This window comes from Rhodanobacter sp. FW021-MT20, assembly GCF_041107475.1.
Taxonomy (GTDB): domain Bacteria; phylum Pseudomonadota; class Gammaproteobacteria; order Xanthomonadales; family Rhodanobacteraceae; genus Rhodanobacter_A; species Rhodanobacter_A glycinis.
The window spans coordinates 1-57,671 of the sequence record NZ_JBGBPX010000015.1; the positions used below are offsets into that span (position 1 = coordinate 1).

The following is a 57,671-nucleotide window of genomic DNA, read 5'->3' on the forward strand; positions in this document are numbered from 1 at the left end:
TGCCGAAAAACCCGTGGACGCATGCGGCTCAACAGGTGGTCGGGTAAAGGTCAACCACACGAATCGAGAGAGAGCCGCAAAGCCAAGGACAACTTCAGGAGCGGCTGCGACTACGTCATCGACCAATTTGCACGGCATTCCCGATTACTTGTGCTGCGCATTGATTTGTACTTTCGGCCGGATGCCAAGGGGTGGGGTTACAGCAAGGCGGCGGATAAGGCGGTAATCAACTACCTGCGTGCACTGCGCCTTGGACGCATAGTTCCGGACTATCTCGGTTTCATTATCAAGCGGGAGAATGGCATCAGTCGAGGGATGCATTACCACTTGATGGTCTTCCTCGATGGGCATCTGCATCAGAATGCGTATCACCTGACTGAGGTCATGGGCGAGGCTTGGATGAAGCGCGTTGGTGTGGACAGGGGAAGCTATTGGAACTGTTACGCCCACAAAGATCTCTATCGCTACAACGGTCTCGGCCTGGTGCATGTGAGCGACGTGGAAAAGTTGATCGGAATCCGAATAGCGCTGTGGTACATGAGCAAGCAGGATTCGGTACTGAAGGTGGATGAGTCGAAGGTCAAGAACTTCTGGCGGGGGTTGAAGGTGAAGGGTGGTAGTCATCGCGGCGCACCCCGCAAGAAGGGCAGCAGCTTGGACATGGTGAGGCACCTTCTGGGTGGGAAGCGTAGCAAGTGCCCGCCGGGCTTCGACTCGGCGATAAACGAACGGGTTACAATTGGTTCTACGGAAACTTTATCCGTCTGAGAGGGTGAATGCCGTTGTTTCGCGGGATGGATGCATTCGGAAGGCGATAAGTATCAAGTGGTCGCAGGACTTTAGGCACGGCCACGCTCTGTTTGTAAGGATGGAAGGATGTCAGAAAAAATGCTGCATATTTCGCAAGCTCACTTGGAGAGATTCACTTTATTGGACGAGACGATTGCTGCATTTTGTTTGCGCAAGCGTCTTTCCGCCTATGTGAGTATCAGAAGGGACCTCTATCTGGTATATCTCCATTACCAGGCTGGTTCGGGGGCTGGCTTCCTTCTCCTTGGTGGATTTGGCGAGGATATCGCTTTTCTGCGTCTCGACAGTGTTTCACTTGCGGATATTGCTGTTGGTCGAACCGCTCACCTTACAGAGTTTTCTGGTGATGGGTTTTCGATCCCGCGTCCTTACCGAGTAGTCTGGCAGCGAATTTGGGATCGGCGCGAGTTCAGGGTATACGAAGATGTAGAAAGTCCAATTCTGAAGAGGGTCGATTTCGATCGGGCTTACGTTATTGACAAAGATAAATGGCAAGCGGCTTCATCGAGCATGGCGGTAAAGGATGACTTACTGCCGGAGAAGCTTGCGATAACAATGGAAGTCAGCGAAAGGGACCTTTATTTTCTTTCATCTGATATCGATGCATTAAAGAAAGATGCGCAGGAAGTGCGTGAGCTGGTTCCTTATCCATTTGATCATAAGGAGGTAATGCCTGGTTTATACTGGATTTTTCAGTTTGCATATCTGTTTAATGAAGTGAAGGGAATTGAAAAGAAGAACGTCCTGGATCGGCTTAGGGGGGAATGTGATGAAGGTGCGTTTGCAGGAAAAAGGGGTGGGCTGGCAGTAAGGCTCGTCGACCGTGAATGGAATCGGTCAAAAGGGCGCAAGGGTGGGCCGCGGCCATTCAAGGTCACGGATCTCAAAAGCTGGGCGGATGTGCCGGATAAGTATGATATCTCGTTTATCAGTGATGGGTTGAAGGTGGCTTTAGCCGTGGCGGATTGGTGGACGGATCGGTGCGAGGAAGATCCGAACATATCGAGAGTTCAGCTTGCATTGAAACTGTATGCACAAAATTTCGATGCGAATGAGGCGTGTCATGTCGTTCGGCTGATTGCAGGTGTTCAACTATCGAAAGTTGAGAGGAACGAGTTCGAAAAGATCAGGATTGATATGGATAAAAAAGAAAGGTTGAAGACCGCGCGCTCTGAGCGTGTGCAGAATTTTGTGTAAACGGGGTTCGGTTTGCAGCCGAGGGATGCGCTCTTCGAACTCGATGGTAAAGCGGTTGAGCGTGGCCTTCCAATCGCGGATCGGCAGCGTCCATCGCTTGCTGATGTTGCGCAGGGCCAGATAGAGCAGCCTGATCAGTGCCTCGTCGCTAGGGAATGCGCCGCGGTGCTTGGTCTGCCTGCGTAGGCTGTAGTTCACCCGATTCGATGGCGTTGCTGGTGTAGATCACCTTGCGGGTCTCCGGCGGGTAGCCGAAGGACGGGACCAGGCGCGGCCCGTTGCGTCGCCACGACGGGCCGATGGGCTGGTATCCGTCGTCCCGGCGTGCCTCGAACTCGGTGAGCCGCAGCTCGGCCTCCTCGGAGGTGGCGCAGGTGTAGATGCACTTGAGGTTGGCCGCGACTTTCGGACGCTGCTTCCACGCCACGTAGTCCGGACTTTGCCACACATGTGCATGATGCAGCTGCATCGTCGTCTGCTTGAACGCTGCCTTGATCACTTCGGGGAAGCCCTTCAGACCGTCGGCGCAGGCGATGGAGATGTCCTGCACACCTCGATTGAGCAGTTCCGTTACCATCTACATCCAGAATTTCCTTGGTCAGTGCACGCATGGTTGTAGATCTGATGCCGTTAGGTTAGATGCCCGGTTAGATGGTCGCCGTGGCTGGGAACTTTCGGTTGGGTCAAGACCCTACAATTGGGTACGGTGGTGACCATGGTCGAATCATCGCCAAAAGCATTGCATGTGCTATCTATTGCCACCTCTGGCTTTGCCAAGCGAATTGCATTGAATAACGCCATTCGGCTCAGAAGCGGTAATCGAGTCCTAGGCTGATGCCTCGCCCGTTTCCTGGCAGGAAGGCGGGCTGACCGGGAGTCGCCCGGTTGCTGATGACATAGCTGCTTGCATAGTGGCGGTCGGTGAGGTTCTCGCCTAGCAACCATGCACGCCAGCCATCGCCCCGATATTCGATACGCATACCGAGCAGGGCATAGGGATCTTGTCGAAGGCCAGGTGTGTTGGCGTGGTCGATGGGTGTTGACGTTGGCATCCAGTGCAGGTTTGGCCCCAGATGCCAATGACCGATGCGGTACAGCAGCTCCGCACTGAGCATTTGTTTTGGTATGCCGGCAATGCGGTTACCGGCATAGATGCCACCGAGGAAGCGGAAGTCGCTGTATGTCCACGCCAGGCGATAGTCGAAGGCATTGCCCGTCACCAGCGGCAGGGAACCATCGACCCCAGCCTCAACGCCTTGATGGCGGGTACCGCCGGCGTAGTTGTAAGTACCCACCTTGATACCGTAGGCATCGGTGGTGGCTATCAGTTCGTTGCTCACTCGACTGCGGTAGACGCTGAGCGACCAGTGCAGGTTGTCATCTGTCCCCGAGGTCAGACGGCCTTCACCACCAAGTTCCAGCGTCGTGGCTTTCTGCATATCCAGCCGAATCAGTTCAGTGTCGGCCGCCATTGGATTGTTGGGGGCTACGGTTGCACTTACGATCTCCCAGAAGGTGGGTGCTTCATGGCTGCGGCTCAAGTTGGCGTAAAGCCGTTGTTGCGGAGCGAATACCCATATCGCGCCAAGTCGGGGTGTCATGTAGTGCCAATGCTGGTTGAGCATGCCGCGTCCCATGCGGTCCTGTGCGTCACGTTCGATGTCACTCCATTGGGTGTCAGCCAGCAGCATCCAGGCGTCAGCAGGGTGCCAATTCATGCCAGCCACGGCGTTACTGTTCCGTGCGACGAGTGCGAAATCGCCAAAGCGCTGCAGGCGCTGTCCGTTCTGCGGACTGGTGGCGTAGAAGGCACGGTCCATCACGCCGCGTGACCAGGCCAGGCCGAGGTGATAGCCGAGCTCGCCTGCATGGACATCCATCTGCCACTGTGCACCATGGGTTTGACCATGGGTCACGGTGTAGTTGGTTTCGTTGTTGAAAAGGTCGTCGGTGTTCTGCCAGTACGCGCCAACACTCTGGTGCAGGGATTCACCTTGCCAGTCCGCACGGTCGGCCAGACGCCATTGGCGCGTGGCGCGACGGGGATTGCGCCGATATACGTCGAGTAGCGCATCCTGCGGCGTGTCGCCATCGCCCATGACGCTGCGCGGGTCAGTATCCACGCGGTTCTTCGGTACTACGAACGGGATGTGAAACGCGAGCCGGGCCCAGTCGAGGTAGGTACGGTTCTCGAAGCCATCGGGCAGGTGCAGGCCGACATTGGCCTGCACGCTGCTGCGTTCACCATCCGCATGGTGCCGGTAACCGTCATAGCGATCCCGACTGGCGGCGATATGGGCGTCGAGGGTGTGTCCTTCCACACCGAGTGCGGCCTGGGTGGCACGGCGCCCGTCGCTACCTGTTTCGACACCGAAACGACCATGCTCGTCAGCTGCAGTAAGCGGGTGGAAATCCAGCTCGCCACCAAGTGTGGAGGCCCCGGGACTGATGGCATTGGCACCACGGCGTACGCTGATTGCCGACGAGTTGCGTGGTTCCAGCAGGCCGATCACGAACGAGCCGTCAGCCTCGTTCAATGGCAGACCGTCCTCGAGCAATAGCACGCCGCGGCTGAGCGGATTGCTCTGGATGCCAGAGCCACGGATATTGAGGCGTGGCTGATCCAGGCCACCGAAGAAGTCCTGCACCACAATGCCAGGTTGATAGTCCAGCGCATCACGCAGGGTGGCCAGCCGTGGTTGCCGTTGCGGCTCGATCAGGTTGGTGCCACCGGGGACATGGGCGAGGCGTACGCGTTCGCGCTCGGCGGATTTGCTCGGAGCGGTACCCGTTACCTTGACCACAGGCAGTTTGGTTGCAGACGTTTCGGCGTGCAGCGCGCCCGTGAGGGCAAGTGCGAGCATGCAAGGAAGCAGGCGGCATCGGGATGGCATGGTCATCGGGGTTCCCATGTATGCGAATAAGAAGTGTTCGCATACATGAGTTTCTACGATGCGGTCCCGCTGCTTCCTGATCGAGATCAGGAAATCGGACGGAAATCCCGGCAGGTGAACGAAAATGAGCGCTCCGGTTCCCGTTCCGGCCCCGGAGTCCGATGGCGGGCGGTTGGCGTGTACCGTAGTGGCTTCTGCCTTCAAAGCCGGAAGGCGGTTCCGGCGGGGGTATTGCTGGCTTTCGGGCTACGTTACAGTTTCACCTCAAGTTTGGCCCAGAACGTGCGGCCCGGCTCATTGATGCGGATAGCGCCCGTGTAGCCTTGCAATTCCTTGGAGATGGCGTTGACGCTTTCGGCATAAGTCTTGTCGAACAGGTTGTCCACGCCTGCTGACAGGGTGAATTCCTGCGACAGCCGCATGCTGCCATTGACGGAGAACACGCCGAAACCGCCCGTCGGGCCGAGATCGTCACCCACGATATTGCCCTCGCCGATGGCGATCCTGTGCTGTGCACTGTCTACTCGCCATAGTGCTCCGGCGGACCAGCGGCCTGCGTCGTAGACCAGGCCAAGCTTCACGTCCAGGGGCGGAAGCTGCGGCAGGGGGCGATGCTCGGTCTGATTCTGCCCCCAGGCGTAGGCGACGGTGGCATTGCCCTTCCAGTGGCTGCCGATGGCACGCACTACACCGGCCTCACCACCCATGATGCGCGCATTCACATTGCTGGCAGCGCCGTTGCCGTCGAGATAATGGATCAGGATGTAGTCGTTCACGACACCTGCGTAAGCCGACACCCAGGCCTGTGTGCGTTGGGTCTGGTATTGCACGCCTACATCGAGCTGGGTCGTGCGCTCGGGCCTCAGGCTCTGGAAACTGGTCACCGTGGAGGCCACGTGTCCGCCGAACATTTCCCAGTAGTCCGGAAACCGTTCCACGTGTCCAATACCCGCATATAGCGTGGCGTGTGTATCGGCCAGATCATGTTCATAACGCAGGAAACCCGACGGCAGCGTGGCCGAGCGGCTGGCCGCCGTCGTTTCGGGAGCGCTGCCGCCCATGCCCATGCCGGAGCCCATGGATAAGGAGCCGGAATCACCATCGCCCGTCAGTGCATAGCCACGGACATGGGCCCAGTCCACGCGTGTGCCACCGATCAGGCGTTGATGCGTATTCAAGTACCAGGTCAGCTGGCTGAAACCACCCACCGTGGAAATCGTGGCGTCGCGGCGGCGTGGCATGTCGCGGTAATAACCCATGATGCTGCCTTCGGGGCCGCCCGAGCGGGAAGTATGGGTATTGCCGGAACCATCGATACCCGCGACCAGTTCCACGGCGTCGCCCCAGTCAAAGGTGCCCGCCACGCGTCCGCCGCGGGTTTGCCGGGCCGGTTCCGAGGCCATGGCCATCGGCATGGCGCTGTCAGGATCGGGGCGACGCAACGTGTAGTTGTCCATGACGTGATCGACCGAGTTGTAATAGGCCCGTACATCCAGCTTGGTGAACGTCTCGCTCAGGTTTTCCTGGACAAAATGCAGCGCAAGGCTTTGCCGCAGGAATTGCACGCCATCCATGCCGCTGAAGGCATACGCGGCGTGGCCGTTGCCACGGCCTGCCGTCAACTCCACCCGCGTATCCTTGCCAGGCGTCCAGCCGAGGGTGACGTCCGTATTCCAGCGTTCGTAGGATGAATGGACGCGGTGGCCCGAACCATCCTCGTAGTCGTCTGCGCGGGTGTGATTGGCGCTGACGCCCATGTAGAAGTCCGGCGTACCCGCGCGGATGTCCGCGGTCTGGTCGAATCGCCCCCGCGTACCGCCGAGGAGGCTGCCTATGAATGACCAGGAAGGCTTTTCATAACGGGTGAAGGTGCGATCGAACAGGACGGTCCCTGCCGAGTTGCCCGGACCCCAGGTCACCGTTTCGGGTCCCTTGATCAGGGTCACTTTGTCGAACAGTTCCGGAGCGATGTAGGCCGTGGGGGGATCCATGCGTGACGGGCAGCCTCCGCCGATCTGACCACCATCGACCAGGATGTTCAGGCGGGAGCCCACCATACCGCGGAACACCGGATCGCCGTTGCTCCCGCCTTTGCGGATGGTGTCGAAACCGGGGATCGATTTCAGGAAATCGGCTCCGTCGCTGGCAGGCACCGGCTGGTACGGGCGTTTGGGATCCAGGACGACGCGAAGGGGACTGGTTTGCATGGGAGCCGTTACCACCACCGGCTCCAGGGTGATGGCAGAGCGCATTGCGGCAGCCGAGTAGGTGTCTTGCGGCGGGGGTGACGATGAATCGGCATGGCCAGCGAAGGCGGGCATACCGAGACTCGTCAAGGCAAGCGCCGTGAACCAGTATAGTGGGCGGCGTTGCAGGCGACGTGCGCACACGTCCCCCTCGCCACTGACAAGGAGTGCAGACATGGGAAATCCTCATGGGTGAGCAGCGCGCCGATGCTGGGCATGCGGCGATGGATGGCTTCCAGGTCACATCATCGTGAGGATCGGTGGGCCGCGTGATCGTGCGGCGAGTAACGGGTGTGGAGGTGGAGTGTGCAGATGCGGTGCCGGCAGCAGGCGTCCCTTGGGCAATATCGGCCACAGCACGATGGCCACGCCACCGCCGAGCGATGGGGAATGGACAAAGAATCCGCAGTAGCCACATTTGTCCAGCGGCGACGAAGGCATGTCTGGCGCCACAGGGACGTTCGATGAGTGTTTTTCACCGTGACCATCGTGTGCCGAGCGAGTATCGACCGGGGCAGGGGAGCATGCCGCTTCACCAAGAAGCGTGCGTGACACCGTAGGCGCAACGATCGTCAGCGTGATGGCCAACAGGCCGAGCCAGCTGATGATCCGATGATGGCAGCTTCTGCCTCGCAATCTGGAGTGTCCGATCGGGAATGATTTCTGCTACGACTTTGGCGGATTCCGTGCAGCGGCTACTTGACTCATATCAATGATCCGTCCCGTCATGGATTTTGGACGACACGCTGGACGGACGAGTGGACGGCTACGGAACGAATCCGCCTTTCACCGGTTTCAGGTTTAACGTGTAGCGAACAAGCTGTGAATCGCAGGGCTCGACCGCACACTGGAACCCCAGATGGCCGGCCAACTCGCGGATGCCATCGTTCGCGGGGTCTTCGATGGTGAACATGCCGGTCACTCCATGCTTGCGTGCGACACCGATCAGGTGACGCATCAGCAATAGGGTGAGGCCGCGTCGTCGCCAGTCATAGGCAACGGTGACAGCGCACTCGCATTGCTGACCATCCGCACTGGTCGCATAGCGGCTTATCCCGACTTCGCGCAGGTGGCCGTTGTCGTGTATCAGTGCCACGTAGGCCATCTCGTGGACATAGTCGACATCCATCAGATGATCCAGCAGTGACGGACTTGGCTCCTTGGCACTGCCGAGGAACCGAAAGCGAGGCGATTGCGGCGAGAGACGCTTGACGAACGTTCTCTCGAACTCGTGGTCCTCAGGGCGGAGGGGTCGAACGAGAACGCGTGTCCCGTTCGGCAGGGGTTCTATCCAATAGTCTTTTGGAACGGGCGGTGCAGGTCTCGGTGGGCGCTTATGGAGCGTGGTCGGGCATTTCGACGGGGCGGTCATGGCGAGATATCTCAGCGGTTGATTATTGCCAACGGGAAAGGCGGACGTTTTGTTTGTTGTATCGTGCCGGCCTGTGCCTCGTCTTGATAAGGGTCAAGTGGGGGAGGGGAGCATGGCCATGGAGATAGCGGAAGTGACCTTGCTTGCCGCCTGGTTGACAAGGATCAATACGTGGGAAAGTGACCGATGTAACGATGTGGACACCATTCCGCCGTCGGGACGACTTCCGTGCTTGATGTCTTGGTCAATGTCGACGAGGCCCGTGACGATGCGGCCATCATCAGGCTGGGGATGGATATCGGCCGCCGCCATCGTGGCTTCGTCACTGGCTTGCGTATCGTCGATGCCTATCCACTGGCGATCGCCATACCTGGCGCCCTTGTGGTCCTCGATGCCGAGGAGCGCGAAGCAAAGGAGCAGCGCGCGTGGTGGGACGGGCTTTGTCGCCGTCACAAGGTGGCGGGTGCGTGGGAAGTCATCAGGGGCATTCGCCTTCCCATTCTTGCCAGGCGATCGTGTCTGGCTGACCTGACGATTGACCGTCTGCCGTCTGCCGGGAATGGCATGCTGGTCAGCATGGACAACGTCACCCGTACCTTGCTCGCAGGCACCTCTCCCATGTTGCTGGTACCTTCGGTATGGAACGGATCCTTGCGTCAGGCACGGATCCTGGTTGCATGGAACAGTTCCGCTGAGTCGACCCGGGCGGTGCGTGCAGCACTGCCCTTCCTGCGTGCAGCCGAACAGATTCGCATCCTGGATGGTGCGTGCGATGAGTCACCAGGCTTGTTGCCGCCGCCTCTTCCCCTGGCCGGCTGGTTGACGAGAGAGGGCGTGCCGGGGAGGGTGGTCAAGCGCCTTGCATCCACCGGACATGTCGGGGAAGCGTTGCTCGACGAGGCATGTGCGATGGATGCCGATCTTCTTGTCATGGGGGCGTGGGGCCATTCGCGTATCGGCGAGTGGCTGCTGGGCGGTGCGACCCATCATGTGCTACGCGAAGCCAATTTGCCGGTATTGCTCGCGCATTGAATCGCTCAAGCACGGACGGCGGTGTTTTGGCTTCGCCGTCGGCCCGATACCGTGGTCTTGACGGCGAGCTTTGGAAGCCTGTGTTATTCGAGCGAATGGCAATCTGGAGCCCTCAGCGGGAGACAAACAGCGGCAGGGTGGCATGTTCGAGAAGCCAGCGAGTCGCGCCACCCAGGGCTGGCCCGCCAGCCCGCATACGACCCCACGCGCCCATGACCATCAGATCGGCGCAGAGCGCCTTTGCAGTGGCCAGCAGTGCAGGGCCTTCATCGTGCTCGGCCGGGAATGGATGCCACTGGGCAGCAATGTTGTGCCGCTGCAGCCATGTACGCAACGGCAGCGATGGCGGGCTAATACCCGGCAGGCCGCTGCGCTCGCCATCAAGCACATGGACTTCGGATGCCTGTGTCAGGAGGGGAAGGGCCGCCTGTATGGCATGCGCGATCTCGGCTGCCCCGTTCCATGCAATGACGATACGGTCCGTGCGCAGATTGCCGTAAAAGATGTCAGGCACAAGCAACATGGGTACGGCATGCGCAAATAGCGTGTGGGTGACCTCGTGTAACCCTGCTGGTGCATCTGCAGCACCGATACGCAGTTCGCAGATCCCGAAATCGGCCAGGCACGAACGCTTGGCGAATACTTCCGGGATAGCCGTGTGGATAACCTCCCACTCGCCGTTGACGTCGGCTTTGCGGCACAGTTCCAGCCACCACCTGCGTCCATGGGCGCGGTCATCGTTATCACCAGCCGACCGGGCGATGGTGTCGGAGGTGTCCAGGCAAGCCACTGTCACCTGAAGCCCGGTCAGGAATGCCTGTTGGCGCCGTGCGAGAGCCAGCACCCCGTCAAGCCATGCCGGATGGGATGGCGCATGGTCCACCTTGACTATGATATCCAGCATGGTTTCTCCCCGGCATGGCTGTACTGGGCTGGCAAAGATCGTGGATCACGCATCTCGTGGCGTTGTTGACCACGGTCAATGCAGCACACGACGCCGGATGAAACATCGGGCTGCTGTCACACGGCTGGCGTGTGGGACGAGCTGGTGCATGGAGTCCGGGCGGTATACGGGAATAGCGGGAATGCGGCCCGTTCATGCTTCAGCCATCGGGTAGCGTTGTTTCGGCTGGAAGGCAAGGGCGTTGGAGCATCAGTCGCACTTGTTTGATCACGGTCAATTCCCGGCTTTCGGGGGCGGTGCAAACTCCAGAAACGAAGCATTTCTTGAGCCGTACGTACCCGCGGAGCGATTCCATGTTCAAACGCATACTGCTGCCGACCGACGGTTCCGATCTATCCATGCGTGCCGTCGATACCGGCATGGGTCTGGCCGCCAGCCTCGGTGCCGAGGTCTATGCCTTCCATGCCGTAATGCCATATCCCGCGCTTTCATATTTGATCGACATCACTGACATGAACCAGCAGGTCTACATGCAGGATGCCATTGGACGCGCGGAAGAATACCTCCGAGAGGTGCATAAGCGGGCGGAGGCCGCAGGTGTATCCTGCGAGAGCGGTTATGTGATGGACAATCGCCCATACACTGCGATCGTGGCTGCCGCAACCGACCATAGATGCGATCTCATCGTGATGGCGTCGCATGGCTGGCAAGGCATGAATCGCTTGTTGCTCGGTAGCGAAACACAAAAAGTGCTGGTGAGTTGCAACGTGCCTGTGCTGGTTTGCCGCTGATGCTCGCGCACGGATGGCTGATCCGGGAGCCGTCCCAGCTCAGCCGGTTCCGGTGCAGGAATTGGCTGCATCACCACATAGTTCATTCAGCAGGTCGCGACGCAGGATACGCACTGATTTGCGGTTGACCTCGAGGATGCCATCCGCTTCCATCCTGCTGAACAGGCGACTGACGGTTTCGATGACCAGACCCAGGTAATTGGCGATATCGCTGCGCGTCATCGACAGCGTCAATAGTTGCGCGTCCCGTGACAGGCGCTCATGGCGATCGGCGAGGCTTCGCACGAAAATTGCCAGGCGGCGCTGTGCCTGCTGCTTGCCCATCATGATCGTATGCTCCTGCTCGGCAACGACATGGCGGCTGATGATGCGAACCAGCTGGCGTTGGAGTGCCGGCACGGTATCGCTGATTAACTGCAACTGCCTGTACGGAAGTTCGCAGATACTGGAGTGCTCAAGCGCCTCGGCGCTGCTTGGGTAGTGCTCGCCGGTCAGCCCGCCGATACCCATGATCTCTCCCGGCAGATGGAAGCCGAGAATTTGGGTGTCGCCATCGGGGCCATCGACATAGGTCTTCAACGAACCCGATCGCACCACATAGAGTGCGGTGAATGAATGCCCCTGGTGGAACAGTACATCCCCGCGATCAAGCGGAAACTTGTCGCGCACGATGGCATCGACCCTTTTGAGGTCTTCGCTGTCAAGACTTGCCGGCAGGCAGACATCGTGCATGGCACAGTAGCCACAACTACGCCTGAGCCTGTCCCAACCAGCACTTTGCTCCCTATCCTTCGATACGTCGTCTGTCACGTAATGACCTTCTTGGGTGGGGCGGGTATGGTGCGGTGCGGCAAATGGCGTTCGGAGCCGGCACCGCATATTAACCTCTCTCGCCGATCAATATGGGCCACGCTGCATGGTGTCCCTGGCCGTGGGCGAAGGCCTACGTCACGCCGGGATACCGGCATGCGCTCCGGGAGGGCAGGGTATGCGGTTGAAGTATCTCCGAGCTGACCAGGGTCAAGGTGGGGTAGTCCGTGTTTGCGCAGACTTGCGCCATGAACGACATACCTGCTGCTACCCAGTTTGACCCTTCGCTGGTCGCACGTTACGACGTGGCCGGACCGCGCTACACGAGTTATCCAACCGCACCTCAGTTCAAGGCAAACTTCGGTGCGGCGTCTCTATGCAGGGTGATTCGTGCCTCCAACGAGGACCCGATCCCGCGGGCCTTGTCACTCTACGTGCATGTGCCGTTCTGCCTGAGTCCGTGCTTCTACTGCGGTTGCAACCGTGTCATCACACGGGATCCGGGCCAGGCGGCCCGCTACCTGGAGCGGCTTTATCGCGAGATCGAGTTGATCGCGCCGCAGTTCGACCGTGACCGCCTGGTGCAGCAACTGCATTTCGGCGGCGGCACGCCGAACTTTCTCGACATGTCGCTCATGAAGGACTTGCTGGATTCCTTGTCCAGGCACTTCAGTTTCAGTCATGAAGTGGACCGTGAATACGGTATCGAGATCGATCCGCGTTTCGCCGACGGCACCTATGTGCGTGGCCTCGGTGAACTGGGCTTCAACCGGATTTCGGTCGGTATTCAGGATTTCGATCCGAAGGTGCAGCAAGCGGTCAACCGGATCCAGAGCATCGAGCAGACCCGCGAAGTACTGGATGCCGCGAAGGCATCGGCATTTCGCTCGACCAGCGTCGACCTGATCTATGGCTTGCCGTTCCAGACGGTAGACGCGTTCAGCCGGACGCTGGAGCAGGTGGTCGCACTGGATCCCGACCGTGTGGCGGTCTACGGTTACGCGCACTTGCCAGAGATGTTCAAGGCACAGCGGCAGATTGACGCAGCGGATTTGCCTGATACCGCGACGCGATTGGCGTTGTTCGGGCGGGCGCTGGAGTTCCTGACCTCGGCTGGCTACGTGTACGTCGGCATGGACCACTTTGCCAAGGCTGGTGACGAGCTGGTGCTGGCACAGCGTTCCGGCACACTGCAGCGCAATTTCCAGGGCTATTCGACGCATGGCGACTGCGATATCGTCGGTTTGGGCGTAAGCGCGATTGGCCGTATCGGCAACAGCTACAGCCAGAACGCGCGTGACCTGATTGGCTACTACGCTGCACTGGATGCCGGTCGTATCCCGGTCGCGAAGGGACTCGAACTGGACGACGACGACGTGATCAGGCGGGCGGTGATCGGCGAGCTGATGTGTCACGGAAGACTGGACAAACAGGCCTTCGGCGAGCGCTATCAATTGATTTTCGATGAATACTTCACGAAGGCGAGGCAGCGGTTGCAGCCGCTGATTGCGGATGGGCTGGTGCTCGAAACGCCGCTCGACATCCAGGTGACATCGCGAGGGCGGCTGCTGCTTCGCATCATCGCCATGTGCTTCGATGCCTATCTGGATGGCAAGGTACAGACAGCACGCTATTCGCGAGTGATCTGATCCGTGGTCCTCGGCTGTGCGGCGCAACGCCATCATGCCGTCCAAGCGACAGGAGGATTGCTGCCCGCATCGGCGTGAGCCGTAGTGCGGTCAACGCCAAACGTCGATCAGAACGTGCCGACCGGGCCGAGCCGTTCTTCCATGATCGGCGGGTTTCGACTTCGCCTGAAACACTCCAGTGCACCTGGCCATCTTGGCTTGGTGTCCATGCGTAGTAGGCGAGTCATCCTGCCAGTGGCGCGGCGGCGCTCGTAAAGCCGTCGACAGGCACATTGCTCCCCATCGAACCATCATGGGCGGCCAGGATAGAGGTGTTGCATTCCGGCCTTGAAACAGCCTGCCCATCGACCTCGGTTCATGGAAGCTGCCTGCGCCGGGCGCGGCTTGCGTTGGCAACACGAAGTTGAAAGGCCTTGAGATGGCAAGCACCTTCGACGTTCTCGCCCTTAACGCCTGTCTCTCCATGACCACTTTCCGCATGCGGTACTACGCGCTTACGCCTGGGGGAACGGAGGGTGGGTGGCTGAAGTTCGACACCTGCCAGGTAGTCGTATTGAGGGGGCACTGTGGCGCAATGTCACAGCAACACTCTTTCGCTGTACGGACTGATTTACATCAGGCCGTGGTGGCACACCGATCATAACCTTGCGTCAGTCGCTAGAGCCAAGGTAGGACGGAAGATGTCAGGACTATTGAAAACGATACTGTCGGCAAGTTTGCTGGCCGTCATGTGCCAGGCAATGCCGGCGCATGCGGCGAGCATAAACCAGGCCCACGCGGGCAAGACCAATCATGTGGCTGGTGATTTCGGACCGCCACAAGGAGCGCCGATCGAGGAGGGACTGGTCGACCCGCCTAATGTGCCGGCACCTATCCATCGGAATTACCCGGCACGCGTCATCGTGCGCCTCGAGGCCAAGGAGGTGGTCAGGGAGATCGCTGACGGTGTTCGTTATGGTTTCTGGACATTCAATGGTTCGGTGCCGGGCCCGATGATCCGAGTGCGGCAAGGCGATACGGTGGAATTGCACTTGCGCAATGACCCCGGCTCGCACATGGCGCACAACATTGACTTGCATGCGGTGATGGGGCCTGGTGGTGGTGCGTCCTCCACTCTCACGCCTCCCGGCCATGAGAGTGTATTCACCTTCAAGGCCCTGCGCTCGGGGGTGTTCGTCTACCACTGCGCGACCCCACCGGTCCCCATGCATATAGCCAACGGCATGTACGGCATGATCGTGGTGGAGCCTCCGCAAGGCTTGCCCAAGGCGGATCATGAATACTACGTGATGCAGGGCGACTTCTACACCACCGGTGCCTATCATGAGCCGGGCCTGCAATCCTTCGACATGCAGAAACTACTGGCCGAGCAACCGACCTACGTGTTGTTCAACGGCCGCGAAGGTTCGCTTGTCGGTGACCACGCGTTGAAATCAAAGGTGGGCGACACGGTACGCCTGTTCGTCGGTGACGGCGGTCCCAACCTGGTCTCCAGCTTCCATGTCATTGGCGGCATCTTCGACAGCGCCAATGTCGAGGGTGGCACGCTGGTCAACCACAACGTGCAGACCACGCTGGTACCGGCCGGAGGAGCGACCATGGTCGAATTGAGTACGCCGGTACCCGGGACGCTGCTGCTGGTGGACCACTCGATCACCCGCGCATTCATGCAGGGGGCGCTTGGCCAGATCAGCGTCAGCGGGCCGGTACAGCCGGCGATCTACCATAAGGGGCCGAGCACAGTCTTCGCCACGAAGCCACTGACTGCCACGCCCGGGAAAGCGGATACGGATGCGGATGCAATAGACCGCGTCGCCAGCGGCAAGCGTGTATTCCACCAGATCTGTGCGGCCTGCCACCAGGCCAATGCGATGGGCTTGCCAGGGGCATTCCCGCCCTTGGCGACGTCCGACTATCTCAATGCCGATCCGAAGCGGGCCATTGGCATCGTGCTGCACGGGCTCAGCGGCAAGATCACCGTAAACAGCACCGGGTACGCGTCGATGATGCCTGCGCAGGGCTCGAACCTGAGTGACGAAGAGGTTGCCAATGTGCTCACCTACGTACTCAACAACTTCAACAACAAGGGTGGCGAGATCACCCCGGCAGAAGTCAAGGTGGCGAGGGCTGCCGGTCCGTCAAAGTAATGGACTGCTGGCGGTGTGCCCACGGGTACATCGCCAGCGGGCTTTGCAAGGTATCCTGCCGATGCTTCATCGACGCGTTGCCACGATGGCTGTCCTGTTGCTGACGACCTTCGCCGCCATGGCTGCCGACTATGTTCCGATAGCCGGTGGTTCGTTTGATAGTGCGCTGGCAGTCGACGGGCGAGCTGCGCATCTGCGGATCCCCCGGTTCTTCATGCGCAGCGAACCGGTGACGAATGGCGAGTTTCTGGATTTTGTCCGCATTCATTCCGAGTGGCGGCGGGGAAGTGTCTTTCCGTTGCTGGCTGGTATCGACTATCTGAGCCAGTGGCAGCGTGCATTGCAACTCGGCGGTGCGATCTCCGCCGACCAGCCAGTGACCCACGTCAGCTGGTTTGCCGCCCGGGCTTACTGTGCCAGCGAACAGGCGCGACTGCCCACCTGGTACGAATGGGAGTACGTCGCTGCGGCCGATGTCTCGCGTCGGGACGCAAGGTACGACCCTCTGCGCAATCAGGCGATGCTGTCGGCGATTCAGCAGCAGACGGGCGAGCTTCCCGGCTCGATCGGAAAGCGGCCGGCCAATGTCTATGGGGTACGGGACATGAATCGCCTGTTGTGGGAATGGACCAGTGACTACGCGGCGATGTTTCCGAATTCCGACGCACGCCTGCCGGGGAGTACCGCCAGTCTCGCGCTGTGCGGTGGATCGGCACTCGCCTTTGCCGACAAGAACCAATATGCGCTGATGATGCGCGTTGCTGCGCTGACGGCACTGCAACCAGCCGAGACCGCATCTCGTGTGGGTTTTCGATGCGTCCGGGACAATCAGGAGAACGCCAGATGGCCATACGATGCAAATTCATGATGCTGCTCGCACTGCTGCTCATTCCGTTGGGCCAGGCGACGGCCGCTGCCACTGGTCGCGCCGTGCCGGGTGATTCCGTATACGCAATCCCTGCATTGAGCTTGCGTGACCAGGCGGGGCATGTGTTCGATTTCGCCTCGTTGCGCGGGGTGCCGCGCCTGGTTGGCATGTTCTACGGTTCGTGCAGAATGGCCTGCCCGCTCGAAATCGAGTACCTCAAGAATCTTCAGCATGCCGTGACGGCGAAGACTGGCAAGGACGTCTCTGTCCTGCTGGTGAGTTTTGACCCGTCCAATGACGACCTGGACACGCTGAAGAAGGTCGCTGCGATGCATCACGTCAACGTACCCACGTTCCTCCTCGCACGCCCCGAGCACGGCGACGAGGGCATGCTCGCCGGAGTACTTGGCATTGCCTATCGGCCATTGCCGGGCGGAGGCTTCAGCCACAATGTCCGGGTCTCGCTGCTGGATGCTCAGGGACGCATCGTCGCGTCGACAGACGCCTCCGGCATGCCCGACCGGGCCTTTGTCCGGGCGATCGTCGCTCAGCAGAACCTGCGCTGATGGGTAGTTGAAACGGCAGCGTCACCCCCTGGAGCTGTTTGACGCAGCCGGCATGTGGATCAACCACGAGAGCAGTGCCGCCGCTGCTATCATGATCCAACCTGAGTCGGTATCGGCACACGCTATGTCGTCCAAAACCCCCGGAATCGTCGATCCGAGCCGCAACCCGATGGTTGACGATGGCGACGAGGTGCGATTCTGCAGCACCTGTGCCTTTTCCAACGTCTGCATTTCCGCCGGCTACGACAAGGTGGCGCTCGGCGAACTCCACGTCCTGGTCGAGCATGTCGGACCGTTCCGGGCAGGTGAGCGCCTGTTCCGGACGCGTGACCCGTTCAAGGCCATTTATGCGGTACGCGGCGGGTTGGTCAAGACGGTCAGCGTCGACGTGGACGGCAAGGAACAGGTACTGGGGTTCTACCTTCCCGGCGAAGTGATCGGATTGAATGGCATCTATCCCGAGCACTACCCGTGCGACGCCGTGGTGCTGGAGACCTCCTATTTCTGCCGCTTCTCCTTTCCGGCAATCAGTGCACTGGCATCGCGCATGCCGAAATTGCAGCAGCAGTTGTTTCGGCTATTGTCCAAAGAGCTGGCGCTTACTTCCATGCTCGCCGGAGACCACTCCGCCGAGGTACGCATGGCCGCCTTTCTGGTGGACCTGTCTGACCGCTTCGGTGCGAGCGGATTTTCCGAGAGACACCTGGTCCTGAACATGTCGCGGATCGACATCGGCAACTACCTTCGTCTCGCTTCGGAAACGGTCAGCCGGTTGCTGACGCACATGCGTGAACGGGGACTGATTCGGCTGGAAGGGCGGCAACTGGAGATTCTGGACGGCAAGGCGTTACGCATGCTTGCACGCAGTGCCATAGAGCACTGAACCACCATTCCTTGACGTGACAGTTTGTCACGTCGGTTCCTGATCTACGTCAGTCGCAAAGACGGGCCATTGCAACATCATGCACGCCCGGCAGCGCTACTAACGAGGAGAGGTGGAATGAAAACAACCGTGCCCTACTCAGGGCCAGCCGGTCCCCAGGACCGGACCAGCAAGGTGTTGATCTGGATATTTCTGCTTGCCGTTGTGCTCTGCGGTGCGGGGATGATGTGGGCAACGAAGAGCACTTATGCGCAGGTTGCTCCCTTGCCACAACAGATGCTGGGCAGACACGGCCAAGTGGTGATGAGCCGTGCCGACATCGTGGCAGGCAAGTCGGGCTTCCAGCGGGCAGACCTTATGGACTACGGAAGCCTGTATGGCATGGGCTCGTCCTTTGGCAACGACTACACCGCCGAATACCTGGTGCAGTTGGCGCACCAAGTGCAGGACAACCTGGCTCAGGCAACCTATGGTAAGCCGTTCAATGCCATCGACACGGATCAGCAGGCGGGCATCACCCGCGAGATGCGTGCACAATTGCACGGCATGGACCTGACCCGGTCCGACGTGCAACTGACTGACGCCGTAGCCGATGCGCTGATCACCTTGCGTGGGCAGATCGCCACGTCTTTGCTCACCGACAATTTTGCCAAGGGTTACAGTCGGGCACGCAGCCTGGACAAGGTTACAGCGGAGCAGACGGCCAGCTTCCTGCTTTATTCATCGCTGACCACAGTGGCCCATCGACCGGGCAAGAACTATTCCTGGACGAGCAACTGGCCGGCCGAGCCGCTGGTGGGAAATGCACCCACGTCATCCACGTTCGTTTGGACCTGGGCCTCCTTTACCATGGTGTTCTTCGCCATCGGCGCGGTGTTGGTGATCTTCAGGCTATGGATCGAACCGAAGGCTGCCAACGAGACCTTCGAACCGGTACTGCAGGGTTTCATGAAACCGACGCCCAGCCAGAAAGCGCTTTGGAAGTACTTCCTGGTGGTCGCCGGTGTGCTGCTGTTGCAAATCCTCGCCGGTTCGATCATGGCGCATTACTACACTGATCGCGCCGGATTCTATGGTATCGATGTCGATCACTGGCTGCCGTTCGCGTTCCTGCGCAGCGTGCATCTGCAGGCTCCGATTGTCTGGATCGGCGTAAGCTGGATCGGTGCCGGCTTGTTCCTGGCACCGCTGATCGGCAAACGCGAGCCTGCCGGCCAACGCGGGCTGGTAAACCTGATTTTCTGGGTCCTGGTGGTCATCGTCGTCGGCGCCCTTGTCGGCGACTATCTCGGCATCATGGGGATGGTGGGCAAGCACTGGTTCTGGTTCGGCAACCAGGGATTGTCCTACCTGGAGATCGGCCGGTTCTGGCAAATCCTGTTCTTCGTGGGTCTGGCAGTCTGGTGCCTGGTACTGCTACGCGCCTTCCTGCCCACGCTGCGATCACTGTTCCGGCAGAGTGGCGGTTCGATCCTGGGCGCCTTCCGGATCGAGCACCTGCTGTGGATGAGCACGGTGACCGTAGTGGTGTTCTATGTGTTCGGCATGATTCCGCTGGGCAAGCCCAATCCGTCGTTCGCGATCACCGATTTCTGGCGCTGGTGGGTAGTCCACCTGTGGGTGGAGCTGGCCTTCGAGCTGTTTGCCGCAGCGGTGACGGGATACTTCCTGATGGCCTTCGGCCTGGTTTCGCGGCAGATGGTCGAGCGTGCCGTGCTGTTCGAGTGGATCCTGATCGTCATCGGCGGTGTACTGGGTACCGGCCATCACCTGTATTGGGCCGGTGAGCCCGGTCTTTGGGTGGGCGTGGGCAGCATGTTCTCCTTCATCGAGGTGCTGCCGCTGGTGTTGCTGGCGCTGGAGGCGATCGACCAGCAGAAGCACATCAAGGAGAAGGAGGGCTTCCAGTACAAGCTGGCCTACCTCTACATTCTGGGGGCGGCATTCTGGAACTTCGTCGGTGCCGGCGTCTTTGGTGGCGGTACGCTCAATGCCCCGCTGGTCAATTATTACGAACACGGCACGTTCCTGACCCTCAACCATGCGCACACCTCCATGTTCGGCGCCTTCGGCCTGCTGGCGATAGGTCTGCTGTACATGGCGTTGCGTTATCTCAATGGCGATCGTCCGTGGAGTGACCGCACGGGTATCTGGGCGTTCTGGCTCTACAACATCGGCGTGGTGATGTGGATCGTGATGAACTTCTTCCCGATCGGCTGGCCACAACTCGAGGCGGTGTACACGCACGGCTATGCGTACGCACGCAGCATGAAGTTCTACGACACCACGACCTTCTGGCAATGGATGCGCATGCCGGGCGACATCGTGTTTGCCGTGGGTGCCTTGCTGATGGCCTGGGATTTTGTCGCCAAGTTGTGGGCGCAGCGTAGCCCCCGGGACACCTTGCTAGTACATGGCTCGAAGCAATCTGCCTGATTGCAGGTAATGCAATGGAGGAGGCCCGCCAAGGCGGGCCTCCTTCTTGCGTTACCTGCATGGCCAACCGGTTCTTTAGTACGTATTGCTGCACAGCCACTTGAAACCATGAGGAGTCGATCACGTGCCATGGCTGCGACGTTTGCCCCGTTGGGCGTGGTATGGGACCGGCGTGCTGGCCTTCATTGCCGGCCTCGTCAACGCGGCCGGATATCTCGGCTTCCGGCATCAATCCCTCAGCAACATGACAGGCAACGACAGCTTGCTGGGCCTTGCTTTGGGGCAGGGACATGGTGGCGAGGCGCTGCACTGGGCGCTTACGATCGTGGCTTTCGTTGCCGGCGCCGTATTGAGCGGTGCCATCGTGCAAAAGAGCACACTCAAGCTCGGGCGACGCTATGGCGTGGCGCTGGTGCTGGAATCGATACTGCTGTTCGCTTCCGTACCGCTGCTGGATACATCCAATGTCATCGGGCTTTATCTGGCCTCGATGGCGGTAGGGTTGCAAAACGGCATGGTCACAACCTACAGCGGTACCTTGATCCGCACCACCCACGTGACGGGCTTCTTCACTGACCTTGGCGTTTATATCGGCCATTACCTGCGCGGGTTGCCGGTGGACACGTTACGCATGCGGGTAACCGTTCTGGTGGCAAGCAGCTTCATGCTTGGTAGCGCCGCTGGCGCGGTGCTGTTTCCCTTTATGGGGGAGCGTACGCTGCTCATTCCCGCCATCCTCACGGGCACCTGCGGGCTGGGCTACGGCCTGTATCGCCAGTACTCGAGGCCAGGGACGCCAGTAGGACCGAAATAAGTTCGTCGGTGGCGCAACTGCAAGGATCCTGTCCATCTTCCGCCACGTGTCGCGATGACCATAGCCCATGGCCATAGCCTGGCAGGCCATGATCGCCACAAACTGATCCAAGTCAGTCCGTCAGGTCGGCAGACCTGCTGCAATGGCCGCATGCTTGGACTTCCGTCTCGTACAGTGACCCGCCAGAACGGCACGACCGCCATGCTGGAGCATGATCTGCGGGGGCTTCCCAGCCCATTGCCATTCGAGCGGGCGCTGGAACTTGTGGAGCAATTGGCGCCGGGGCAGGTCGTATGTGTGCTGACGCCCTTCCATCCCTTGCCTCTGCTGGATTTACTTGCGGCTCGCGGCTATGACGTCCGTACGTCGGTATTGGCCGATGGTGGAACCCGGGTGGAGGTTGGCTGCATGCTGGCTCATGACCCGACTCGCGATTGAACAGGCACCGCGGGCATCCTTGCCGCGTCGTTTTCTACTCGCCGTGCCGTTGTGGGGCATGGCGGGGGGCGTGTTGCTGTGTCTGGACGGCTCCGGCGCGCTGCTGGACCGCTGGCAGCCCGCGACCTTGGCGCTGGTCCACGTCTACGCCCTGGGTGTGCTCGGCAACACCATGTTCGGCAGTCTGTTGCAATTTACTCCGGTGGTCGTGGGTGCACGGCCGCTGGCGCTCCGATGGCTGGGATGGCCTCTGTACGGCCTGCTGAACGTTGGCGGCGTATTGCTGGTCTGCGGCCTGCGTGCGGGGTGGACACTCGCACTCACCGCGGCGGGCATCTTGTTGCCGTTGAGCTTCATGCTGCTCGCGGCCATGTTGCTGCCGGGTATCCTTTGCGCGGTTTCACAGCGCCTGTTGCGTGCCGGATTTGTCGTGTCGCTGGTCAGCGCCCTGGTCGCGGCCGTGCTGGGTGGGCGGCTTGCGCTGGGCCTGGGCGGCAATCTCGCGGCGCTGGACCCGGACTGGGTCGATATGCATGCCAGCTGGGCCGTGCTGGGTTGGGTCATCGTGCTGGTCGCCAGCGTGGCGCGGATCGTAATGCCGATGTTCCAAGGCACGGATACCGTTCCGGCACCGGTACAGACCCTCTGGCTGGGCAGCCTGGTGACGGCTCTTGTGGCGGGGGGATGGATGCGGGCGGCGCATGTTTCCGCGGTACCGTTGCGCCAGCTCGTTGCGGTTCACGTGCTGTTGTTTGCCGGCGCCTTGTTGTGGATGCAGTGGCGTGCCACGCGACTGCGCCGTGGTGCCCTGTTGTACAGCTGGCGAATCGGTTTGGTCACGCTGGCGGCAGCAGCACTGGTGTTGCTTGTCGATGCCGATGCGAGTCTGCTGGCCGCGGTACTCGGCCTGGCTATCGGCCTTCCACTGCTGGTCAACGGGATGGCGTTCGAAATTGTCGCCTTCCTGAGCTGGATTGACCTGCGCCGGTGCGTGCGCCGCGGCATCCAACTGCCGGGTGTACAGCGGCTGCTGCCGGAGCGCGACAAGTTGCAAGCCCTGTCTGCACAGGTTCTGGCCGACCTGTTGCTGGTTGCGGCCGTGTGCTGGCCGCAGCCATGGCTTGCGCGAGCTACCGGGCTGGCCTTGCTGCTGACCTGGGGCGGACAGTACCGGGCGCTGGCCGGCGCAAGTCGTCGCGGAAGCCGTTTCCTGTTGACCGTGGAGGATCGCCCGTGAACACCAAGTTGCCCCTCGTCTATTCCTGCTCTGGCTGTTCCAGCGCAGCGCAGATGGCCAACCAGCTTGCGCTGTGGCTGGACCGTGCCGGCACCGCTGAAATGTCGTGCATCGCCGGCGTGGGCGGTGGAGTCACGGGGCTGGTGCGCACGGCGCAAAGCGGGCGCCGCATACTCGCGCTGGACGGCTGTGTGCTGAAATGTGCTTCGGCCTGCCTCGCCACCGTAGGAGTGGTCGCCGACACGCATGTGTTGCTGTCCGACTTCGGTGTGAAGAAACGCCAGCATGCCGACTTCGACCACGCACATGCACGGACACTGTATGCCACCGTAGTATTACCGGCGGCACAAGCCCTCGGGCACGATCAGGCGCGTCCCGTAGTCGCCGCGGGGGCTGCCTGATGTCTTCCGTGTCCGCACGCTTCATGCTGGCACAGTTGCGTCTGGCCATCGATCATGTCGATGATGGCCTGATCGTGTTGCTTGCGGCACGTCGGCGTCTGGTGCAAGGCGTAGCCGCCGTGAAGCCGCGTGCCGGCGTACCGTCACGCGATCCCATGCGCGAAGGCAGGGTTCGCGCCCGAGCGCAAGCGCTGGCATGGCGTCTGAATCTGCCGCAGCGCACCGCCACCGGCGTACTGGACCTTGCCATTGGCGATGCCTGTCGGCTGCAGGGCGTGATGGTTGATCCTGATCAAGACGCTACTGCGGCTATGCACGCCATCATGCCGTCCGCCATGACAAATACATTGACCGATACGTTACCGACGAAGTCTCTCGCACGACGCCTGTTACGGCTGCTGCCGCCGCCGCGAGCGGTAGCGCCGTTGCTGCGCATGTTGCCAGCACGGGCCCAGCACGCCTTGCTGGAAAGGGCGATGGCACGCGTGCTCGACGTGCCGCTGCAGGATGGCACGCTGGACTTCATGCGCGGCCGCCGCCTGGCTATTGAAGTCAGCGACCTGCAGTTGCGCTGGGTGCTGGAACTGGAGGGCGATCGCCTGCGCGTGATCGATGCCGAACCCGAGGCCAGCGTACGTGGCAGCGCGACCGACTTGCTGTTGCTGGCCGGTCGCCTGGAAGACGCCGACACGCTGTTTTTCCAGCGTGCGCTGAATCTTACCGGCGACACCGAGTTGGGACTCACCGCACGCAACCTGCTGGAACGCCTGCCATGGGAATCGGTACCACTGGCACTACGCATCGTCCTCAACCGGGGGGCCCGTTTCGCCCGTGCGGCCCGTTCGGCGCATCGTGGCGAATCGGCCTGACGCATTCCGTTGTTCTCCCTAGCCGACCATGTTGATGACCGACCAAGCAAGTCTGCCCGTGCCAATCTGGTGCGATGAACTCGAATACGAATACGCGGCACTGGTCGAGCGCCTGGAGCTGCTGGTGCCGTGTCTGGAAATTCCGCTGCACCTGCCGTGGATCGACGCAATCAACCGGTTGAAGAAGCAGCGCGGTGCGGTGGTCATGGCGCACAGCTACCAGTCGCCGGAGATCTTCCATGGCGTGGCCGACATTACCGGTGATTCGCTGGGTCTGGCCCATGCCGCGGCCACCTGCGACGCCCCTCTGATCGTCCTGTGCGGCGTCCACTTCATGGCCGAGAGCGCGAAAATCCTGGCACCGGAAAAGACCGTGCTGATCCCGGATCTCGAAGCCGGCTGCTCGCTGGCCTCGTCGATCACTGCCGCCGACGTGCTGGCGCTGCGTGCACGACATCCGGGCGTTCCGGTGGTGAGTTATGCCAATACCCCTGCTGCGGTGAAGGCGGAATCCGATGCGATCTGCACTTCGGCCAATGCGGTGCAGGTGGTCGAGTCGATGGGCACGGACAGGGTGATCTTCCTGCCCGACGAATTCCTTGGCCGCCACGTCGCCAGCCAGACCCGCGTCGAGCTGGTGCTGTGGCATGGCCGCTGCGAAGTGCATGAGAAGTTCACCGCGCAGCAGGCGCGGCATGCGCGCGAGCAATTCGATGCAAAGCTGGTGGCGCATCCGGAATGCCCGCCGGAGGTGCTGGCCGAGGTGGACTTCGTCGGCTCTACCACCGCGATGGGCAGGTGGCTGGAGCGGGAGAGGCCGGAACGGGTGGCGCTGATCACCGAATGTTCGATGGCCGATAACCTGCGCGCGCAGTTTCCGGCCACGCAATTCATCGGGCCGTGCAATCTGTGCCCCCACATGCAACGGATCACCTTGCAGAACGTCTACGCCTGCCTGCGCGACCTGCAGCACATGATCGAGATTCCCGCCGATGTCGGCGTGCGTGCACGGGCTGCTCTGGATCGCATGTTGTCGGTGGGCCGGCGAGAGCGGGCATGAGACACGCACGCCTGCCGGTGGTGGTCGTGGGGAGCGGGGTGGCCGGACTGACCGCCGCGTTGGCGGCGGCACCGGCGCCGGTACGACTGCTATGTCGCGCACACGATGGTGCGGGCAGTGCCAGCGCACTGGCCCAGGGCGGTATCGCGGCGGCAGTCGACCCGCAAGACAGTCCTGCCGCGCATGCCGCCGATACCCTGGTGGCCGGTGCGAATCACAACGATGCGCCGATGGTGCAGTGGCTGACGGCAGAGGCGCCGGGCGCGATTGCCTGGCTTCAGGCCCAGGGCGTGGCTTTCGATCGCGATACCGAAGGCGGGCTGTTGCTGGGCAGGGAAGGCGGACATGGTGCAGCGCGCATCGTGCACGCCGGCGGCGATGCCACCGGCGCGGCACTGATACAGGCGCTGCGTGCGAAAGCACAGGCCGCCGCCCACGTGCAGTGGCGTGGCGGCGTCGACGTCGATGGCCTGCTGCTCCGTGATGAGCGCGTGGTGGGTGTGCGAACCCGCGACGGACGCGGGCGGGTTGAAGACGTGGAGGCATCAGCCGTGGTGCTGGCCACCGGTGGCATCGGTGCCCTGTTTGCGCGTACCAGCAATCCGCCGGGTGCCGATGGTGCGGGTCTCGCGCTGGGATTGGCCGCGGGTGCCGCGGTGCGCGATCTGGAGTTCGTGCAATTCCATCCCACCGCGCTGGATGTGCCGGGACAGCGCCTGCCGCTGATTACCGAGGCGTTGCGAGGGGCCGGTGCCCGGCTGCACGATGACGCCGGCCACGCCTTGATGGCCGGCGTACATCCGCTGGGCGACCTGGCGCCGCGCGACGTGGTGTCGCGTCGTGTGGCCGAAATACAGGCATCGGGCGGCCAGGCCTGGCTTGATGCGACCGGCGTCGAGGGCGACTGGGAACGGTGTTTCCCCACCGTGCTGGCGGCATGCCTGGAACACGGTTTCGATCCGCGGCGGAGCGTATTGCCGGTCACGCCGGCGGCACATTTCCACATGGGCGGACTGGCAACCGACCGCAACGGGCACACCAGCGTGCCGGGTCTCTACGCCGTCGGCGAGGTGGCCTGCAACGGCGTGCACGGAGCGAACCGGCTGGCCAGCAATTCGTTGCTGGAGAGCGTGCTGTGCGGGCGACGGCTGGGCAAGGTGCTGGCGAACACGGCACGCTCCAGAATCGGAAATGGCGTCATTCAGGTGGTCGAACGCGGCAACAGCCTGCCGGCTGCCCAGCTTGCAGCGTTGCGCGAGCTACTCTGGCAGGCGGGCGGCCCCGTGCGTGAAGACCTTGCCTTGCGCGATGCCTTGCGGACCTGCACGAAGCTGGCACGCATCGGCTGGCAGGCCACGCTGGCCAAGACGCTGCTGCATGCGATGCGCCTGCGCAGGCACTCGCTGGGGGCACACCACCGATGTGATCGCGTCTGTGTGGCCTAAGCCGGGCGGCGTGAGCAGCAGTGGTTTACCGCAGCCAGCACGGGCGAGGGTTGATCGGGGTCAAGATGGAATGAAGCCGGACTCGTCACACTGGGCTTTCCTCATTTCGCGAGCAATTCATGACACGTCTTTCCTCGTTCGATTACGAACAACTTCTTGCCTGCGGTCGTGGCGAACTTTTCGGTGACGGCAATGCCCGCTTGCCATCACCACCGATGTTGATGTTCGATCGCATCACGCATATCTCCGAACAGGGCGGAGACCATGGCAAGGGAGTTATCCAGGCCGAACTGGATATCTGCCCGGACCTGTGGTTTTTCGACTGCCACTTCATCGGTGATCCGGTGATGCCCGGTTGTCTTGGCCTGGATGCCATGTGGCAACTCAGTGGTTTCTTCCTGCCCTGGCTGGGTGAGCCCGGGAGGGGGCGTGCGCTGGGCGTGGGTCAGGTGAAGTTTTCCGGGCAGGTGACGCCGAGTGCGAAGCGGGTGAGCTACGAGATCGATATCCGTCGCGTGATGCGCGGCAAGTTGGCCTTGGTGATCGCCGACGGCAAGACTTTTGTCGACGACCGCCTGATTTACGTGGCAAGCGACATGCGCGTTGGCCTGTTCCAGTCCACCGGGGGCTTTTGAGATGCGCCGTGTCGTCGTGACGGGCATGGGCATCGTGTCGTGCCTGGGCAACCTTCCGGCAACGGTGGCACGCGCGTTGCGCGATGGCCGCAGCGGTATCCGGGCGATTCCCGAATATGTCGAACGCGGATTGCGCAGCCATGTCGCTGGCGTGCCGGAGATCGATCTCGATGTGGCGATCGACCGGAAGCTGAAGCGTTTCATGGGTGATGCCGCTGCCTACGCCTACGTGGCGATGCGCTCGGCGATCGCCGACGCGGGCCTGCTGCTGGAGCAGGTGCGGCATCCACGCATCGGCGTGATTGCCGGCTCCGGCGGCGGTTCGGCGCAGTGGCAGATCGAGACAGGTGACATCCTGCGCGAGAAGGGCGTGCGCAAGATCGGGCCGTGCATGGTACCGCGCACGATGTGTTCGACGGTGTCGGCCACGCTGGCCACGACGTTCGGTATCCTTGGCCTGAGCTATTCCATTTCCGCCGCCTGTGCCACCTCGGCACACTGCATCGGCGCCGCGGCCGACCTGATCCGCCATGGTGCGCAGGACGTGATGTTCGCCGGTGGCGGCGAGGAAGAACATTGGGGCATGACCGCGCAATTCGATGCGATGGGAGCGCTGTCCAGCCATCACAACGCCACTCCGGCCCGTGCCTCGCGTCCCTACGACACTCGTCGCGACGGCTTCGTCATCGCCGGCGGTGGCGGCATGCTGGTGCTGGAGGAGTACGAGCACGCCAGGGCGCGCGGTGCGCGCATTCATGCCGAACTGGTCGGTTACGGTGTCACCTCCGACGGGGCCGAGATGGTGGCGCCATCGGGTGAGGGGGCCGTGCGATGCATGCAAATGGCGATGGCCAGTGTCGACACGCCGATCGATTACCTGAACACCCATGGTACCGCCACCCCGCTGGGCGACATCGTCGAGCTTAATGCAGTACGCAGCGTGTTCGGTGATGCCGTGCCACCGTTATCCTCGACCAAGGCGCTGACTGGCCACTCGCTTGGTGCGGCCAGCGTGCACGAGGCGATCTACAGCCTGCTGATGCTCAATGGCGGCTTCGTGGCCGGCTCGGCCCATATCGATGAGCTCGATCCGCGCGCCGAAGGCTTTCCGATCGTGCGCGAAAGCCGAGCGGCAAAGCTGGCCACGGTGATGTCCAACAGCTTCGGTTTTGGTGGTACCAATGCCAGCCTAGTGTTCGCCAAGGCCTGATTCCGCGCGGTCATGTTGACCCGATGATTTTCACAGGAACCCGCAGCATGTCTTCGACGGATGCCGGCACGATCTGCCGGCCACAAAGCTGGGGCGAAGAGCTCGCCAACAGTCTCAGCCACGGCTTGGGCTTGTTGCTGGCGATCGCCGGCCTGCCTGTCCTGATCATCCATGCCTATCACGGTGGCAAAACGTATGCGGTGGCCAGTGCCGCGGTATTCGGCAGCAGCGTGCTGGCGCTTTACCTGGCATCGACGCTTTATCACGCCATTCCGCAGCAGAAGGTCAAGGCGATCCTGCAGGCGCTGGACCACGTCGCCATCTATCTGCTGATTGCAGGTACCTACACGCCGATAGCGCTGGGCGTGTTGCGAGGCGGGTGGGGCTGGGCCATGCTCGGTACGATCTGGACCATGGCCCTGGCCGGAACGCTGTTCAAGGCGATGGGCGGGCTGCGCTTTCCCCGGCTGTCCACGGCGTTGTACGTGATGATGGGGTGGGTAGGAGTGATTGCGATCCGGCCACTCTGGCTGCACATGCAAGCGGGGGGCCTGGCCTGGCTTGCCGCTGGCGGCCTGGCCTATACCTTGGGTGTCGTGTTCTTTGTGCTCGACGGAAGACTGCGTTACAGCCACTTCATCTGGCACCTGTTCGTACTTGCCGGCACCGTCTGCCACTTCTTCGCGGTACTGCTGTACGCACTCTGATTCGTGGCGGGAGTGGCTCGCTGACCGGACCGGCTGTGGAGTGGAGTCCCGGAACCCATGGTTGCCAGGAGAGGGGACTCCAGTGAGGGGCCGGGGGGACGCAAAGCACCTCGCTGTCGCATACCACCGGGGCTGCGGTCGGCGTCCCGGCTGCTTGGTACGCGTACATAAATCAAATCGTGGCCTTGGTGTCTCCGCGGCTGGTGATGTCGTTGGGGCGCGGTTCTGGCTTGTGCGATGACGTGCGGATGGTCCACGTTACGGGCATCGGATGCGACAGGGGGAGGCGACGGTCCTGTCGGCTGTCGCAGCCGGCGCTCCCGGGGTGCCAGCCGATCGCACGCGATTGCGGCGATCGTCCGACGGCACCTGATCGACATGGATCCTGATCTGGATCAATCCATATATGGTTTTTTAATCCCATGATTTACACAACATATTGTGTTCATGGGTGAAATATGAGCGATGCTGAACATGGCTGTACAGTGGCCCCGACGGGGGGAGAAGGTGGCAACGAGCGCATCCAGGTCGATGTGGTCGACACCATCGACGAGTACCTGAGCCGCGCCGACTGGCGGGTCAACGCCAATGCCAACCAGGGCTATTCGCTGGGCGGGCTGATCCTCAATACCTCGGGCAAGGTCACGGCCAACTACTGGTTGTCGCGCGTGTACCCGCCGGAGATCGGCCACGCCCATCGCAACGCCGACCTGCACATCCACGACCTTGACATGCTGTCAGGCTACTGCGCCGGCTGGTCTCTGCGCACGCTGCTGCTGGAAGGGCTCAATGGCATACCCGGCAAGGTCGAAGCTGGCCCGCCTAGGCACCTGTCCTCGGCGGTGGGGCAGATCGTCAACTTCCTCGGCACGATGCAGAACGAATGGGCGGGTGCGCAGGCGTTCTCTTCGTTCGATACCTACATGGCGCCGTTCGTCCGCAAGGATGGGCTGGACTACGCGACCGTGCTGCAGTCGATGCAGGAGCTGATCTACAACCTCAACGTGCCCTCGCGCTGGGGCACGCAGACGCCGTTCACCAACCTCACCTTCGACTGGGTCTGCCCCGCCGACCTGCGCGAACAGGTGCCGGTGATCGGCGGCGAGGAGATGCCGTTCGCCTACGGCGAGCTGCAGGCCGAGATGGGCATGCTCAACCGCGCCTACATCGAGGTGATGACGCGCGGCGACGCCAAGGGGCGGGTATTCACCTTCCCGATCCCCACCTACAACATCACCGCGGATTTCCCGTGGGAGTCGGAGAATGCCGGGCGGCTGTTCGACATGACCGCCAAGTACGGCTTGCCGTACTTCCAGAACTTCATCAACTCCGAGCTCGACCCCGGCATGATCCGCTCGATGTGCTGCCGCCTGCAGCTCGACCTGCGCGAGTTGCTCAAGCGCGGCAACGGCCTGTTCGGCAGCGCCGAGCAGACCGGCAGCCTGGGCGTGGTGACGGTGAATTGCGCACGCCTGGGCTATCGGCATGCCGGCGACGAGCCCGCGCTGCTGGAGCGCCTCGACGAACTGCTGGAGCTGGGCAAGCGCAGTCTGGAGATCAAGCGCACGGTGATCCAGCGGCTGATCGACGAGGGCCTGTTCCCGTACACCAAACGGTATCTCGGCACGCTGCGCAACCACTTCTCCACGCTGGGGGTGAATGGCCTCAACGAGATGATCCGCAACTTCAGCGGCGGCACGCTCGACATCACCAGCGAGGAAGGCCATGCGTTCACGCTGCGCCTGCTCGATCACGTGCGCGGGAAGCTGGCCGATTTCCAGGAGGAGACCGGCCACCTCTACAACCTGGAGGCCACGCCGGCCGAGGGCACCACCTACCGCTTCGCCAAGGAAGATCGCAAGCGCTGGCCCGACATCCTGCAGGCCGGCACCGAGGCGAATCCCTACTACACCAACTCCTCGCAGTTGCCGGTCGGCTTCACCGACGACCCGTTCGAGGCGCTGGAGCGGCAGGACGCACTGCAGACGCGCTACACCGGAGGTACGGTGCTGCACCTCTACATGAGCGAGCGGTTGTCCGGCAGCGCCGCCTGCCGCGAGCTGGTGCGTCGCGCGCTGAGCCGCTTCCGATTGCCGTACATCACGGTCACGCCGACCTTCTCGATTTGTCCCACGCACGGCTATCTGGCCGGCGAGTACGCATTCTGCCCTCGCTGCGACGAGGCTCTCCTCGACCGCAAGCGCCGGCAGGCCGCCTGAAGCGCCACTACCGCAGCATCCACCCTCGACAGAACACACCGGAGAACGACCATGGGTACCACTGCATCATCCACCGAAGCCCCCACCCCCGTCCTTGCCGACAGCGAGCGCCAGCGCTGCGAGGTCTGGACCCGCGTGATGGGCTACCACCGCCCTGTGTCGAGCTTCAATATCGGCAAGCAGGGAGAGCACATGGAACGCCGCTTCTTCGAGGAGCGGGCGGCGGGGCTGGATCGCGCTGCATGATCCGGGTGGGCGGCATGACGCCGCTGACCACCATCGACTTTCCCGGTCGACTGGCGGCGGTGCTGTTCCTGCAGGGGTGTCCGTGGCGCTGCGACTACTGCCACAACCCGCACCTGCTGCCCGCCCGGGCCGGTACCGGCGTCGCATGGACGTCGGTGCTGGCCTTTCTCGAACGCCGTCGCGGCCTGCTCGACGGCGTGGTGTTCTCCGGTGGCGAGCCGACCCTTCAGGCTGGCTTGGGCAAAGCCATCGACGTGGTGCGTGGGCTGGGTTACAGCGCCGCCCTGCATACCGGTGGCATGTACCCGGAACGATTACGCCCAATGCTGGCACGACTGGACTGGATCGGCCTGGACGTCAAGGCGCCGTGGCATCTTTACGACAGCGTCACGCGCCGCCATGGCAGTGGCCGCAAGGTCGGCGACAGCCTGCACGACGTGCTGCACAGCGGGGTCGCTCATGAGTGCCGTACCACCTGGCATCCCGGGTTGTTCCCCGAGAATGAATTGCATCATCTCGCCGATGAGTTGCGTGATGCCGGCGTGCGACATTGGGCGCTGCAGGAATGCCGCATCGATGGGCACCCGCATCCGGAATGGAAAACCCCGGATCTACGGCGGTTGGGCGAGGGCTTCGCGTCGTTCGTGTTCCGGGGCAACCAGCCGGGAGCATGAGCGGCGGCATGCACGGTGAACCGTGGTCCCGTAATCCGCGACGTTCACAAGCGGCAGTTGAATCCCGCGCTCACGCCGTGTCCGTCGCCGGGCAGGTGGACTGGCCGGTCGACGGTCACGGGTTTCCAGGTCTTCCGGAGGTAGAGGCGATTGATGGTGCCCTGGCATGGGTGACGGCGGTAAGGGCTATCGGAACCAGTCTATTCAATATTTGACCGTGGCCGAGACAAAGAATGTACGTGGCATCGACAGCGTGCGCGACCAGGGCTGCGTGACGGCGTAGGCATTTTCCGAATATTTCTTGCCGAAGATGTTCGTCATGCTGGCTGACAGGTCCAGGTTGTCGTTGAGCGCATAGCTCGCGCTCGCGTTGTAGATGACGTTTCCACCTTGCCCGTAATTCGTGCCGTGGGTGGTGGTCTCGTCGAGGTACATCGGGCCGGCATAGAACATCTGCCCATACATCGTGATCCTGTCCGTCGGATTCCAGGTCGCGTCCAGCGACCCCGTCTTCTCCGGGATGCCCACAAGCTGGACATGTAGTGGCGTGGTGATGGAGGACGCTTCGCTGGTGAGGTAGGTGTGGGTGTAGGTGAAATAGGCGCCCAGCTTCAACGACGGAGCGATCCTCCAGCTGCCGTCCAGTTCGACGCCATGCGATTCGCCGTTCTGGTCGTTCGTGTAGTAGTTGGCCGAGCCGCCGCAGTTGGTGAGGTTGGGAGCGGCCGCTGACGAGCTGCACAGGCTCAGCACCGGCTGTGGCGCACCCATCGCCGAGGTGATCCGGTAGGTGGCGATCATGTCCTTGATGCGGTAACGGAAGTAGGTGGCTCCGAGCGAAACCGCATCGTTGCGGTAGTCGCTGCCCACCTCCCAGCCGGTCATGGTTTCCGGTCCCAGGTCCGGATTGGCCACGGTGGTAGGGCCGACGCCGTAGCTGCGGGTGGTGTTGTTGAAGCCCGGCGCGCGGAAGGCTTTGTAGGTGGCGCCACGGAACGACCAGGTATCGGTGGCGTCGTAGTGCAATCCCAGGCCGGGGTTGAACGCGGACTTGCTGCTGGAGGGCAGTGTGCCACCGGAGACCACGCCGGTCGACGCCTTGGTCAGCGTGTGGACCTGATCGGTATTGCGCCAGGAATCGTATCGGCCACTGAAAGTGAGCTGCAGTACGTCGAGCGGCGAGACCTTGGCTTGCACGAACGCGCCGCCGAAGGTCTGCTCGCCTCGACCGTACCCCGTGGCGTTCAGGACCTGCGGGATCTCCGGGCTGCCGGGCGTGGCGAAGAACGATTCGGAGTCCTTGGCCGAGAGGTGGCGATAGTCGATACCGACCTGCAGGCTATTGAAGAACGCGTTGAAGAATCTGGAATAGGTCAGCGAGCTTCCCCGCTCGCGATAGTGCAAGTCGCCGTACTGGCTGTAGTACTCCACCACATCGTTGGAAACGACCTGGTCCTTGGCATTGCTGTTCAGGCATCCGCCAGCGAGTTGGTAATAGCACGTCGCCCCGTTGTACTTGGTGAAGTGCACGTTCTGTGCCCAGGCGCGCAAGGACAGCGAGCTGTCCTTGTCGAAGCGCTGATCCAGCCCGAGTGCCCCGTCCGGATTCTTCTGCAGATTCCGGCCATAGCTGTAGCCGATGTGCTGGTCCTGCTCGTGGTTGCCCAGGCGGAGGAATCCGTTCAGGCTGTGGGTGAGCCGGAAGTAAGCCGATAGCTCGATGTTCGTATCACGCGCCGAGTTGGCCCGCTGTCGCGGAAACTTCCAACGGTACGGTGATGGCGTCGTGATATAGCCGTCGGTCCGGTACTGGTTGACTGCCAGGTTGAGCGCCAACGCGTCGGACACCTTGAAGTTCTGGCTCCAGGACAGGCTGGCGGTGCCATGGTTTCCGGCGCCGACGGTGACGACGCCGGTATTGTCCGAGGGGCGTTTGGTGACGATGTTGACCATGCCGGCCACCGCCATGTTTCCCCAGAGGCTGGACGTGCCGCCGCGGATGACTTCGATGTGGTCGACGTCGGCCAGGGCCACCTTGTGGAACTGCGTCGTCAGATAGAACGGGTCGATGATCGGAATGCCGTCGAGCAACACCAGTACCTTGGCGTTGCCGAGACCGCGCATCTTGGTCTGCTGGCCGGTCGGATCCGAGATGGCGGCGGGGACGCCCGTGAAATTGAAGCCCGGAACCGTCCGCAATAGCTGATCCAGCGTCTGCGACGTCGAGTTCTTGATGTCGTCCTGCGTGATGACCGTGGTGTGCAGCGGCATGTCCTCGGCCAAGGTCTGGTTGAGACTGGCCGATACGGTGACGGTACCGAGGCTGGTGGCATTGTCTGGGCTTGCCTGTGTCGAAGCATCTTCGGCAAAGGCGGGTCCTGCGGCTGCCAGTGCACAGACCATCAAGCTGCCATACATCGGGCCGACAGATCTCTTGAATGCTTTTTCTTTCATGATGATGCCTTGAAATGGGAAGTGCGCACCGGTTGCGCTTTGGCGAAAAGGAGCGTGGCCGGCCATGGATGATTCATCGATCGAGCTTGACCTGCGGCTACGGCCATACGGTGTGATCCGGCCCGGTGTTGACATGGCCGATCAGGCCCTCCCGCGCGGCGTTCAGGTGCTCGGCGTGGGTCTTGTCGTACAGGTCGTCGATATCGTATGCATCCAGGCAACAGCCCGCGTTGAGTGAGAACATGCCGAAGCCTGCGTCTGGTCTTCCGGAAGCAGTCACCGTCATCCCCGAAGGGGAAGCAGGCACGCAACACCACTCGCACGCGAGGCGTGTGGCGAAGGAGACGGAAGCGTGGCGTCAATCCCGGTAAACGAATGAGGGACGATCAGGACAACGTGAAGCCCCCGTTGTCTCGAGTGGACAGGCGGGGATGGCCATCAGCGAAGTTCGTCGCATTCGAGTGGAGGCTTAGACGGCCGGTGGGCCGCGGGAGCGACGTTCCAGCGAGGCAGTCACAGGTGCACGAACCTTCCCGGGAGTCGTCAAGTAAGGCGGCTTCGGCAAGGGAAGGATGGTGAAGTCGAGGTCCGATGCCAGCACCGGACTGTGGCACATCAGCGTGCAATAGCCGCAGACGTCCCCATTCGTCGGCATGCCCGGTTGACTGGGCATGCCAGGGTGTTCATGACGGGTGCGGCCGGAGTGATCGTTTGCCATGGAAACCATGGCGGTGCCTTGGGTCGACCAGGCATACAGGACACGGGAGATAGAGGGTACAAAGAGGATCAGGCCCAAGGCCACCAAGGCCAGCCGCATGACAAAACCGCGTTGAACGTGCCTGCGGATCAAGTCATCCCCCATAGGATCGAACCATGGACCCTAGTCCAGCCATCATGCCATGCTCTCACGCGATCCGACAAAGCATGCAACACGGCGAAATGTCGCAACGCGCCATCGTTCCGGCCGATGCGACCGATTCCCTTCGCACGGTCGGGTGAACTCTCGCGTGAAGAGCTTCCGTCATGCATGTACGAAAATCGGTGGCGTGCCTGGTTCAAGCCGCACCCGTCGTCTGCATCCCCGGTTTGCCATGCCAGTAGCCGTTGCGCGCAGCGATGCGCGGCGGCGGTTGTGGCGAGCGGCGGGCGAGGTGGTAGTGCGCCACCGTCTCGGCCATGCCTTCGGCCTGTGGATACAGCCGCAGCACGTCCACGCCCAGCTCACGCAACTGCGGCAGTTCTGGGCCGAGGTCAGTCACTTCTTCGCCTTGAATCTGGATGCCGTTGATGCGCAGGAACGGGCGCCCCTCGCGCGTGGCCAATGGCATGCCATCGGGGTAATCGATGCAGCGGAAGCCGCATTGATCCTTGGCCACATCCAGCGCACGCGCAGTGAAGCAACGCGCCGAGAAGGCCAGCGGCAGGCGGCCGAAGGCGATCACTTCCAGCTCGGGCATTTCGCGCTGCTCGGCGCGCATCGCCTCGCCAAGCTCGCGCAGAAGGGCATGACCTTGCTCCACGCCCGGGACCCAGCGGACCAGGCCGTCCTCCATCAGCATGGCCAAAGCCTGGTGGTTGTACACGTTGAGCGTGGGGCCGGCGACGAAGGGGACTTCGCGCTCGCGACACAGCTGCACCGCGGACAGATCATTCGCCTCGATCCAGCAATCGCCATGATCGACCAGCCGCTGCAGCATGCCCAGTTCGGACTCGGCCTCGATCAGTGCAAGCGACGACAGCACCACCTGCTTGCCGCTGCGGGTCAGCTCGGCCGCCAGCGCGATCCAGTCGCGCGTGCTCAGCTCGCGCCGCTTGCTGCATACCGTCTCGCCCAGGTAAACGATGTCGACCGGCCATCCGGCGGCTTCGCGGTAGAACGCCAGGGTTTGTTCGCGCGGCCAGAAGTACTGCAGCGGGCCAAGGCTCAACTTCATCGTGTTCATCGGATCAATGCCAGGAACGGTGGTAGGGGCCAAGCGTGGTCTGGTGGCCTTCGGCATGTTTCGACAGCGACGATTGCCAGCCTGGTTGCAACTGCCAGGCATCCGGTGCGCCGTGGTAACGGTCCAGCGCGTCGCGCCAGGTGCGGGTAACAGAGGAAACGTAGGCGACACCGCGCTGGCGGCCTTCGATCTTCAGAGCCGCCACGCCGGCTTTTGCCAATCGCGGCAGCAGCTCCAGCGTGTTCAGGCTGGTCGGCTCCTCCAGTGCATGGAAGGTTTCACCGCCGACTTCGAAGCGCCCCTTGCACACCGTCGGGTAGCCGGCCGGCTCGCGCGGTTCGAACCGATCCATCAGCACGCCGTTGAGGCGCACGCTGCGGCGACCGTCGCCGTGTTCTTCCCAGCGCACGAAACTGGCCGGCGAGCACACGCCGTGGCGATTCGGCGAGGCGCCGGTGACGTAGCTGGACAGTTGGCAACGGCCTTCAACCATGATGCACAGGCTGCCGAACGCGAACACTTCCAGCGGTACCGGCGAGCCGGCGCACAGGCGCTCGACCTGCTGGATCGACAACACGCGCGGCAGAATCGCGCGGCTGATGCCGAAGCGCTCATGCGCGTAACGCAGCGCGGGCGCGGTGGTGGCCGAACCTTGCACCGACAGGTGCCGAGCCAGCGATGGATAAGTGCGCGTGGCGTAGTCCAGTACCGCCATTTCAGCGGCGATGATGGCGTCGCAGCCGAAGTCGGCGGCCTTGTCCACTGCGCTGTACCACTGCGCCAGGCGCGCGCTGTCCGGGTAGGTGTTCAGGGCCAGGTAGACCTTGCGCTTGCGCAGGTGCGCATAGGCAATACCGTCACGCAACTCCGCGTCGCTGAAGTTCAGCCCGGGGAAGGCACGCGCGTTGGTCTGGTCGCGAAAGCCCGCGTAGACCGCATCGGCTCCGGCATCGATCGCCGCTTGCAGAGCCGGCAGGTTGCCGGCAGGACAGATCAGTTGCATGAGAATGGCTCTCCGATAAAGGCAGCTTGCATCTTGGGAGGAGCCATTCACGGGCGTATTGATCTGAGTCAGTCTTCGATGGCGACGTCATCGAGCGACGCGTGATATCCATAGGGTGCCATGCCGGCATCATCACCACCCGTTGCAGGGATTAGGTGCCGGTAAGACCTAAATAAAGGTCCTGCGCAGCACCCGCCGTGGCCTGCATCCGGGGCATCAAGACCCAAGGCGGAAGTGCCAGGGGAAACGCCGCACTGGCTGTTGTGCACGTTGGCCGTTTCGTCCGGGCGATGATCGGGCTGGATGACGTTGCCCCGGCATCTGCTGCCGCTGTCCCATCGTTGCTGGGCCGATCGATATCGCTGCCCGTGACCATGGGCCTACGCATTGAGTGGCGAGTCTTGCATCGTGTCGGTGTCGACAACAGGGGCAGGGTCGTCACTCCCGACCAAGAAGAGCGACAGTCAGGCAGCGACGTCGGGTCGGCCACAGCGCTGACGATGGGAATCCGCGGCCGGGTTTCATCTGCAGGCCGGCGCTGGAAACGATGGGGCGCAGCCAGCCCTCCGCCGCAGGGCTTCGCCTAAGTAACGGCCACTTGCGGGCGCCGCTTCAAAACTTAGGGAAGGGCGGGCCCCCGGCTATCGTCGTCCCGTCCGGGCACGGATGAGGCCGGCAGAATGTCCGGACATGTCTACTTCAGGTGCATGTGCCTCGGCCCGGGAACCTGTTCGGCAGACGGATGTGCTTTGCAACCCATATGACCGGCGGCTTCAAAACAACGGACGAAACGGTTCGCGATTGCAATTGAAATGCATTGCTCCATGCGGCAGCGCGCCGCACGTCGCGTCGCTTCACGAGTTGATCGATGTCAACACTCCGTTTTCCGGGGCCTCGCAGACTTCCCCCCAAGCAATGAGCTTGCATGGGACTGGCACTTCGATGAACGACGTAACGATTCGCACCGATGTGGTCATCGTCGGCGCTGGCCCGGTGGGCCTGTTCCAGGTGTTTGAACTTGGATTGCTCGGCCTGAATGCGCACGTGATCGACTCGATGCACCAGGTCGGCGGCCAGTGCATCGAGCTCTATCCCGACAAGCCGATCTACGATATCCCGGCGATACCCGTATGCAATGCCCGGGAACTGGTTGACCGTCTGCAGCAGCAGATACGTCCATTTTCACCGCGATTCCATCTTGGCGAAACCGCATCCGTGGTTCGGCGCATGGCGAGCGGACGGTTCGAAGTCGTCACGAATGCCGGAACGCATTTCGATGCAGGCGTGGTGGTTGTCGCGGGTGGCCTGGGAGCATTCTCGCCGCGCTTGCTGGACCTGCCCGAGGCTGCGGGACTCGAAGGCACGTCACTTCACTACAAGGTCACCCGTCCCGACCTTTTTGATGGCAAGGACATCGTCATCGCCGGTGGCGGTGATGCTGCGCTGGACTGGACGCTGGCGCTCATCGAGCGTGCACGAAGTGTTGTCCTCGTGCACCGGTCGTCCAAGTTCCGTGCGGCTCCTGCGCATGTCCGGCGAATGCAGGAGCTGTGCGACGAGCAACGCATGCAGTTCCTGGAAGGCGACATCGTCGGGCTCGAAGCTCCGCAGGACAGGCTCGAGTCGGTACGCGTACGGACCCGGAGCGGCCTGGTCCGGCGTGTCGATGCGGAGCAACTGCTGGTGTTCTGGGGCCTGCATCCGGCCTTGGGGCCGATCGCCGAATGGGGACTCGCGCTCGAGTACCACCAGCTGGCTGTCGACAACGGCACATTCCAGACCTCGACGCCGGGCATTTTCGCCGTTGGCGACGTCAATACCTATCCCGGGAAAAAGAAGCTGATCCTGTCCGGATTCCACGAAGCGGCACTGTGCGCCTTCGCCGTGAAGGAATACCTCAATCCGGGCGAGAAGGTGAACCTGCAGTACACGACGACCAGTCCGATCATGCACAAGCGCCTTGGCGTCACGATCGGTCCCGATGGCGAACCTGTGCCGCCTTCACAGGTGACCACCCATGCGAGAGAGACACCTGCGCCAGCCAGTATCCCGTGAACTGCGCGCCGACGCGTCGTGCGTGCAGAAAGTGAAGCAACCAGAGTCCCAGGAGACACATGTGAAAAAGAACGATGCTCAATTCAGCGCCAGCCGACGCACGCTGCTGAAGAACGGTGCAAGCATTGCCGTGATAGGCGCCGTCGCCGCCACCGGCCTGCTGAAGGCTGCGCCGGCACGGGCACAGGACGGCAAGGCCCCGCAGGCCGTGGCGATGTACCAGCCGAAGCCACACGGCGCAGACCAATGCGACAACTGCATCCACTTCATCCCGGGGAAAACGCCGAAGGAGGCCGGCACCTGCAAGGTCGTCGAGGGAAGCATTTCCCCGCAAGGCTGGTGCGTCATGTACGCGCGCAAGGCCTGAAACAAGGCAGCACCCGCTTCGTCTGAAGCGTCTGTTTGATCGGTTCGCAGCCGTTGGAGGCTGATCTCATGCAAGCTCCGGTAGCGACGGAAGGGCTGCATTCGCCCGCACGTCGAAAACTTCTCAAGGCGGTGGCCGGCGTGGCGGCGGCCGGCGGATTGGCCGGCGGAGCAGGCTGGTTCGTGCTCCGGCGTGAACGGAGCCTGTTCGAGGTGCGCCGCGAGCAGACCCTCATGCAGACCTCGGTGGCGATCACCTGCCTGGCCGACGACGTCGACAAGGCAGGGCTCGCCATTGATGCGGCATTCCGGCGCATGGGCGAGGCGGTTGCCGTGCTTACGCGCTTTGATCCGGCCGGGCCGGTGGCGCGCCTGAACCGTGACGGCCGGCTCGGCAACTTGCCGCCGGAACTGCGTGACGTGCTCCATCGCTCGCTGGAAATTTCGGCGGCGACGGACGGTGACTTCGATATCAGCGTGTTGCCGGTGCTGCAGTATTTCGAGTCGCTGCGCCAGCCCGCCGTGCTGGGGGCTGGCGATCGCGAGCGCATCGGCGTGCGCGATCGGTTAATCAACTATCGCCGTATCGTGCTGGATGCGCAAGGCGTGCGGTTCACCTTGCCGGGCATGGCCGTGACCCTGGACGGACTGGCAAAGGGATACGTCATCGACCAGGGTATCGCGTCGCTCAAGGCCGCGGGGATCGACACGGCGCTGGTGGATGCCGGCGGTGACGTACGGGCGATTTCCGGCAGCGATTCGAACCGCCAATGGCACGTGGGTATCGTCGATCCCGGCGATATCCACAGGGTTGCAGCCATCCTGACGCTACGCAATGCGGCACTCGGGACATCAGGCAACTACCGGATTTTCTACTCGTCCGACAAGAAGCTGTTCCACGTGATCGATCCGCATACCGGCTATTCCCCGTTGAACTACTCCAGCGTCACGGTCATGGCCGAGTCGTCGGTGGATGCCGATGCCATGAGCGTGGCCGCCGCCTCGATGCCGCTGCCGCGGCTGCGTGAAGTCATGGCCTCGCGGAACAACCAGTGGCTGGTGTTTCCCAGGGACAACCGCACGAGCTGGCGTTCCAGGGACCTGCCGCAACTCTCCGGCCATGCGGAGGTGGTCTGAGATGCCTACCTTGTCGATCCACGGCAATGCGTACAGATGGCTGATGCTGTGTGCGGCAATGCTTCTGATGCTGGTCTCGCTGGATGCCGTGGCCGGCATCGACCAGACCTATCCCGAGGTGCGTGGATATTTCCCTGCCGCCACGCGATTCGGGGACATCACCGGCAAGCCGCCAGCCGCCGCCGTCTACAACGGCGACAAGGTCATCGGCTATGTATTCGAGTCGGTAATGGTGGCACCGGTGCCGGCGTACTCGGGTGAGCCGGTGAATATCCTGGTGGCGATCGACCAGTCCGGCAAGATTCTCGGCACCAAGGTGCTGTACCAGAACGAACCCATTCTGCTGGTGGGCATCCCGGTGCAGCGGCTATACGACTTCGTCGCGCGCTACGTCGGCCACAACGTGAAGGACAAGATCGTCGTGGGCGGCAGCAGTGCGCCGGGATCGACCCAGATCGACGCCATCAGCAGCGCCACCGTGACCTCGATGGTGGTCAACGAGACGATCATGAATGCGGCGCTGGAGGTGGCGGTGTCGCGCAAGCTGGTGTCCGGGACGGTGGCGACCGAAGCGGCTCCGGCAACGGTCCGCGCCGATTACTTCAAGAAGGCGAACTGGGTACAACTGACCGGCAACGGCGCCTTTCGCCATTTGAACCTGACCCGAGGGAAGGTCGTGGCCGCGTTCAAGGGCCAGCCCGAGAGCGGCCTGATCGATGACCCGACCGCGCCGGCCACGGGTCACGAGAACGACACGTTCATCGACCTCTATTACGCCGATATCACCCCGCCGACCGTCGGCAGGAACCTGCTGGGTGATTCCGGCTATGCCAGCCTGATGCAAGGCCTCAAGCCCGGCGACGAGGCCATCGCGGTGGTTGCCAATGGCCTGTATTCGTTCAAGGGAGTCGGCTACGTCCGCGGTGGCGTGTTTGACCGGCTGCACGTCATGCAGGCCGGCAAGCTGTTCCTTTTCAAGGACACCGACTTCGTGGTTCTGGATGATCCGGAACTGCCCGGAATGCCGTCCTTCAACGAGATGGCCATCTTCATCCTGCACCATGGGCAAGGGTTCAACCCAGGTGCGCCGTGGACACTGCAACTGCTGGTGAATCGCCAGATCGGGCCGCTGAAAAGTATCTACAGCACGTTTTCCGGCAGTTACCAGATACCGGTCGACTATGTCGTTCAGCCCAAGGTCGTGGCCAGCCCGATTCCGGACGGTGCACCGCTGTGGGTAAAGATCTGGTACGGCAAGCGTTTCCAGATTGCAGTGCTGGCAGCCGGGCTGTTCTTCCTATCGCTGATCCTGGTGTTCCAGGACTGGGTGGTGAAGCGCCCGGTGCTGCTGGAGCGCGTACGCGTCGGCTTCCTGGTCTACACCGTGGTGTTCATCGGCTGGTACGGCCTGGCCCAGCTATCGGTGGTCAATATCCTCACTTTCATCAACGCGGTGATCCACGGCTTCCACTGGTCCACCTTCCTGATGGACCCCCTGATCTTCATCCTGTGGACGTTCGTGGCGGTGTCCCTGCTGCTGATCGGACGGGGGGTGTATTGCGGCTGGCTATGCCCGTTCGGTGCCATGCAGGTGCTGATCAACAAGCTCGCGCGCAAGCTCAAGGTACCGCAGCTGGAACCACCTGCCTATGTGCATGAACGGCTGTGGGCGATCAAGTACGTGATCCTGCTGTTCCTGTTCGGGCTGTCGCTGCAGTCGGTGGGCCTGGCCGAGCGCTTCGCGGAGGTCGAGCCATTCAAGACCGCGGTCAACCTGCATTTCGTGCGCTCCTGGGGCTATGTGCTGTTCGCCGTGATCCTGCTGGTCGGGGCGGCGTTCACCAACAAGGTTTATTGCCGCTACGTCTGCCCCCTGGGCGCGGGCCTGTCGGTCTCGGGACGCTGGCACCTGTTCGAGTGGTTGCGCCGGCGCAAGGAGTGCGGACACCCGTGCCAGGCGTGCGCAGTCGAATGCGAAGTCAGGGCGATCAGCCCGCTGGGGCCGATCAATTACCAAGAGTGTCACTACTGCCTGGATTGCCAGGTGACCTACAACAACGACCGCAAGTGCCCGCCACTGGTCGAACGCCGCAAGAAGAGGGAAAAGCGGGAAAACGCAGCACGTCCCCTGCCCACACCCGTGGTGATGGTGGGCTCCGGGGAGAACGACATACCGACAGGTCCGAATGAGTAGGGCGGCCACCTGCTTTGGACTCCACCATTTTCTGAGGAAGCATAGCCATGAGTGACAAGAGCAAAGACCAGGGCCCGGACGCGAAGGCCGACGGGATCAGAGCGCTGACGGAAGATGAGATCGCCTCCCTGCCCGGACAACCGGGCAATCCGAGTCGCCGGAATTTCATGAAGGTCGGCGCGCTGGCAGGCCTGGCTGGTGCCGGCGGGCTGGTTGGCGGGCTGGGTCTCGATCGCCCCGTGCATGCGGCCGAACCGGGCAAGATGCCGGAGGACCATGTCGCTCCGGGCCAACTGGACGAGTACTACGGGTTCTGGAGTGGTGGCCAATCCGGCGAGATGCGTATCCTGGGTCTGCCCTCGATGCGCGAACTGATGCGTGTCCCGGTGTTCAATACCGACTTTGCCGTCGGCTGGGGCATCACCAACGAAAGCAGGCGGGTGCTGGGCGAAGGCTTCCCCCGCGGAGGCGACCTGCACCATCCGCACATGAGCCAGACGCATGGCCGCTACGATGGCCGCTATCTGTTCATGAACGACAAGGCCGGTACCCGCGTTGCGCGTATTCGCTGCGACGTGATGCGCACGGACAAGATCACCAGGATTCCCAACGTGCAGGCGATCCACGGGTTGCGCGTGCAGCGTGAACCGCACACCGGCTACGTATTTGCCAATGCCGAGTTCCGGATTCCCTCTCCCAATGACGGCCGCGACCTGGATGATCCGAAGAAATACCAGACCATGTTCTCTGCGCTCAACGGCGAGACCATGGAGATGGCATGGCAGGTCATCGTCGATGGCAATCTGGACAATACCGATAGCGATTACGAGGGCAAGTACGCCGCTTCAACCTGCTACAACAGCGAAGATGCCGTGGACCTGGCCGGCATGATGCGCAGCGAGCGCGACTGGGTAGTCGTGTTCAACCTCAAACGCATCGAGGCGGCGATCAAGGCCGGCAAGTTCAAGACCATCGGCAAGTCGAAGGTGCCGGTACTGGACGGACGTCACGGCTCGGACCTGACCATGTACATCCCGGTGCCGAAGAGCCCGCATGGTCTCAACGCGAGCCCGGATGGCAAGTACTTCGCGGCCAACGGCAAGCTTTCACCGACGGTCAGCCTGATGGAGTGGAGCAAGGTCGACGACTACTTCGCCGGCAAGCTGAAGGACCCTCGCGGTGCCGTGGTGGCCGAGCCGCAACTGGGTCTTGGGCCCTTGCACACGGCGTATGACGGTCGCGGCAATGCCTACACGACGCTGTTCATCGACAGCCAGATAGCGAAGTGGAACATCCAGGACGCGATCGATGCCTATGCTGGCAAGAAGGTCAACTACCTGCGCCAGAAGCTCGACGTGGCCTATCAGCCCGGGCACGACCACACTTCACTGGGCGAAACCCGCGATGCCGACGGCAAGTGGCTGGTATCGCTGAACAAGTTCTCCAAGGATCGCTTCCTGGCGACCGGTCCGCTGCACCCGGATCTCGATCAGCTGATCGATATTTCCGGTGACCAGATGGTGCTGGTGGCGGATGCCCCGGTCTTCTCGGAGCCGCATGACGCGATCATCGTCCCTGCCAAGATGTTGCGGGGCAAGGTAAAACGGAAGTGGGATCGCAAGGATCCGTTCTTCGCTGAGACCGTGGCCCAGGCCCGGAAGCACGGTGTCGTGCTGGAAAAGGACAGCAAGGTCATCCGCCAGGGCAGGAAAGTCTTCGTCTACATGACCAGCTCAGCGCCGAAATACGGCCTGGAAAGCTTCAAGGTGAAAAAAGGTGATGAAGTAACCGTGGTCATCACCAACGTCGACAGCATCGAGGATCTGTCCCACGGATTCTGCCTTACCGACTATGGCATCAACATGGAGATCAGTCCGCAGGAAACCAGCTCGGTAACCTTCGTTGCCGACAAGCCTGGCGTCCATTGGTACTACTGCACCTTCTTCTGCCACGCACTGCATCTGGAGATGCGCGGCCGGATGCTGGTGGAGGCCTGACGAGCAGTGCGCCTTCTGCCGGAGCCCTGGCCCCGGTAGAAGGCGCTTCTTTCCCGGACTAGACGAGGCATGCCTTGAACAAGCGTGGCAACTGGATGCACGTGGTGATGCTTGCGCTCGCGACCATTGTCGTGACGGCGGGGGCACATGCCACGGACGATCTGCAGCTCGCCATTGCCACCGCGGCACCTGGCGCCGTGCTGAGCGTGGCTCCCGGCATCCACCACGTACACCTGCTGCTTGACCGGCCGGTGACCCTGAGCGGAAAACCCGGGGCCATTCTCGATGGGGACGGGCAGGGCGACGTGGTACGGATCCGTGCCTCCGGCGTCACCCTGCGCAACCTGACCATCCGCCAATCCGGCCACGACCTCACAACCATGAATGCGGGGGTCTATGTCGAGAAAGCAGTGGACGGCGCGGTCATCGAAAACAACCGGCTCCAGGACGTCCTGTTCGGCGTGTACCTGGATGGCCCGCGGCACGTAAAGGTGATCGGCAACGTGATCACCGGCATCGCCGAACTGCACGTGCCCGATCGTGGCGACGGCATCCATCTGTGGAACGATGCCTTCTGCGTGATCGAGGGCAATGACGTGTCCGGTACGCGCGACGGCATCTACGACTACGTAAGCCACGACGACTTGATATCGAACAATCATATCCATGAGGTCAGATATGGCGTGCACCAGATGTATACCGGGAACGAGACGCTGCAGGGCAACATCAGCTCGGGCAATGTCGCGGGCATGGCCTTGATGAGTTCCGACCGCATGCGGGTGGTCGACAATCACCTGTTCAACGACTCCTCCTACGGCATCCTGTTCAATTACGTCACCTACAGCGACATCAGTGGCAACCAGATCCACGACATCACCGGCGACCTTGGCGGAGACGGGCAGGCGGTGGATGGCGGGGAGGGCAAGGCCATGTTCGTCTACAACTCCGAGTTCAACCGGATTCACGGCAACCTGCTCGCTGATTCGCCGATCGGCATCCATATCACCGCCGGTTCACAGGACAACCATGTTTACGGCAATGCCTTCGTGAACAATCGAACTCAGGTGAAATACGTGCAGAACGTGGCCGACGAGTGGTCGTTCGACGGCAAGGGCAATTACTGGAGCAACTACCTCGGCTGGGACCTCGACGGCGACGGTATCGGCGACGTGCCGTACCGGCCCAACGACGGTGTCGACGTATTGTTCTGGAAATACCCGAGCGCGGGCGTGCTGATGTCGAGCCCCGCGATCCTGCTGTTGCGCTACGTACAGCGCGCATTCCCGGTGTTCACGCCGCCCAGTGTGCAGGACAGCCACCCGTTGATGAGTATCCCCGAAAGCTTGCGAGCGAAAGCCCATGACCCACGCCATTGATATTGCCGCGCTCGGCAAGCAGTACCGGGGCGTGGCTGCCCTGGTGGACGTCTCGGCAACGGTGCCCATGGGCAAGGTGGTTGGTTTGCTGGGCCACAACGGTGCCGGCAAGTCCACCCTGATCAAGCTGATCCTCGGGCTGATCGAGCCGACCAGCGGCCGCGTCGAGGTACTGGGCCAGTCGCCGTGGGGCAGCCAGGCCGCGGCGCTGCGCCGCCGCATAGGCTATCTGCCCGAGAGCGTGGCGTTCTACGGTAACCTGACCGGCAGCGAGATCATTGGATACCTGGCCAACCTGAAACGCGCGCCACGGCAACAGTCCGGCGAACTGCTGAAGCGGGTCGGCCTGGACTATGCCAAGGATCGTCGCGTTTCCACATACTCCAAGGGTATGCGGCAACGCCTGGGACTGGCCCAGGCCCTGCTGGCCTCGCCCGAGCTGGTGGTGCTGGACGAGCCCACCGCCGGCCTCGATCCCCAGGCCACGCGGGAGCTCTATGGCATCGTGGACGAGCTGCGGGCAGGAGGACACAGCGTGCTGGTGTCCTCGCACGTACTCCCCGAACTGGAACCCCACATCGACAATGCCCTGATACTCCGCCAGGGCGAGCTGCTTGCCATGGGAAGCGTCGAGGCGCTGCGCCGGCAGTCGGGGCTGCCCGACCTCGTGTACGTGCGCCTCAAGGACTCCGCCGACATCGCCGCGTTCGCGGGGGAACTGCAGGATATCGGTTCGACGTATGTGCTTCAGCATGATGGGCAGTTCGAAGTCCATGTCGCCGGCGTCGACAAGCTTCCCTTGCTGCAGCACCTGGCGGCACACCCGGCAGTGGACGACATCGTGGTCAAGGAGGCGTCGCTGGCACGCTTGTACGACTTTCTCGGTGCGGGTACGAAGCACGACATGGAGCAGACCGCATGAGCCGCATCGCGATCATCGCCGGCAAGGAATTCCGCGACGACTTCCGCAATCGCTGGACGATTGCCGTGGCCATGCTTTTTACCGTGCTGGCGCTGGGCATTGCCTATTTCGGCGGCGCCGCGGCCGGCAAGGTCGGCTTCACCTCGTTCGACGCGACGCTGGCCAGCCTGACCACGCTGGCGGCCTTCGTGGTGCCGCTGATCGGCCTGCTGATCGCCTATGACATGGTGGTGGGCGAGCAGGACAACGGCACCCTGCTGCTGGTACTCAGTTATCCGATCTCGCGGATCGAGCTGGTGGCCGGCAAGTTCCTGGGCCACTGCGCCGCGCTGGCCACCGCCATCCTGGCAGGTTTTGGCGTGGCGGTGGTGATCATCCAGGTCATGCAGCCCGAGGCGCGCACCATGGCAGCCTGGCTCAGCATCGGGAATTTCGTGCTCAGCGCCTCGATGCTCGGCGCGAGCTTTGTCGCGTTGGCCAGCGTGATCAGCGTGACCACGACCGACAAGGCGCGTGCGGCAGGCCTGGCGCTGGTGGCCTGGCTGCTCACGGTGATCATCTTCGACCTGTGCCTGCTGGCGATTCTCGTCTTCAGCGGCGGCAACCCATGGGAGCAGTCGGCCTTTCCGTGCCTGCTCTACCTCAACCCGATCGACGTGTTCCGGCTGATCAACCTGACCATGCTGGGCTCGGGCGGCGGCAACGAGCTGTTCATGGGCATGACCGCCACGCACGTATACCGGCCCTGGGTGCTTTACCTGGCGATGCTGCTCTGGGTGATCGTTCCCTTTGCATTGGCCCAATTCCTGTTCCGGCGGAAAGAAATATGAAACGTCACGTCCCACATCGGCACCGCGAAGGCGGCCGCTTCATTACGCTCGAATGGTTGCCGGCGGTATGGCTCGTCTTGCTGCTCGCGGCATGCAGTGGAAGCCGGGCACCGCCCAGGCAGGCAGCGGTCGATATCCATAAAGACGATGTCTGCGCGGTCTGCGGGATGTATGTCAGCGCCGGGCCGGGCCCGCGTGGCGAGGCCTGGGTCCATGGCTACAAGACCCCGCTGAAGTTCGGCTCCACCCGGGATTTCTTCGCCTACGTGCTGGAGCCCGAAAACAAGGCGAGATTGCAGCAATTGCTGGTACAGGACAGCGCGCAGATCAACTGGCGGCATCCTTCCAATGAGGCGCGCACGTTTGTCGATGCGCGTACCGCCTGGTACGTGGCGTGGCAGCCGATGAGCGGCTTGATGGGAGCGACGTTCGCGTCGTTTGCCACGCGTACCGATGCCGAGGCTTTCGTGCATGCGCACGGCGGCGAACTATTGCGGTTCTCCGACATGACCCCGGAACTGGTCTCGTTGCTGGGCTTCGAATGTCCCCACCCTGGCTCACCGGCCTTTGCCCTGGTGAAAGCTTGTGCCGCAGCCCCTCGATCCGCAATGCCGCCGGCGGCCACGCCTGGCGAGCATGCCGAAGTGTTGCAGGCGAGGCGTTCGGTTCCTGGCGAGATGGGTCAAGGCAAACACATGCCTCCATCCATGCTGTCGGGCAAGAACCCGTACTGAGGGAATTTCCATCATGCATGCACCGGCACACGGCTTTGGGCAACAACGCTACCTCGATGGGGCATGCGATGGCGTTGGTTACGTTCCGCTCGCCCTATGGGCGAGCGCCCATTCATCCCTTTCTTCCATCTAAAGCTGTATCAGGAGCATCCATGAGCATCTGGCATCTACTTATCCTTGCGGTCGTGGTCCTGCTGATTTTCGGTACGGGCAAGCTGAGCAAGATCGGACCGGACTTGGGGTCCGCCATTCGAGGCTTCAAGAAAAGCCTGGACGGTGACGACGCCGAGTCCAAACGCGATGACGCGGCGTTGCTGCGTGCCGAGGCCCAGCCAGCCGACAACAGTCGCTCGGGACAGCGGGAGCCGGTGGACGTGAAATCCAGGTAGGGCCTCGCCGTGATTGATTTCAGCCTGGGCAAACTCCTGCTGATCGCGCTGATCGCGCTGATCGTGCTGGGTCCGGAAAAGCTGCCTGGTGCGGCCCGAACCGCCGGCGCCATGCTTCGTCGCGTACGGAGCGGCTGGGACAGCGTGCGTGCCGAGGTGGAACGCGAACTGCAACTGGAGGAAATAAAGCGTGCCGCACGCGAAGTGGCCGCGCAGGGCAGTGCGGCCAAAGGCACCGTGGACAATGTCATTCATGACGTGCGCGAGCCTGTGCAGGCAGTCATGGCCGGGTTGGAACAATCCGTGACACTGGGTGGCGACGCGGTGGAGAAGACGGCTGCCGAAGTGGCAACAACCTTGCCATCGGCTCCTGACGCGGTCGTGCCTGCCGCCAAGCATGTGGAGAATCGGTCGTGACGAGCCCGGATAGTGACGGTTTCGTGGAAGGTCTTCAGGCCAGTGTGTTCCCGCACCTGCTGGAGTTGCGTTCCCGCCTGATCAAGGCGGTCGCCACAGTCCTGCTTCTGCTGGTTGTGCTGGTTCCGCTGGCCAACCGGTTGTACTCGCTACTGGCTGCGCCACTGGTCGCCCGCTTGCCACATGGTGCCCACCTGATTGCCACCGAGGTAACCAGCCCGTTCCTGACACCGTTGAAGCTGGCCTTCTACGTGGCCCTGTTTGCCGGCATGCCGGTGATCCTGTACCAGCTCTGGGCCTTCGTCAGTCCCGGCCTGTACAGAAGCGAAAAGCGTCTCGCCCGCCCCCTGCTGGTGGCCACGCTGCTGTTGTTCTATCTGGGCTGCGCGTTCGCCTATTTCCTGGTATTGCCGGCAGCCTTCCGGTTCTTTGCGGCGGTGACCCCGGGCGGGGTGGAAATGATGACGGATATCAATCATTACCTCGACTTCGTCATGCTGGTCTTTTTCGCCTTCGGGCTGTGCTTCGAGGTGCCGGTGGTGGTGGTGATCCTGGCCGCCGCGGGTATCGTCGATCTCGCCCGGCTGCGTGGCATCCGCCGCTACGCCGTGGTTGGCGCGTTTGCCATTTCTGCCGTCATCACGCCACCGGACATCACATCGATGATCATGCTGGCGGTTCCCATGTATCTGCTCTACGAGCTGGGTTTGCTCGCCGTGAGATGGCTGATCGCGCCCCGTGCGGCGACCGTGGCGACCTGAGGTTTCGGCTGGCGACGCTGCAAAACATCAGCCTTCCGCCTGCCTTGGCTATAGCAACTGACCAGCGGTGGCACCGGAACTGACCGCGGCTAGCGGCCGTGCCGCCCAACGTCGCCGGCTCGTTGCCCATCTTCGATATAGAGCCAGACCACGATCACCGGCGGAGCTAGCGAGACTCGGCAGGTGTACGCTGACCAGTGCAGTCGACCGGAAGCAACCGGCCAGGAGCGGACGGTCAACGTTTGACATGAGAGGCGGCGGCCTGCTTGCCGGACGACGTCCTCTCGATGGAAGGGTTAGGATGCTGCACGACAGCTACATTCCGTTGATGCCAACGCTGAAGCTGTGACTGGCATCATTTCGCGTGATTTGCACGTTGCGCTTGATGACAGCCAGAGTTCGAAGGTCTACTGCCCCTACCCGCCAGGGGAAATGCGAGATCAAGTTCTCGATCTTGGCTACTACGGCATCAATTGCGTCGCACTCCTGCTCGATCGACTCAAGCTGTTCTTCGTCCACGCAGAAAGGCGTGCTTTGGTCATCGAGCGCTTTGTAGAGGTCACGCAGTTGTCGGAATAGCGGCTCAATTTGCTTCGATTCCTCTGGCGTTGCTAGAGACCGCAAGGCATCCTTGCTGGCGCTGGAAAGTTCGTCTGTAGCCAGATCGATGCTGATCTTTTGAGAGGCTCCGCTCGACTGATATGCCTCAGTTGCGAGAATTTGCTTCCAATAGATTTTCTCAGTGGCTAGGTCAACGCAACAAACGATGACTGGCAGGCAGAACCGCTTCCAGTAGTTGATATGACGGTCGTCAACATAGATGCCCTTGCTTTCAGAGCTGCTGATTCTGTCGAACGCTTTGACCTGAATCTTGATGACGTCACCGGTCGAGCGTGCTTCATCATCCAGAATCTCAAGTTCTGCATCGACTCCGATATCTACTCCGAAGAGGCGACACGGCCACCCAAAGAGTTTTGTGATGGTGTATGCAACGAGGTACTCGCCTGCATCACCATTGACTGACTTCTTTGGATATTCCATATCGTCTCCTCAGCAGCCTAACGTTTGAATTCACCGGCCTTGCGCGGCTTTATGCGCAAGGTCCGGTGGAATGAGAGGTTAGAGCCCGTCATTTGGTTGCGCCGAGCGAAATGACGAGCAGAAGGACGGTGCGGCCAAGCATTGCGAAACAAAACAGAGCGGCCAGAACCCTCATGGTGGGACGAAAGGAGGGGTTTTGATAACCAGGGGCAACCGATGCATTTACCGTGACCAACACAAAGAACGTATACAGTGCGAGAAGGCCAAACAATAGCAACAAGCACTCGCGAATCAGAACGCCAAAAGTGTAGGGCGGGGGCAAGGGGATGCCAGAAAACAATGCCGCGATAAATGCGCCCCAAGCTACACCAACATATGCTGCCCCAATACCGAGTGCGGCGTTGGGGAAGTAGACACCAAAAACACGGATGGCACGGCCCTTCAGGCTCGTGATGGGGCCGCGAGCAGCAACGTAAGCAGAAAGAAAAATCAATGAGACGCTACAGATGATTTGAAATGTTCTTGGTGCACGGTTCTCATTGATGATGTCAATCGCCAATTGTGCATGGAAGTCGTGAAAAGCCATTAGCCCAAGTGGAAATGCAATCACGGCAAAGAAAGCAAATGCGTTTCGCATTGAGGCAAACGAAACCGGATGTTCCTTGAAGAATGTTGCCAAGTAGGTGAAATTCAAATTCATGGCGGCGTGATAAGGGCTCTAACTACTGATTAGGCGGACCCGTGGGTCCGGTTATACACACGTGATCGCGCCAAGAAATCATGACGCAACTCCTTGTTCTGACGGGAGCTTATCTTTGCCGGGTCCGGCTAACAACCACACGTATAACCGGACGGAGAGCCAGGCCCGTGAAGGTCGCCTTTGGGTCGATTCTGGCCGGCCGATTGTCCGACAGGCAACCCTCAGTCAGGTGGTCAGCCAGTTGGCGATGCTGGCCAAGCCCTGTGCCAGCCATGCTCAACTGTACAGGCAACGCATGTCCAGCATGCTGGCAGTAAGCGATGCCAGCCACCACGAAGTGGATCAGACAGCAGTCTTCAGCGTCGTCCACAGGCGGTCCATGCGCTGTTCCACACCCGCATCCGGAATGATCGGCCGGCTCCACGCGCGGGTGGTCTCGGCGGGCCATTTCTGGGTGGCATCGATACCCAGCTTTGAGCCCACGCCGGCGACCGGACTGGCAAAGTCGAGGTAATCGATCGGCGTGTTCTCCACCAGCATCGTGTCGCGTGCGGGATCAACGCGGGTCGATACCGCCCAGATCACCTGGGCCCAGTCGCGCACGTCGATGTCGTCGTCGGTGACGACCACGAACTTGGTATAGGTGAACTGACGCAGGTACGACCATACCGCCATCATGATGCGCCGCGCATGACCGGCGTACTGCTTGCGGATGCTGACTACCGCGATGCGGTACGAACAGGCTTCCGGCGGCAGGAAGAAGTCCACGATCTCGGGGAATACCTTCTGCAGGATCGGTACGAACACGTCATTCAAGGCCATCGACAACACCGACGGCTCGTCGTGCGGTGCGCGGCCCATGTAACTTCCGTGGTAGATCGCACCGTGGCGCAGGTGCAGGCGCTCGATGGTGAGCACGGGGAAACGTTCCTGTGCGTTGTAGTAGCCGGTGTGGTCGCCGAACGGGCCTTCCAGCGCGGTATCGTCCGGGTGGATGAAACCTTCGAGCAGGATCTCCGCGCCGGCCGGTGCATCCAGGCTGGTCAGTTCGCTACGCCACACGCGGGTGCGCTGGCCGCGCAGCAGGCCGGCGAATTCGTATTCGGACAAGGTATCGGGCACCGGGGCGACGGCGGCCAGCATGGTCGCGGGGTCGGCACCGATGGCGACCAGTAACGGAAAGCGTTCCTGCGGATGCGCGGCACGCCAATCGGCGTAGTCGAGGGCGCCGCCGCGATGCGGCAGCCAGCGCATGATGACCCGATTCGGACCGATCACCTGCTGGCGGTAGATTGCCACGTTCTGCCGCGGCTTGCCGGTGCCGCGGGTTACCACCAGTCCGAAGGTAACCAGTTTGCCGGCATCGCCGGGCCAGCAGTGCTGGATCGGCAGGCGTGCCAGGTCGATCTCGGTGCCATGCAGGGTTTCGTACTCGAACGCGGCCTCACTCACGTGCTGTGGCGCGACGTGCGCAAGTTGGGCCAGTTCCGGCCACGTGCCCAGAGCCTGGCGCAGACTGGACGGCCAGCGGGGTTCCTTGATCGAGGCGAGCAACTGGCCCAATTCGCGCAGTGAGGCCAGCGGTCGGCCGGCCAGCGCCAGTTCGATCCGGCGGCGGTGCCCGAACAGGTTGCCGAGCAGGGCGTGGCGGCTGTCACCGGCATGCTCCATCAGCAGCGCGGGGCCGCCTTCACGCAGCGATTTCAGGCTGAGCGCGGTGGATTCCAGATACGGATCGACGGGTGCCGCGACACGCTGCAGTTGCCGCTCGAGCTCCAGCCGCTGCAGAAAGCTGCGCAGATCGTGGAAACTCATGCCGCCGGTGCGTCCGGCGCAGGGATGGCCAGGGAGTCGTCATCCATTTCGGCCAGCAGTTGGCGGTGCACCCGGTGCAGCTCGGCCAGCAATTCCGCTCGCGTTTCGGCGGCGAACGGGTTCTCGCGCTGGATTGCGCCGAACAGGTGGCCGGCATCACCACGCACCGCGGCGAGCATGTGCTTCATGCCCTGGAATGATGGTGGCGCCATCGGCATGCCATCGTCCACGCCGATATCGATCAGTCCCTTGGCGATGAAAAAAGCCAGGACGTGGGTTCTGGCCATGGCGCGGTCATGGGTTTCGGCGTCCTGGTCGATCACTTCGCAGCCCAGCTCGACGAACAACGCACGGATACGCTCGGCCGCCCGCGGATGCCGGGCGGATGCACAGATCACCGTGCGCCGCGGACGCTCGCAGCGGGCCAGGCTGAGCGGTCCGAACAGCGGATGCGTGCCGGCGTGAGGAATGGCGTCGGCCAGCAGTTCGTCCATGGCTGCGCACGGATGCATTTTCACGCTGCCAACGTCGAACACCACCTGTCCGGCATGCAGCAGCGGGCGCAAGGCCAGCAGCGTCTCGCGCATGTGCGGCACCGGCATCGCCAGCACGATCCATGACGCGGCATCGACCGCATCGCGCATGGATGCAACGGCCAGCGCCGCGGGAACCGGTACATTCGGATCCCACACGTGTACCCGATATCCCGCGTGCAGCAGCATCCGGGCGAACGCTGTCCCGAAACGGCCGTAGCCGAGCAGTGCAAAGCATGCTGGGGAATGCGTCATCCAGGTCATTGCGGTACCGGTGTGTGGCCGCTGGCAAGGCTGTCGCGCAGCGCCGCATCCCATGGCGCACGGTCTATCCGGTGCGCAGCCAGCCAGTCATGATTGAACAGCGTTTGTGCATAGCGCTCGCCACGGTCGCACAGCAGGCTGACGATGCTGCCGCGTTCGCCGCGTGCCCGCATCGCTGCCGCCAGTTGCAGGCACGCCACCAGGTTGGTCCCGGATGAACCGCCATAGCGGTGACCAAGCAAGTCTTCCAGCAGCCAGGCCCCGGCAACGGATGCGGCATCCGGCACTTCTTTCACCTTGTCGACCACGTCGAAAATGAAGCCCGGTTCGACGCGTGGCCGACCGATACCCTCGATCAGGGTGGGCTGGCTGGCGACGGCCTTTGCGTCGCGTTTGCGCCAGCCGTGCACGTAGCTGCTACCGGTCGGTTCGGCCACGCACAGTTTCGTGTGCAGCCGGCGATAGCGCAGGTAGCGGCCGATGGTGGCCGAGGTACCCCCGGTACCCACGCCACAGACGATCCACGCAGGCTCGGACTCAGCCTCCAGGGTCAACTGGCCGATGATCGACTCGGCGATGTTGTTGTTGCCACGCCAGTCGGTGGCGCGCTCGGCCAGGCCGAACTGGTCGAGATGGCAGGCGCCGCGGGCGGCATGTTCGGCAGCGCGGGCATGCACTTGGGCGGGTTCGTCGACCAGGTCGCAGGTGCCCCCCAGCGCCTGTACGTCACGGATCTTGCCCGGTGCGGTACAGGCCGGCATCACCGCAGTGAACGACAGCCCCAGCAGGCGCGCGAACCACGCTTCGGAGATGGCCGTGCTGCCGGAAGAGGCATCCACCACGGCCTGACCGCCACGCAGCCGGCCGTTGCACAAGGCGTACAGGAACAACGATCGGGCCAGCCGGTGTTTCAGGCTACCGCTGGGGTGCGCAGCCTCGTCCTTGAAGTAGAAATCGATGCCGTGGAAGCCCGGGAAGGTCAGCTTGAGCAGGTGGGTGTCGGCGGAACGTGCGGCCTCCTGGGCCAGTTGCGCCAGTGCGCTGTGCACCCAGCCACGTTCTGTCACATGTTGCATGTCGACCAGTTGCAGCTTGCTGTCCATGGATGGCTCCGGAGTCATGTGTCGTTGCGGGTGACGGCACGCAACGCGCGTATGCGCCGGCCCAGGAAGTCGAAGTAGCGATCGATATAGCTGATGCCGTTCTCGTGATCGATCAGGTATGGATTCATCAGCGTATGGCGAAGGATCATCAGCCGATCTTCGCGTGGATCGAGCGTGCTCGTGTCCAGGCCCAGTGCAGTGAAGATGCGCGTTGTCTGCGCGGGACCCAGCATGTCCGGACGCAAGGTGGTCACCGAACCGAAGAATTCCTTGGTCTGCAGCGGCTGGCGCGGGTCGCAGCGCAGCATGTCATGCAACTCCCGAACGAACGCGTTTGCCACCGCGATCGAGCGGTTGCCGCGCGGATTGAGCGCAAGGCAGACCAGGTTGCTGTCCGGCGCGAACGGCACCAGCGCCTGTACGTAGTCGGCCTGCTCGAGGGCAAAGCGCTGGGCGTGGGCGTCGAATATTTCGGCGGCACGCACGGTGGCACGCGGCAGGATGCCGAAATGGGCGTGGTCCAATGGCAGCACCTTGTGGGTGACATAGACCGCCGCTGCCGCAGCACCGGATTTGGAGCCTTCCGGAATGAACTGGCCCAGGCTGCGGTAGCGTGCGAGATAGTCCCTTGGAATGCCGCCGTGGAACACGTAGTCCGCCCGTTCGGCCAACAGGGTCATCGCGCGATGATCCCGGCAAATGAACGCACCGCTGCCGTATGGCAGGTAACCTAGCTTGTGCGGGTCGACGGTGACCGAGTCGGTGGCGCCCAAGGCGGCAAACGCGGCATGCACGGCCGACGTCGGGAATTGCACATAGTCGGCGGCGACCTCGTCGCGCGAACGCAGCGAGCCATCCTCGTTGCGGAACAGGGTGGCCAGGTAACCGCCCCAGGCAGCGTCGACGTGCACGGCGAAATCCAGCCCGCGTTCACGCGATGCCTCACGGGCTGCGAGCACCTGATCGATCGGGTCGATGGTGCCGTACTCGGTGCCGCCAAGCACCGCCACGCACATCAGCACCGCTTGCCGCTCGCGGGCGCAACGTTCCAGCGTGTCGTGCAACGCGGCGGGGTCA

52 protein-coding genes and 1 pseudogene (1 of these 53 running past the window's edge) are annotated in these 57,671 nt (G+C 62.1%); 35 read left to right on the forward strand and 18 right to left on the reverse strand.

Annotation, left to right across the window (positions count from 1 at the left end):
* Nucleotides 1-768: YagK/YfjJ domain-containing protein (locus AB7849_RS14660; protein WP_369501218.1), on the forward strand; the 768-nt coding region annotated here is incomplete at its 5' end.
* Nucleotides 769-876: 108 nt separating this feature from the next.
* The gene (locus tag AB7849_RS14665) at nt 877-2,007 is read left to right on the forward strand and encodes a hypothetical protein (protein ID WP_157618237.1); all 1,131 of its coding nucleotides are present in this window, start codon (nt 877-879) and stop codon (nt 2,005-2,007) included.
* A gap of 18 nt (nt 2,008-2,025) precedes the next feature.
* On the opposite strand, the pseudogene AB7849_RS14670 reads toward AB7849_RS14665, so the two are convergent.
* From AB7849_RS14670 to AB7849_RS14690, 5 genes and pseudogenes are all read right to left on the reverse strand, one after another.
* Nucleotides 2,026-2,599: pseudogene (locus AB7849_RS14670) on the reverse strand (transposase); the annotation flags it as partial.
* A 214-nt stretch (nt 2,600-2,813) separates the two neighbouring features.
* Nucleotides 2,814-4,907: a TonB-dependent receptor family protein gene (locus tag AB7849_RS14675; protein ID WP_369501219.1), complete on the reverse strand. Its 2,094-nt coding sequence runs from the start codon at nt 4,905-4,907 to the stop codon at nt 2,814-2,816.
* Nucleotides 4,908-5,152: 245 nt separating this feature from the next.
* On the reverse strand, nt 5,153-7,108 hold the full coding sequence (locus AB7849_RS14680; RefSeq protein ID WP_369501220.1) for a TonB-dependent copper receptor: 1,956 nt from the start codon (nt 7,106-7,108) through the stop codon (nt 5,153-5,155).
* 279 nt (nt 7,109-7,387) lie between these two features.
* Entirely contained in the window at nt 7,388-7,783 is a 396-nt protein-coding gene (locus tag AB7849_RS14685) for a DUF2946 domain-containing protein (RefSeq protein WP_008217238.1), read from the reverse strand.
* A 130-nt stretch (nt 7,784-7,913) separates the two neighbouring features.
* On the reverse strand, nt 7,914-8,276 hold the full coding sequence (locus tag AB7849_RS14690; protein WP_008217241.1) for a GNAT family N-acetyltransferase: 363 nt from the start codon (nt 8,274-8,276) through the stop codon (nt 7,914-7,916).
* A gap of 471 nt (nt 8,277-8,747) precedes the next feature.
* On the opposite strand from AB7849_RS14690, the gene AB7849_RS14695 reads away from it, so the two are divergent.
* The gene (locus AB7849_RS14695; RefSeq protein ID WP_008217243.1) at nt 8,748-9,551 is read left to right on the forward strand and encodes a universal stress protein; all 804 of its coding nucleotides are present in this window, start codon (nt 8,748-8,750) and stop codon (nt 9,549-9,551) included.
* 112 nt (nt 9,552-9,663) lie between these two features.
* Here AB7849_RS14695 and AB7849_RS14700 read toward each other — a convergent pair whose 3' ends face one another.
* Nucleotides 9,664-10,455, reverse strand: coding sequence for a universal stress protein (locus AB7849_RS14700; protein ID WP_008217244.1), 792 nt, complete (start codon nt 10,453-10,455; stop codon nt 9,664-9,666).
* A 353-nt stretch (nt 10,456-10,808) separates the two neighbouring features.
* Here AB7849_RS14700 and AB7849_RS14705 point away from each other — a divergent pair, with 353 nt between their 5' ends.
* Nucleotides 10,809-11,246, forward strand: coding sequence for a universal stress protein (locus AB7849_RS14705; RefSeq protein ID WP_008217246.1), 438 nt, complete (start codon nt 10,809-10,811; stop codon nt 11,244-11,246).
* A gap of 39 nt (nt 11,247-11,285) precedes the next feature.
* Here AB7849_RS14705 and AB7849_RS14710 read toward each other — a convergent pair whose 3' ends face one another.
* Nucleotides 11,286-11,978, reverse strand: a complete 693-nt coding sequence (locus AB7849_RS14710) for a cyclic nucleotide-binding domain-containing protein (RefSeq protein WP_008217248.1) — start codon at nt 11,976-11,978, stop codon at nt 11,286-11,288.
* 326 nt (nt 11,979-12,304) lie between these two features.
* Between AB7849_RS14710 and hemN the strand changes: the two genes are divergently transcribed.
* From hemN to AB7849_RS14805, 19 genes are all read left to right on the forward strand, one after another.
* On the forward strand, nt 12,305-13,705 hold the full coding sequence (gene hemN / locus AB7849_RS14715) for an oxygen-independent coproporphyrinogen III oxidase (RefSeq protein WP_369501221.1): 1,401 nt from the start codon (nt 12,305-12,307) through the stop codon (nt 13,703-13,705).
* Between the two features lie 740 nt (nt 13,706-14,445).
* Entirely contained in the window at nt 14,446-15,852 is a 1,407-nt protein-coding gene (gene nirK, locus AB7849_RS14720; protein ID WP_008217252.1) for a copper-containing nitrite reductase, read from the forward strand.
* Between the two features lie 85 nt (nt 15,853-15,937).
* Nucleotides 15,938-16,720 carry a formylglycine-generating enzyme family protein gene (locus AB7849_RS14725; RefSeq protein ID WP_369501222.1) on the forward strand — a complete coding sequence of 261 codons (783 nt, stop codon included), beginning with the start codon at nt 15,938-15,940 and terminating at the stop codon, nt 16,718-16,720.
* On the forward strand, nt 16,717-17,286 hold the full coding sequence (locus AB7849_RS14730) for an SCO family protein (protein WP_008217255.1): 570 nt from the start codon (nt 16,717-16,719) through the stop codon (nt 17,284-17,286). Before AB7849_RS14725 ends, AB7849_RS14730 begins: the two co-directional genes overlap by 4 nt.
* A 169-nt stretch (nt 17,287-17,455) precedes the next feature.
* Complete coding sequence (locus tag AB7849_RS14735; RefSeq protein ID WP_008217257.1) at nt 17,456-18,169, forward strand: helix-turn-helix domain-containing protein; 714 nt, start codon at nt 17,456-17,458, stop codon at nt 18,167-18,169.
* Nucleotides 18,170-18,433: 264 nt separating this feature from the next.
* On the forward strand, nt 18,434-20,605 hold the full coding sequence (locus tag AB7849_RS14740) for a nitric-oxide reductase large subunit (RefSeq protein WP_202799680.1): 2,172 nt from the start codon (nt 18,434-18,436) through the stop codon (nt 20,603-20,605).
* Nucleotides 20,606-20,729: 124 nt separating this feature from the next.
* Nucleotides 20,730-21,419 carry a YoaK family protein gene (locus AB7849_RS14745; protein WP_008217259.1) on the forward strand — a complete coding sequence of 230 codons (690 nt, stop codon included), beginning with the start codon at nt 20,730-20,732 and terminating at the stop codon, nt 21,417-21,419.
* A gap of 54 nt (nt 21,420-21,473) precedes the next feature.
* Entirely contained in the window at nt 21,474-21,857 is a 384-nt protein-coding gene (locus AB7849_RS14750) for a sulfurtransferase TusA family protein (protein ID WP_369501223.1), read from the forward strand.
* Nucleotides 21,838-23,094 carry a hypothetical protein gene (locus AB7849_RS14755; protein WP_369501224.1) on the forward strand — a complete coding sequence of 419 codons (1,257 nt, stop codon included), beginning with the start codon at nt 21,838-21,840 and terminating at the stop codon, nt 23,092-23,094. Before AB7849_RS14750 ends, AB7849_RS14755 begins: the two co-directional genes overlap by 20 nt.
* Nucleotides 23,091-23,495 carry a putative zinc-binding protein gene (locus AB7849_RS14760; RefSeq protein WP_050984407.1) on the forward strand — a complete coding sequence of 135 codons (405 nt, stop codon included), beginning with the start codon at nt 23,091-23,093 and terminating at the stop codon, nt 23,493-23,495. Before AB7849_RS14755 ends, AB7849_RS14760 begins: the two co-directional genes overlap by 4 nt.
* Complete coding sequence (gene ubiT, locus AB7849_RS14765; RefSeq protein ID WP_008217262.1) at nt 23,495-24,364, forward strand: ubiquinone anaerobic biosynthesis accessory factor UbiT; 870 nt, start codon at nt 23,495-23,497, stop codon at nt 24,362-24,364. Before AB7849_RS14760 ends, ubiT begins: the two co-directional genes overlap by 1 nt.
* Before the next feature lie 34 nt (nt 24,365-24,398).
* Nucleotides 24,399-25,424, forward strand: coding sequence for a quinolinate synthase NadA (gene nadA, locus AB7849_RS14770; protein WP_037102783.1), 1,026 nt, complete (start codon nt 24,399-24,401; stop codon nt 25,422-25,424).
* Nucleotides 25,421-26,869: an L-aspartate oxidase gene (locus AB7849_RS14775; RefSeq protein ID WP_369501225.1), complete on the forward strand. Its 1,449-nt coding sequence runs from the start codon at nt 25,421-25,423 to the stop codon at nt 26,867-26,869. Before nadA ends, AB7849_RS14775 begins: the two co-directional genes overlap by 4 nt.
* A 119-nt stretch (nt 26,870-26,988) precedes the next feature.
* Nucleotides 26,989-27,504, forward strand: coding sequence for a 3-hydroxyacyl-[acyl-carrier-protein] dehydratase FabA (gene fabA / locus AB7849_RS14780; protein WP_008217268.1), 516 nt, complete (start codon nt 26,989-26,991; stop codon nt 27,502-27,504).
* Between the two features lies 1 nt (nt 27,505).
* Nucleotides 27,506-28,714, forward strand: coding sequence for a beta-ketoacyl-ACP synthase I (fabB, locus tag AB7849_RS14785; protein WP_008217269.1), 1,209 nt, complete (start codon nt 27,506-27,508; stop codon nt 28,712-28,714).
* Between the two features lie 47 nt (nt 28,715-28,761).
* A complete protein-coding gene (gene trhA, locus AB7849_RS14790; RefSeq protein ID WP_008217271.1) occupies nt 28,762-29,421 on the forward strand; it encodes a PAQR family membrane homeostasis protein TrhA in 660 nt (219 codons plus the stop codon).
* A 458-nt stretch (nt 29,422-29,879) separates the two neighbouring features.
* On the forward strand, nt 29,880-31,640 hold the full coding sequence (locus AB7849_RS14795) for a ribonucleoside triphosphate reductase (RefSeq protein ID WP_081491894.1): 1,761 nt from the start codon (nt 29,880-29,882) through the stop codon (nt 31,638-31,640).
* Between the two features lie 51 nt (nt 31,641-31,691).
* On the forward strand, nt 31,692-31,886 hold the full coding sequence (gene nrdD / locus AB7849_RS14800) for an anaerobic ribonucleoside-triphosphate reductase (protein ID WP_008217275.1): 195 nt from the start codon (nt 31,692-31,694) through the stop codon (nt 31,884-31,886).
* The gene (locus AB7849_RS14805) at nt 31,883-32,560 is read left to right on the forward strand and encodes an anaerobic ribonucleoside-triphosphate reductase activating protein (RefSeq protein WP_008217278.1); all 678 of its coding nucleotides are present in this window, start codon (nt 31,883-31,885) and stop codon (nt 32,558-32,560) included. The genes nrdD and AB7849_RS14805 overlap by 4 nt, the downstream gene beginning before the upstream one ends.
* A 204-nt stretch (nt 32,561-32,764) precedes the next feature.
* On the opposite strand, the gene AB7849_RS14810 is transcribed toward AB7849_RS14805, so the two are convergent.
* The 5 genes from AB7849_RS14810 to ubiU all read right to left on the reverse strand — a co-directional run bounded on the left by AB7849_RS14810 (nt 32,765) and on the right by ubiU (nt 37,960).
* Nucleotides 32,765-35,014 carry a TonB-dependent receptor gene (locus AB7849_RS14810; protein WP_369501227.1) on the reverse strand — a complete coding sequence of 750 codons (2,250 nt, stop codon included), beginning with the start codon at nt 35,012-35,014 and terminating at the stop codon, nt 32,765-32,767.
* Between the two features lie 97 nt (nt 35,015-35,111).
* Nucleotides 35,112-35,258, reverse strand: coding sequence for a hypothetical protein (locus AB7849_RS14815; RefSeq protein ID WP_157618241.1), 147 nt, complete (start codon nt 35,256-35,258; stop codon nt 35,112-35,114).
* 225 nt (nt 35,259-35,483) lie between these two features.
* A complete protein-coding gene (locus AB7849_RS14820) occupies nt 35,484-35,876 on the reverse strand; it encodes a DUF2946 domain-containing protein (RefSeq protein ID WP_008217285.1) in 393 nt (130 codons plus the stop codon).
* Between the two features lie 193 nt (nt 35,877-36,069).
* Entirely contained in the window at nt 36,070-36,957 is an 888-nt protein-coding gene (locus AB7849_RS14825; protein WP_202799681.1) for a U32 family peptidase, read from the reverse strand.
* 4 nt (nt 36,958-36,961) lie between these two features.
* Nucleotides 36,962-37,960 carry a ubiquinone anaerobic biosynthesis protein UbiU gene (gene ubiU / locus AB7849_RS14830; RefSeq protein ID WP_008217288.1) on the reverse strand — a complete coding sequence of 333 codons (999 nt, stop codon included), beginning with the start codon at nt 37,958-37,960 and terminating at the stop codon, nt 36,962-36,964.
* An 861-nt stretch (nt 37,961-38,821) separates the two neighbouring features.
* On the opposite strand from ubiU, the gene AB7849_RS14835 reads away from it, so the two are divergent.
* The 12 genes from AB7849_RS14835 (at nt 38,822) to tatC (ending at nt 51,138) form a co-directional block, all read left to right on the forward strand.
* The gene (locus tag AB7849_RS14835) at nt 38,822-40,015 is read left to right on the forward strand and encodes an NAD(P)/FAD-dependent oxidoreductase (RefSeq protein ID WP_369501228.1); all 1,194 of its coding nucleotides are present in this window, start codon (nt 38,822-38,824) and stop codon (nt 40,013-40,015) included.
* Nucleotides 40,016-40,076: 61 nt separating this feature from the next.
* Nucleotides 40,077-40,382, forward strand: coding sequence for a high-potential iron-sulfur protein (locus AB7849_RS14840; protein ID WP_008217292.1), 306 nt, complete (start codon nt 40,077-40,079; stop codon nt 40,380-40,382).
* A 68-nt stretch (nt 40,383-40,450) separates the two neighbouring features.
* Nucleotides 40,451-41,518 (forward strand): FAD:protein FMN transferase, encoded by a 1,068-nt coding sequence (locus tag AB7849_RS14845; RefSeq protein ID WP_008217294.1) that lies wholly within the window; start codon nt 40,451-40,453, stop codon nt 41,516-41,518.
* Between the two features lies 1 nt (nt 41,519).
* Complete coding sequence (locus AB7849_RS14850; RefSeq protein ID WP_008217295.1) at nt 41,520-43,712, forward strand: NosR/NirI family protein; 2,193 nt, start codon at nt 41,520-41,522, stop codon at nt 43,710-43,712.
* Between the two features lie 47 nt (nt 43,713-43,759).
* On the forward strand, nt 43,760-45,709 hold the full coding sequence (gene nosZ / locus AB7849_RS14855) for a TAT-dependent nitrous-oxide reductase (RefSeq protein WP_008217298.1): 1,950 nt from the start codon (nt 43,760-43,762) through the stop codon (nt 45,707-45,709).
* A 74-nt stretch (nt 45,710-45,783) separates the two neighbouring features.
* Nucleotides 45,784-47,085 carry a nitrous oxide reductase family maturation protein NosD gene (locus tag AB7849_RS14860; RefSeq protein ID WP_369501229.1) on the forward strand — a complete coding sequence of 434 codons (1,302 nt, stop codon included), beginning with the start codon at nt 45,784-45,786 and terminating at the stop codon, nt 47,083-47,085.
* A complete protein-coding gene (locus AB7849_RS14865; RefSeq protein ID WP_008217303.1) occupies nt 47,069-48,007 on the forward strand; it encodes an ABC transporter ATP-binding protein in 939 nt (312 codons plus the stop codon). The genes AB7849_RS14860 and AB7849_RS14865 overlap by 17 nt, the downstream gene beginning before the upstream one ends.
* Nucleotides 48,004-48,837 carry an ABC transporter permease gene (locus AB7849_RS14870; RefSeq protein ID WP_008217304.1) on the forward strand — a complete coding sequence of 278 codons (834 nt, stop codon included), beginning with the start codon at nt 48,004-48,006 and terminating at the stop codon, nt 48,835-48,837. The genes AB7849_RS14865 and AB7849_RS14870 overlap by 4 nt, the downstream gene beginning before the upstream one ends.
* On the forward strand, nt 48,834-49,571 hold the full coding sequence (locus AB7849_RS14875) for a nitrous oxide reductase accessory protein NosL (protein ID WP_081491897.1): 738 nt from the start codon (nt 48,834-48,836) through the stop codon (nt 49,569-49,571). Before AB7849_RS14870 ends, AB7849_RS14875 begins: the two co-directional genes overlap by 4 nt.
* A 152-nt stretch (nt 49,572-49,723) precedes the next feature.
* Complete coding sequence (gene tatA, locus AB7849_RS14880; RefSeq protein ID WP_008217306.1) at nt 49,724-49,960, forward strand: twin-arginine translocase TatA/TatE family subunit; 237 nt, start codon at nt 49,724-49,726, stop codon at nt 49,958-49,960.
* A 9-nt stretch (nt 49,961-49,969) separates the two neighbouring features.
* Nucleotides 49,970-50,377 (forward strand): Sec-independent protein translocase protein TatB, encoded by a 408-nt coding sequence (tatB, locus tag AB7849_RS14885; protein ID WP_008217308.1) that lies wholly within the window; start codon nt 49,970-49,972, stop codon nt 50,375-50,377.
* A complete protein-coding gene (gene tatC / locus AB7849_RS14890; RefSeq protein WP_008217310.1) occupies nt 50,374-51,138 on the forward strand; it encodes a twin-arginine translocase subunit TatC in 765 nt (254 codons plus the stop codon). Before tatB ends, tatC begins: the two co-directional genes overlap by 4 nt.
* A gap of 315 nt (nt 51,139-51,453) precedes the next feature.
* Here the strand turns inward: tatC and AB7849_RS14895 are convergent, their stop codons facing one another.
* The 6 genes from AB7849_RS14895 to AB7849_RS14920 all read right to left on the reverse strand — a co-directional run.
* On the reverse strand, nt 51,454-52,179 hold the full coding sequence (locus AB7849_RS14895; protein ID WP_008217313.1) for a DUF4365 domain-containing protein: 726 nt from the start codon (nt 52,177-52,179) through the stop codon (nt 51,454-51,456).
* An 88-nt stretch (nt 52,180-52,267) separates the two neighbouring features.
* Nucleotides 52,268-52,879 (reverse strand): hypothetical protein, encoded by a 612-nt coding sequence (locus AB7849_RS14900; RefSeq protein WP_008217315.1) that lies wholly within the window; start codon nt 52,877-52,879, stop codon nt 52,268-52,270.
* 342 nt (nt 52,880-53,221) lie between these two features.
* Nucleotides 53,222-54,694, reverse strand: a complete 1,473-nt coding sequence (locus AB7849_RS14905) for a UbiD family decarboxylase (protein WP_008217317.1) — start codon at nt 54,692-54,694, stop codon at nt 53,222-53,224.
* A complete protein-coding gene (locus AB7849_RS14910; protein WP_008217318.1) occupies nt 54,691-55,482 on the reverse strand; it encodes a prephenate dehydrogenase/arogenate dehydrogenase family protein in 792 nt (263 codons plus the stop codon). The genes AB7849_RS14905 and AB7849_RS14910 overlap by 4 nt, the downstream gene beginning before the upstream one ends.
* A gap of 5 nt (nt 55,483-55,487) precedes the next feature.
* Entirely contained in the window at nt 55,488-56,594 is a 1,107-nt protein-coding gene (locus AB7849_RS14915) for a PLP-dependent cysteine synthase family protein (RefSeq protein WP_008217320.1), read from the reverse strand.
* A 14-nt stretch (nt 56,595-56,608) separates the two neighbouring features.
* Nucleotides 56,609-57,671: the 3' portion of a pyridoxal phosphate-dependent decarboxylase family protein gene (locus AB7849_RS14920; RefSeq protein ID WP_369501230.1), read on the reverse strand. Its footprint extends 893 nt past the window's final position; 1,063 of the gene's 1,956 nt are visible here — the last part of the coding sequence; its start codon lies off the right edge, out of view; its stop codon occupies nt 56,609-56,611.

Excerpts from the sequence above, each read along its gene's own strand:
- AB7849_RS14675 (WP_369501219.1), bottom strand. The coding sequence starts at position 4,907 with ATGACCATGCCATCCCGATGCCGCCTGCTTCCTTGCATGCTCGCACTT.
- AB7849_RS14700 (WP_008217244.1), bottom strand. The coding sequence starts at position 10,455 with ATGCTGGATATCATAGTCAAGGTGGACCATGCGCCATCCCATCCGGCA.
- AB7849_RS14850 (WP_008217295.1), top strand. The coding sequence starts at position 41,520 with ATGCCTACCTTGTCGATCCACGGCAATGCGTACAGATGGCTGATGCTG.
- AB7849_RS14905 (WP_008217317.1), bottom strand. The coding sequence starts at position 54,694 with ATGAGTTTCCACGATCTGCGCAGCTTTCTGCAGCGGCTGGAGCTCGAG.
- AB7849_RS14910 (WP_008217318.1), bottom strand. The coding sequence starts at position 55,482 with ATGACGCATTCCCCAGCATGCTTTGCACTGCTCGGCTACGGCCGTTTC.
- tatA (WP_008217306.1), top strand. The coding sequence starts at position 49,724 with ATGAGCATCTGGCATCTACTTATCCTTGCGGTCGTGGTCCTGCTGATT.
- AB7849_RS14795 (WP_081491894.1), top strand. The coding sequence starts at position 29,880 with ATGAGCGATGCTGAACATGGCTGTACAGTGGCCCCGACGGGGGGAGAA.
- AB7849_RS14900 (WP_008217315.1), bottom strand. The coding sequence starts at position 52,879 with ATGAATTTGAATTTCACCTACTTGGCAACATTCTTCAAGGAACATCCG.
- AB7849_RS14755 (WP_369501224.1), top strand. The coding sequence starts at position 21,838 with ATGACCCGACTCGCGATTGAACAGGCACCGCGGGCATCCTTGCCGCGT.
- AB7849_RS14805 (WP_008217278.1), top strand. The coding sequence starts at position 31,883 with ATGATCCGGGTGGGCGGCATGACGCCGCTGACCACCATCGACTTTCCC.
- AB7849_RS14705 (WP_008217246.1), top strand. The coding sequence starts at position 10,809 with ATGTTCAAACGCATACTGCTGCCGACCGACGGTTCCGATCTATCCATG.
- AB7849_RS14725 (WP_369501222.1), top strand. The coding sequence starts at position 15,938 with ATGGCTGTCCTGTTGCTGACGACCTTCGCCGCCATGGCTGCCGACTAT.
- AB7849_RS14815 (WP_157618241.1), bottom strand. The coding sequence starts at position 35,258 with ATGTTCTCACTCAACGCGGGCTGTTGCCTGGATGCATACGATATCGAC.
- AB7849_RS14735 (WP_008217257.1), top strand. The coding sequence starts at position 17,456 with ATGGTTGACGATGGCGACGAGGTGCGATTCTGCAGCACCTGTGCCTTT.
- AB7849_RS14665 (WP_157618237.1), top strand. The coding sequence starts at position 877 with ATGTCAGAAAAAATGCTGCATATTTCGCAAGCTCACTTGGAGAGATTC.
- hemN (WP_369501221.1), top strand. The coding sequence starts at position 12,305 with ATGAACGACATACCTGCTGCTACCCAGTTTGACCCTTCGCTGGTCGCA.
- trhA (WP_008217271.1), top strand. The coding sequence starts at position 28,762 with ATGTCTTCGACGGATGCCGGCACGATCTGCCGGCCACAAAGCTGGGGC.
- AB7849_RS14750 (WP_369501223.1), top strand. The coding sequence starts at position 21,474 with ATGACCATAGCCCATGGCCATAGCCTGGCAGGCCATGATCGCCACAAA.
- AB7849_RS14775 (WP_369501225.1), top strand. The coding sequence starts at position 25,421 with ATGAGACACGCACGCCTGCCGGTGGTGGTCGTGGGGAGCGGGGTGGCC.
- AB7849_RS14875 (WP_081491897.1), top strand. The coding sequence starts at position 48,834 with ATGAAACGTCACGTCCCACATCGGCACCGCGAAGGCGGCCGCTTCATT.
- AB7849_RS14865 (WP_008217303.1), top strand. The coding sequence starts at position 47,069 with ATGACCCACGCCATTGATATTGCCGCGCTCGGCAAGCAGTACCGGGGC.
- AB7849_RS14915 (WP_008217320.1), bottom strand. The coding sequence starts at position 56,594 with ATGGACAGCAAGCTGCAACTGGTCGACATGCAACATGTGACAGAACGT.
- AB7849_RS14680 (WP_369501220.1), bottom strand. The coding sequence starts at position 7,108 with ATGCAAACCAGTCCCCTTCGCGTCGTCCTGGATCCCAAACGCCCGTAC.
- ubiT (WP_008217262.1), top strand. The coding sequence starts at position 23,495 with ATGTCTTCCGTGTCCGCACGCTTCATGCTGGCACAGTTGCGTCTGGCC.
- AB7849_RS14690 (WP_008217241.1), bottom strand. The coding sequence starts at position 8,276 with ATGGATGTCGACTATGTCCACGAGATGGCCTACGTGGCACTGATACAC.
- AB7849_RS14810 (WP_369501227.1), bottom strand. The coding sequence starts at position 35,014 with ATGAAAGAAAAAGCATTCAAGAGATCTGTCGGCCCGATGTATGGCAGC.
- AB7849_RS14730 (WP_008217255.1), top strand. The coding sequence starts at position 16,717 with ATGATGCTGCTCGCACTGCTGCTCATTCCGTTGGGCCAGGCGACGGCC.
- fabA (WP_008217268.1), top strand. The coding sequence starts at position 26,989 with ATGACACGTCTTTCCTCGTTCGATTACGAACAACTTCTTGCCTGCGGT.
- AB7849_RS14825 (WP_202799681.1), bottom strand. The coding sequence starts at position 36,957 with ATGAACACGATGAAGTTGAGCCTTGGCCCGCTGCAGTACTTCTGGCCG.
- AB7849_RS14870 (WP_008217304.1), top strand. The coding sequence starts at position 48,004 with ATGAGCCGCATCGCGATCATCGCCGGCAAGGAATTCCGCGACGACTTC.
- nrdD (WP_008217275.1), top strand. The coding sequence starts at position 31,692 with ATGGGTACCACTGCATCATCCACCGAAGCCCCCACCCCCGTCCTTGCC.
- nirK (WP_008217252.1), top strand. The coding sequence starts at position 14,446 with ATGCCGGCGCATGCGGCGAGCATAAACCAGGCCCACGCGGGCAAGACC.
- nadA (WP_037102783.1), top strand. The coding sequence starts at position 24,399 with ATGACCGACCAAGCAAGTCTGCCCGTGCCAATCTGGTGCGATGAACTC.
- AB7849_RS14710 (WP_008217248.1), bottom strand. The coding sequence starts at position 11,978 with ATGCACGATGTCTGCCTGCCGGCAAGTCTTGACAGCGAAGACCTCAAA.
- ubiU (WP_008217288.1), bottom strand. The coding sequence starts at position 37,960 with ATGCAACTGATCTGTCCTGCCGGCAACCTGCCGGCTCTGCAAGCGGCG.
- AB7849_RS14820 (WP_008217285.1), bottom strand. The coding sequence starts at position 35,876 with ATGGGGGATGACTTGATCCGCAGGCACGTTCAACGCGGTTTTGTCATG.
- AB7849_RS14895 (WP_008217313.1), bottom strand. The coding sequence starts at position 52,179 with ATGGAATATCCAAAGAAGTCAGTCAATGGTGATGCAGGCGAGTACCTC.
- AB7849_RS14845 (WP_008217294.1), top strand. The coding sequence starts at position 40,451 with ATGCAAGCTCCGGTAGCGACGGAAGGGCTGCATTCGCCCGCACGTCGA.
- fabB (WP_008217269.1), top strand. The coding sequence starts at position 27,506 with ATGCGCCGTGTCGTCGTGACGGGCATGGGCATCGTGTCGTGCCTGGGC.
- nosZ (WP_008217298.1), top strand. The coding sequence starts at position 43,760 with ATGAGTGACAAGAGCAAAGACCAGGGCCCGGACGCGAAGGCCGACGGG.